Consider the following 57,671-nt stretch of genomic DNA (forward strand, 5'->3'; position numbering starts at 1 on the left):
GACCACAACGAAAATCCATTCCTAGAGCTCTAAGAGCGAGAGGAATTAGTTGAGTGTGGTCCTACGCAGTTGCTGACTGAATTCGAGATGGCTAATGCTCTCTCGAATTCTACTCAGCTTTACGGGGGAAGTACTACGAAATCATAGATTTCTGTACTTCTCCCATGCAAGCGAGAGTCATCACATTGAAAATTAAACAACTTTAATTTATGTCCCAGACTCATTTACTGCAACGATTTGTACTGAGCTTTACTTCAATAAATTAAAAGTCACCGAAGTCTCCAAAGTCGCCGAAATCTCCTCCGAAGAGACCCCCCTCATCGCCACCAAAGAGGCCGCCATCATCGCTTTGATCGCCACCTGTACTACCGGAGTCATCTCCTGAACCGTGATCTCCATCATCGTGGTCGTCTGAATCATGGTCATTATGACTATCATCATCGTGATTATCTGAATCGTGATCGTCGTCATTATCATGTTCGTCATTTTCCTCTTTCGCATGTGCGATATTCTCAGAGAGAGGTAAACCCACACTGAAAGCAGTACTCATTAACATTGTAAACATCAACATGTTCATCATATTGTTATTACCAATTAAATTGTGTTGACGCGCATAGTCGAAACGTTGACGTCGTTCCTGTTCACTGTAACCTTTCTCTTTCATCCGTTGATCAACTTCATTAGCATCAATGTAGTCCCAATTTTGTCTGTTTAATTCTTCAGCTTCTTTTCTTTTACGACGCTGATACATGGCAAAGCCGACTGCTGCCACTATGATGACTAATAATAGGATTCCCACTCATTTCGTCTCCTTTCATTTATCTCTTACTTATATTATAAAAAAGATTTCACCATGCTTTAAAGTAATTCATTCGAGACCGAATGTGTCACACGAATCTACTCATTTTACTAGTAAAACTACGCTAGCTGATTCATTTGTGCGTGTATCATTCAACTTCTAAAAGGTGTATAATAGATAGAACTGACAATTTATCAGAATGGTATGAATAAAGGGTGTTGATTCATGGAAGCTTATAAGATTGAACATTTAAATAAGTCCTATGCAGATAAGGTGATCTTCGACGATCTCAATCTTTCTATCTCAGAAGGTGAGCGTATAGGACTCGTAGGTATTAATGGAACTGGTAAAAGTTCACTTCTCAAAGTCATCGCTGGTATCGACGATGATTATCAAGCTGAGATATCACATCCGAATAACTATCGCATTCGTTATTCTTCTCAGAAACAGGTCTTTAATGAATCGATGACGGTCTTCGAAGCAGTGTTAGCAACGAATACGCCAACACTTCAGGTCATCCGTGAATATGAACAGGCTGTCCAACGTTATTCTGAAACGCAATCTGATGATGATTTCAAGTCTATGATGCGTGCACAGGAACAAATGGACGCACATGAAGCTTGGGATTATAGTGCTGAAATTAAGACCATCCTTTCTAAATTAGGGATTACTGAAACATCAAAACAAGTGAAAGACTTATCTGGTGGTCAACAGAAACGTGTAGAGCTCGCTAAGACGCTCATTGAACAACCTGACTTGTTATTGTTAGACGAACCGACCAACCACTTGGACTTTGAATCCATCAATTGGTTGATTAATTACGTTAAACAATATCCACATACAGTGCTTTTCGTCACACATGATCGTTATTTCTTAAATGAAGTGTCTACACGTATCATCGAGTTAGATCGTGGTAAGTTACAAGGCTATCCAGGTAACTATGAAGATTACATCGCAATGCGTGCTGAAAATGAAATGCAAGAGCAGAAGCAACAGGAGAAACAGAAATCGTTATACAAACAAGAGTTAGCGTGGATGCGCGCAGGTGTGCGTGCTCGTACGACGAAACAACAGGCGCGTAAAGATCGTTTTAAAGAGTTGGAACAAGATGTGAAGAACCATCATCAGAAAGAGAAAGCGTCACTTAATTTAGCTTCTTCACGTTTAGGTAAGCAGGTCATTGAGCTTGAAGATGTGACGAAAGTAATCAATGATAAGACGTTGTTTGCGCATTTTACACAAATCATCCAGAATGGCCAACAAATCGGTATTGTCGGTCCGAATGGCGCAGGGAAGACGACATTGTTGAACATCCTTTGTGGTGAAGATACAGCTTACACAGGCACTGTTAAGATTGGTCAAACGGTTAAGATTGCATACTTTAAACAAACGGAAGAACGGCTAGATAGAGATATTCGCATGATTGACTATTTGAGAGAGGAAAGTGAAGTGGCGAAAGAGCAAGACGGTACTTCAGTCTCTGTCACGCAACTGCTTGAGAGATTCCTCTTCCCGAGTAATACGCATGGTAAAAAGTTATATAAATTATCTGGCGGAGAACAGAAACGTTTGTATTTATTGAAGTTACTCGTACATCAGCCGAATGTATTGCTCTTGGATGAGCCGACCAATGATTTGGATACCGAAACACTTACGATTTTAGAAGATTACATCGCGAATTTCGGCGGTTCGGTTATTACAGTCAGCCACGATCGCTATTTCTTAAATAAAGTTGCTCAAGAATATTGGTACGTGCACGATGGGCAAATCGAGCGTATTCTCGGTACCTTTGAGGATTACGAGCAATATAAGAAACAACAAGATAAGTTGGCAGCCGAAGTCTCTAAACAAGAGCAAACTTCAGCATCAGCTGCTTCAACACAGTCACAACCCCGTCAACGTAAGTCGTTGTCTTACAAAGAGAAGAGAGAATATGAAATGCTCTTGGAGCGCATCGATGAGACAGAAGAGCGTCTCGTTGAAATTGAAGAAGAAATGGTAGAAGCGAGTGCAGATTACGAGAAAGTCAAAGCATTAAATGAAGAACAGGCGGCTCTAAATGAGACATATGAAGCAGATTTAGAGCGGTGGGGCGAATTAGAAGAGAAACAACAAGGATAATGAGGAGTTAAGATATGGAAGCAACTTTAGCGCATTATTTTGGTTATCAAACCTTTAGACCCGGCCAAGCTGAAATTATTTCCCGGGTAATTGAACATCATAATGTCTTAGCTGTTTTACCGACAGGCGGAGGTAAATCATTATGCTATCAAGTTCCAGGCTTAATGCTCGAAGGGACAACGATAGTGATTAGCCCGCTCATCTCGTTGATGAAAGACCAAGTGGATCAGTTGCAAGCTATGGGTATCGAGGCTGCTTATATAAATAGCAGTCTCAGTGACCCTGAGCAACGTGAGGTGGAAGATGCGCTAATGCAAGGACAGCTGAAATTCTTGTATGTTGCTCCCGAACGCTTTGAGAATCCTCGTTTCACTCAACTCATCTCCCAGTTAAAGATACCGCTCATCGCCTTTGATGAAGCACACTGTATCTCTAAGTGGGGGCATGACTTTCGACCTAGCTATCGAGAAGTTATTAGTAAGGTCTTTCAGTTGCCGCAAGATTTCGTCTTCATCGCCTTAACAGCGACTGCTACTACCGAGGTTCAGAGCGATATTATGCACGCACTTCATATTGACCAACCACACCTCGTGAAGACGAGCCCCATACGCCCTAACCTTCATTTTAAAATTAACCGAACTTATCAACGACGCCAATTTGTGGTCAAATACTGTCGGCAACACGCGAAAGAAGCAGGCATTATTTACTGTTCGACCCGGCGAGTGGTTGAAGAACTCCATGAGACGTTAATCCATAATAATGTGAAGAGTGCGATGTACCATGCTGGATTGACGACTGAAGAGCGTGAAGCAGCACAGAATGACTTTGTTTACGATCGCGTTAACGTCGTCGTAGCTACCAACGCCTTTGGTATGGGAATTGATAAATCAAATGTGCGCTACGTGATTCACTACAACATGCCGGGGGACATCGAGTCGTATTATCAAGAAGCGGGGCGTGCAGGTCGTGATGGCCTAGAGAGTGACTGCATTCTGCTCTACGGCGAGCAAGATGTAGGACTACACCGTTACTTTATCTCTTCTTCAAACGGTGATGAAGAATATAAGGATAAAATGCGTAAAAAGCTGACTAAAATGATTCAGTACACGAAAACGACACGTTGTTTGGAAGCAACGATTGTGTACTACTTCGAACCGAATGAGCACTTGAAAGCCTGTGGTAAATGTAGTAATTGTCTCGAGATGAAGAGAGATTATGATATGACGCGTGAGGCGCAAATGATTATTAGTTGTATCGCACGATTGAATCAACAAGAAAGTCATAGTGTACTCATTCAAGTATTGCGCGGTGAAACTTCAGATTATATTCAGCGTTATGGCTACAGTCAGTTAACGACACATGGTCTGATGAAGAACTATACGACGACGGAAATCGCGCATCTAATCGATGAACTCCGTTTCCAAGGTTATCTCAACGAATATAATGGTAAGCTCGTTTGTGATCCATCGGTAAGAGATGTCTTACATGGTCGAGTGAAGATTATGACAACACCATTCAAACAGAAAACGGATGAAACAGTCTTGATCAATACAGTGGATAGTGTCGACGAGCACCTCTTTGACGAATTAGTTGAAGTGCGGAAACAGCTCAGTGAGAAATTGAATATCGCACCCACAAGTATCTTTAACGATGCGACGTTAGAAGCCTTTGCGAAACGCCAACCAGAATCGAAACAAGAGATGATTGCGATATCGGGCGTAGGAAGCTATAAATTGAAACACTATTGTCCGAAATTTATTGATGCGATACGTGATTATAAAGCACGTGACTCCTATGAGTGAGTAAGAGTTAAAGTATCGAAAATGAGATGATATTATTTTCATATGAGTCACAGTTTGATAAGTGTCACGTGATTCTCAAACTTCGACGATGGAAAAATATAATAGATTAACATCATATTGATGTGTAAGCGTCATTTCATGCTAGAGGGCTGAAATGGCGCTGTTTTTTAATATAGGAATAAAGATAAAGCCGTCCGTCTGAAAAATTTATTTTACCAGTAAAAATAATTCTGAAATCGTCTTTAAACTCTGGAAAAAAGGGAATGAGTATAGATGAACCTGTGGTTATTACAACCCAGAAGACGAGACAGAGAGAAATAAAGGTGATATCTTGATTGAATTTCAGAATGTAAGTAAACGTTATGGTAATAAAGTCGCTGTAGATGATGTGAGTTTCAACATTGACGAAGGCGAATTCTTCGTACTTATTGGACCTTCTGGTTGCGGTAAGACAACAACATTAAAGATGATTAATCGTTTGATACCGTTATCAGAAGGCTATATTTATTTTAACAACCAGCCGATTAGCGATTATCCTGTGTATGAAATGCGCTGGGATATCGGCTACGTGCTTCAGCAGATTGCACTCTTCCCGCATATGACGGTGAAAGAAAATATTGCACAAGTGCCTCAGATGAAGAAATGGAAAGAGAAAGATATTGATGCGCGTGTGGATGAGCTATTGGAAATGGTGAATATGGATCCTGAGCAATATAAGATGCGCAAGCCTGACGAACTGTCAGGTGGTCAACGTCAGCGTATCGGTGTTGTGCGTGCTTTAGCAGCTGATCCACCGGTCATCTTAATGGACGAACCCTTTAGTGCACTTGATCCGATTAGTAGAGAGAAACTACAAGAAGATTTGCTCGATTTGCAGTCTAAGATTAAGAAGACGATTGTCTTTGTGACACATGATATTCATGAAGCGATGAAATTAGGCGATCGTATTTGCCTGTTAAATGACGGGCATATTGAACAAATCGGGACACCCCAATCGTTTATCGATGCACCGAAGAATGACTTTGTTAGACAGTTTATGGGTGACCAAATTAAGCAAACTGAGTGGGTGAAATTAGGTGATTTAGTGACACCGGAGAATATCAGCGATGCGCATGATAATCATCTCGGAGGTTATCCAACTTTCGACAGTGAACAGCGTATCAATGAAGTGTATCAAGCGCTAGCCAGTCACGAAGCCGTAGTAGTGATCAATCAGAAAAATGATCAACATGCGTTATTAACGCGTGAAGTAGTATTTGATTACTTATCCCACTCACAAGAACGGGTAGGTGAGCACGCATGAATGAATTAATTCAAACATTCTCAGATCGGAAAGGGCAACTGCTTTCAACGATTCTTGAGCATATTCAACTATCCTTTATTGCATTGCTGATCGCTGCATTGATTGGTGTGCCTTTAGGTATATTACTAACGAAGACGAAGCGACTATCAGAAATTGTCATGAATATAGCAGCTGTCTTGCAGACGATACCTTCACTCGCATTGTTAGGGTTAATGATCCCACTCTTCGGTATTGGCAAGGTTCCAGCAGTCATTGCACTCGTTGTGTATGCGTTACTACCTATCCTACGCAATACATATACTGGGATTGCTGAAGTCGACCAATCGCTCGTGGAAGCAGCGAAAGGAATTGGGATGAAACCATGGCGACGTTTACGTAAGGTAGAGTTACCAATGGCGATGCCGGTGATTATGGCAGGTATTCGTACTGCAATGGTTTTAATCATCGGTACTGCAACACTTGCTGCGTTAATCGGCGCTGGCGGTTTAGGGGATCTCATCTTACTCGGTATCGACCGTAACGATTCCTCATTGATATTGATCGGTGCGATTCCAGCAGCCTTGCTTGCCATTATCTTTGATTTAGTGTTGCGCTTTATGCAGAAATTGTCATATAAGAAATTGATGCTGTCACTCGCAGCTATTGTCATTGTCTTATTGATTGCAATCATCGCACCACTTTTATCTAACAAAGGTGAACATATCACGATTGCAGGTAAATTAGGCTCAGAACCATCTATTATCACGAATATGTATAAAATTCTGATCGAAGACGAAACCGACGACACTGTAGAAGTGAAAGATGGTATGGGCAAGACGTCCTTCCTCTTTAACGCCTTGAAATCAGACGATATCGACGGTTATTTAGAATTCACAGGAACGGTCTTAGGCGAATTGACGAAGGAAGATTTGAAATCGAAAGAGGAGCCGAAAGTTTATCATCAAGCGAAACAGAGCCTAGAGAAGAAATATGATATGACGATGTTGAAGCCGATGAAATACAACAATACCTATGCTTTGGCTGTGAAAGAAGACTTCGCCAAGAAACATAATATTGAAACGATTGGTGATTTAGATAAGGTCAAAGATCAAATTAAACCTGGATTTACCTTAGAGTTCAATGATCGTGGCGATGGATATCCAGCAGTTAAAAAGGCTTACGACTTGCACTTCGATAACGTCAAGACGATGGAACCGAAATTACGTTACCAAGCTGTGAAGAAAGGCGACATCAACCTTATCGATGCGTACTCTACAGATGCAGAATTGAAACAGTACCATATGAAAGTGTTGAAAGATGATAAAAACGTCTTCCCACCATATCAAGGTGCGCCGATGTTTAAAGAGAAATATCTTAAAAACCATCCAGAAGTGAAGAAACCTTTAAATAAACTTGCAGGTAAAATTTCGGATGAAGACATGCAAGAAATGAATTATCAAGTTACGGTGAAGAAGAAAGATCCATATGATGTTGCTAAACATTATTTAGAACAGCATCATTTAATAAAATAACAAGTAAAGTAGTGATAGGAGTAGGACGAAATCAAGTTGATTGTATCGTCCTGCTCTTTTTATTGTGATGTGTCATTTCGTGTATCTCTATTCTATACCTCTTTAATGGAATAAACGGATTATATTGTGTTCTGCTAGGTGAGCGCGTATAATAGTGATTAACTTTTGAAATTTCAGATAAATAAAGGAGGACCACTATGAAAGAACAAATTAATCAATTATCAGCATATGAACCAGGTCTTTCTCCGAGAGGTTTAAAGGAGAAATATGGCGTAGAAGGTGAACTGCACAAGTTAGCATCAAATGAGAACTTATATGGCCCATCACCTCAAGTAAAAGAAGCCATCACGCAACATTTAGATGAGCTCTTCTACTATCCTGAAACCGGTTCTCCGACACTGAGAGACGTGTTGAGTCAACATTTGAACATCGACGCGAACCGCATCTTATTCGGCGCTGGTTTAGACGAAGTGATTCTCATGATTTCTCGTGCTGTCTTAACGCCAGGAGATAAGATTGTGACGAGTGAAATGACCTTTGGACAATATTATCATAATGCTATAGTTGAAGCGGCTACGGTAGTTCAAGTTCCTTTACAAGAAGGTCAGTTTGATTTAGAAGGTATTCTGCAAGAAGTGGATGACGATACGAAACTCATTTGGCTATGTAATCCAAATAATCCGACGGGTACTTATTTCACACATGAACAGTTACGTGACTTCTTGTCTCGTGTACCTAGCGACATTCCTGTAATGATTGATGAGGCTTACTTCGAGTTTGTCACGGCAAAGGACTTCCCAGATACTTTAGCATTACAAGAAGAATTTGATAATGCCTTTTTACTCCGTACTTTTTCAAAGGCATATGGCTTAGCTGGTATGCGTATTGGCTATGTAGTTGCGAATTCAGAAGCGGTTAAAAAATATAATATTATTCGTCCTCCGTTTAACGTAGGGCGTTTGTCAGAACATGCGGCTGTCGCTGCTTGTAAGGACCAAGAATATTTAGCTCAAATTCGAGAGCGCAATGCAAGTGAAAGAGACAAGTTCTATCAAATTCCAGAAAGTCGTCATTTCTATCCAAGTCAAACGAACTTTGTCTTTGTACGTACATCACAACCACACGAACTCTTTAAACAACTTTTATCAGTAGGATGTATTACGCGAGAATTTCCGAATGGAGTGCGTATTACGATTGGTTTCCCAGAACAGAATGATCGAATGATAGAAGTGTTGCGTCAATTTGATTACGGTGAGTAAATAACCTTGCGGGGGCAAGACGACGAAATTATTCTAATTTCTGTCTATTAACTAACCTCGCTGAAAAAATAAGTATAAAACTGTTAGAACTAATGAAGTATTTGTGCAGTAGCTGATTGTATTTGAGAAAGCTAACGCTGTCTCAACTACTAATCAGCCTTGCGGGGGCAAGACAACGAAATCAAAGATTTCTGTCTATGTTGTTGTGTCTAACTATTCAACGAACTACGGACTGTATTTTTCTAAATTTACATCTACGCGGTAGATGTCTGAATTCGAGATGACGCTTCGCTTTTCTCGAACTCTAGTCATCCTCGCGGGGGCAAGACAACGAAATCAAAGATTTCTGTCTATTAACTTACCTCGTTGAAAAAATAAGTATAAAACTGTTAGAACTAATAAAGTATTTGCGCAGTAGCTGATTGTATTTGAGAAAGCTAACGCTGTCTCAACCACTAATCAGCCTTGCGGGGGCAAGACGACGAAATTATTCTAATTTCTGTCTTGCTCCCATTTCTATATTATCTTTGCTATAATCGAGTGTGAACAGAAAGGAAGAAATGATGTTATGACAAGACAATCTATTGCAATTGATATGGACGAAGTACTTGCGGATACGCTCGGTGCAATGATGAACACTGTGAATGAACGTTTAAACTTAGGGATTACTTACGGCATGTTAGATGGACAGAAATTAAAGCATGTTATTCCTGAGCACGATGGTTTATTACCTGAAATTCTTCGCGAACCTGGCTTTTTCCTTAACTTAGATGTGATGGACAATGCACAAGAGGTTGTGCGAGAGCTGAACGAGCATTACGATGTGTATATCGCTACAGCGGCGATGGACGTTCCGACGTCATTTCAAGAGAAATACGAATGGTTACGTACGTATTTCCCATTTTTAGATCCCCAACATTTTGTCTTTTGTGGTCGTAAAAATATCGTTAAAGCAGACTATTTAATAGACGACAATCCAAGACAATTAGAAATCTTTGAAGGCAAACCTATTATGTTTACAGCACCGCACAATGCGTCTGAAGACCGTTTCACTCGAGTGAGCGGATGGAAAGACGTTGCTGAGTACTTTTTAAAATAATGAATATCTGTGGGTTAGCAAATGAACCCACTAACATACAAGCTCCCTTGCACGTCATTTAGGCATGCAAGGGAGCTTATTAAAGTTACAGTGTTTAGTTATTTTAAACAACTAATTAGGCAAAGTTAAGATCTCAATAGCTTGTGGTACGACTTCGATTTCTAGTGGCGTCGACAAAGCAATCTCTCCGTCCATATCTACATCGAGATGTTTGTCCGTTGTAATCCTAAATTTGCGTCCTTGAAGATGTGTAATACCTTTCGTCACGCGATTCCAATTCATGCTGTCACGCTTCTTGAAGATATCGTTAAAGACGCTCATCTTACTATGTTTAAACACAAAGGCGTTAAGGAAACCGTCGCTTGGCGATAGATCTGTCAGCGGAATACGGTTACCACCGATGTGAGGTCCATTGGCAATGACGAGCATTGAAGTTTGACCCTGTGTTTCTTCGCCATCGACAGCGATATGATAGTTGAATTTCACAGGATTCACGAGCGTTTTAACCGTAGAACCGATATAACTCAAACGACCGAAGATATCTTTATTTCCTGACTGAACGTTCTTCGCATTCTGAACAATCAGCCCCATACCGACGAAGTTGAGCGCGTATTGCCCGTTGACTTTAATCACGTCATAGCGTTGTGGACGTGCCTCGAGCAGTTGCTCACTCGCTTTAGTATAATCGCCATCGAGGTTGAGTGTTTTAGTAAAATCATTGAACGTTCCACCTGGAATGATGGCAATAGGGATATCAAGTTGATGCGTCATTACGCCATTGACAAGCTCATTAACGGTACCATCTCCACCAAGGATAAATAAGATATCAATATCTGAACCGTAATCTTGAGCTTTAATAGCTTCACAGTAATCAATAATATTGCCTTCTTCTTCACTTAGTTGAATAGAAAGGTGTTTGCACATTTGAGCTAAATATTGTGCTACTGTGCCGATGCCGCCATAAATATCGTTGAGACCTGAATGTTCGTGGTAAAAGAGCACACCATGATTGTATTGTCTAGACAAATGTTTCACCGCATTTCTTTGTATTCTTGGGTAGAAACTAGGACGTTACGTTGTGTCATGATGCTGTAGCATTTTAACTAAGAACGTCCTAGTTGGATATTAAGTTAGCCTAATCTAATCATACTTGCTTTCTACTTTATCATAACTCTGCTACCCATAAGAAGTTGAAAGATTACTTTATTTAATGCCTCGCATGCCTTTGTTAATCTTCGGAACAAACGCTAATGTAATCAGACTGACCACTAGGGCAATAGCACCAATAAAGATGAAGTAGTTGGCATAGCCTAGAGGTTTAATCAAACGCACGAGTGAACCGTTCAATGCTTGACCTGTCGCATTTGTCAGCAACCACACACTCATCATTTGAGCGTTGAAAGCTTTCGGTGCGAGCTTAACGGCCGCACTGTTACCAGTAGGAGATAAACATAATTCCCCGATAACACACACGATATATGAAATGATAACCCAGTTCACACTGATTTGTGCATGGCCACCTGTCGCGTAGTCTACACCAGCAACTAAGAAGTAAGACAGACCAGCGAGTGAAGCACCTAGAACGAACTTCACGGCCATACTCGGTTGTTTAGAACCCATCTTCATCCAGATCACAGACACGATACCTGCGAGTAGCACGATGAACAGTGGGTTAATAGATTGGAAATAAGCTTTACCAAACTCTGTTGTCCAGCCGAAGAGATTCAACTGCATATCAGTGTATTTCAGTGCGTATAAATTTAGTACGTTCGCGCCTTGTTCTTGAATGGCCCAGAAGATAACCCCGAGTATAAAGAGGGGGATAAATGAGATGACGCGTGAACGTTCTACATCTGTGACCTCTTTACTGCGAATCATAATAGTAAAATATACAATCGGTAAAGCTACACCTAAGATTAATACTGTCGTACTTACAAGACCGAATGAAAGTGTGCCTGTTAAACCAGTTACAATTAACAATATTATAATTATTGCGATAATTAAACCGAAAATTAAACTATATTTTTTGCGCTCTGCTTTTGTTAACGGATTTGAAGGTTTCAATCCTACTTGTCCTAAATTTTTACGATTAAAGAGTAAGTACCATACGAGCGCAAGTGCCATACCAAATGCTGCGATTAAGAACCCAATGTGGAAATTACCATTATCGATAAATTGGTTAAGAATTAGTGGCGCGACTAATGCACCGCTATTCACTGACATATAGAAGATAACGAAACCAGAGTCGATACGTTTATCATTTTCAGGATATAAACGTCCTACGATGTTAGAAATATTGGGTTTCATTAAACCAGACCCCACAATGATAAAGAACATTGATGAGAATAATCCTGCCATGCCAAAGGGTAAACCTAAACAGATATGCCCGATAATAATAAGAACTGCACCGATTAACGTGGCAGAACGTGTACCTGTGAGTCGGTCAGCAACCCATCCTCCTAAAATTGAAGTCATATAGATGAGCGCTCCATAAACGGACATGATCGATTGGGCGGTACCTTCGTCCATGTTTAAGCCACCGTTTTTAATGGAGTAGTACATGTAGAAGATGAGTAGGGCGCGCATGCCGTAATAGCTGAAACGCTCCCAGAATTCTACGAAGAAGAGTACACCTAGCCCTTTTGGATGACCAAAGAATCCCTTCTGAGGAATCGTTTGAACTGCTTGTTCATGATTCTTCGTTTCTGTCATAACATTCCCATCCTTTCTCCCCTTTAAAAAGAGTATTAAATAAATTCTACTCTTATTAATTCATTGTTTCAATAATATTCATAAAATAATAATATTGGCAAAATTGTGAAATTTAAATATATGAGTGAGGTTAATTAAAGTAGAATAAGAGAGAATCGTCCTGATGTTCCTCGTCTTTTTGACGTAAGAAAATAAATTCAAGATAGTTAAAAGTTGGTATTTTTGAATTAAAAAGTTAGGAATGATGAGGTAAAAAAAGAGGAGCTTGGGACAAAATTAAAACTTATTAATTTTCAATGTTAAAACTCTCGCTTGCTTGGGAGAAGCACAGAAATCTTTGATTTCGTAGTGCTTCCCCCGTAAGGAGAGCTAGGGTTCATAAGAGTTGAACCTCTTATGAATCCAGATCTCTACTGCGTAGGACCACACTCAACTAATTCTTTTCGCTCAAATAGCTCGAAGATTGAATTTTCGTTGTGGTCTAGTTCCATCAAGCGTCTCGAGTACACATTGAAAATTTACTCAAGAATTTATTTTAAGATTACTATTTATTTATCTCAAAAGTTAAATTCCATTAATGTCCCAGGCTCCTCTTGAGGGGAGGTAAATTTTATTCTTATTTATAATATTATTTCTAATCGCTCGTTTAGAATACACCTTTCATTCCTTTTTTAACTAAAGGAGAGAGAAGGAAGAGTAAGATACCGATTGCGATAGCGACGATTCCTGAATAGAGGAAGTAGTCCATTTGAGATATCTTCGTATATACCACTACAAGTTGGGCGTTGAGACCCTGTGCAGTCGCATCGGCAAGTAACCACAAGCTCATCATACGTGCTGTAAAGCTCACTGGTGAGAGTTTCGTCGTTGTAGATAGACCTACTGGTGAAATGCATAGCTCACCAATCGTAATAAGTAAATAGCTCAGTATTAACCATAACGGATTGATTAAACTATGTGGCCCAGAAAGTGGGATATACATAACGATAAATGATAATCCAGCTACGATAGTGCCTAATGCGAATTTATGTACTGTTGGCGGATTGAACTTCCCTAGTTTGACCCACAGTGCAGCAAAGACCGGTGCTAAAGCTACGATAAAGATAGGGTTAAAGGATTGGAACCAAGCTGCTGGTACATGGAAGTGAATCAGTCCATTTGTCGCTTTCCCTAAATCAAGCTGCGTCTTGTTATCTGCGAAGCTTGCTAGAACGGTAGAGCCTTGTTCTTGAATCATCCAGAATGCAACGGCAGTAATAAATAACGGAATATAGCTTAATACACGAGAACGTTCTACTTTCGTCACATCCTTGCTGACGAGCATGTTAACGATAATGACGAACGGTAGAATGACACCTAATATCGTAATAAATAAGCTAAAGTTCTGTAGTGTGAGTGCGTTATTGAATTGTAAAATGATGAGATAAAGTGCAATCAAGATAATGACAACGCCTGCATAAAGAGACGTCTTTTTAATCTCTTGCTTCGTTAAAGGATTTGGTGTAGATAAACCGGCTAATCCTAAATACTTTTTACGCGTCACAACATAGATCACTAAACCACAGAACATACCAATTGCTGCAACTAAGAAACCTAAATGGAAGCTAAAGCGCGACTGTAAGTACCCTGTCACGAGTGGTGAAAGTAATGCACCTGAGTTAATACCCATGTAGAAGATGGTAAATGCAGCATCTCTACGTGCATCATTTTGAGCGTAGAGCTCACCGACAGTCGTTGAAATGTTAGGTTTCAGTAAGCCTGTCCCACAAATGAGGAATAATAGTGCAACCATGACCATCGTTAAGTTGTTTGGTAGAGATAGTAGGATATGACCAATCATGATCAAGAAACCACCGTAAAAGACTGCGTGTTGCGTACCAGTAATACGATCGGCAATCCATCCCCCGATAATGCCGCTCATGTAAATCAACGTTCCATAGATGGAGACGATTTGCAAAGCTACACCTTCGTCCAAACCGAATCCGCCTTTAGACACACTATAGTATAGATAATAGACTAGGATGGCTTTCATCCCATAATAACTAAAGCGTTCCCAGAATTCGGTTAAGAAGAGTGTGCTTAACCCCTTTGGATGTCCGAAGAAACCTTTACGTGGTGTACTGTTAAGGATTTCTTCGCGTGTGTGTTGTGCTCTGTTCATAAGCATCCCTCTTTTATATTGTTTAAGTGTTAAAGTAAACTTTATCGTAATACTATTTTGCGAAAATTACAACAACTATTGTAATAAATGTGTTAATTTTTTAGTGAATTATGAATGTTTTAGGAATTTTATGAGTGAGATGAGTGGTGTTAAAAAGAGGGGAGAGATGCGTGTGATAATAGAAAACCCCATCAACTCCATAATATAGATAGGAACTGATGGGATGTAGTTCGTAATATGAAATTAACGGTTATCGACTTTTTCAGGATATAAATCATGATTCATTAAACGATGTTCAGCCATACGTTCATATTTCGTATTAGGGCGACCGTAGTTCGTATAAGGGTCGATTGAAATACCACCACGTGGCGTGAATTTGCCCCAAACTTCAATATAGTGTGGATCCATTAAGTCGATGAGATCATTCATAATAATATTCATGCAGTCTTCATGGAAATCACCGTGATTACGGAAGCTGAATAAATAAAGTTTCAGTGATTTGGATTCGACCATTTTAACATCAGGGATATAAGAGATATAAATCGTCGCGAAATCAGGTTGACCTGTAATAGGACAGAGCGATGTGAATTCTGGACAGTTAAACTTCACGAAATAATCTCTGCCTTGATGTTTATTGTCGAAGGTTTCTAATACATCTGGGCGATAGTCGAAATCGTATTGATTATTCTGGTTACCTAATAACGTGATATCTTCAAGTTCTTCTTGATTGCGTCCTTGAGCCATAATCATACTCCTTTAATTTGAATTCGTTTGAGATTTGCGTGGTTGTCGACGTGCCTTTTCAAACATGTAATAACTTGCACCAATAATGATAACGTAACCTAACATCGCATAGAAGTCTGGTGACTCGCCGAACAGGATAAAGCCGAATAGCGCCGTAAAGATAATTGATGCGTAAGTAAAGATAGAAATATCTTTCGCTGGTGCAAAGCTGTATGCGAGCGTTATACCGATTTGACCTACAGCAGCACTCAAACCTGCACCTAAGAGATATAGCATTTGTAGCCATGACATCGGTTCATAAGTGAAGATCGTGAACGGAATCAGTACGATGATAGAGAAGAATGAGAAGTAGAACACAATCGTGTATGGCGCTTCTCTCGTACTTAATGCACGGACACATGTGTAGGCACTTGCTGCAAAGATACCAGACATTAAACCGATTAAACTTGGGATCATCTCAGAAGAGAATTCAGGTTTCACGACGAAGAGCATCCCTGCGATTGCGACGACCATTGCGATAATCTGATACTTAAAGATCTTCTCACGCAGAAAGAGCAGGCTAAGCAAGATCGTCCAGAACGGATTGAGTTTCATTAATGTATCAGCGTCGCTTAAGATCATATGGTCAATGGCATAAATATTGAATAGCACACCTGTGAGCCCTAGAGCCGAACGAGCAATGAGTAGAGGTTGACTACTCAACTTTCCAAACAAGGGCTGTTTGTATTTATATAGGAAAAATAAAGGAATAAACATAGCGACGAGATTTCGAGCAAGAGACTTCTGGAAGACGGGTAAATCACCCGCTAGTCTAAAGAACACAGACATAAAGCTAAAGCCAATTGCGGAAATCAGAATCGCTATAATACCTTTCACTTTAGGATTCACTGATATCGCCTCATTCATATAAATTTAACGTATCTATCTTAGCATAAAAAAATATTCATGTAATGAGGGTTGCAAAAATTTCAGGAGTAGGATAATATATATTATACGAACAAATGTTCGATTATCATTGTGTATACACTAGGGGGTTATTCTATATCTTTTAAAATGTATGGTAACTCACTGAAAACACCGAATTGCTCTATCTTAAGCGACACCGTAGTTACACGTTTTTTATGAAAATGCAACCAAAAACCCTTTGGTTCACGAAATAAAATTTTTTCGTTTCATTTTTTGAGATTAAAAGCGTGTGCTGGTGCGAGTTATATAAATTGATACAAAATTGACATCAAACTGACATGTGAGTATCTCTTTAAAATGGAATCACAGTTATGTATAATGAAACACATAATGTAGTACGAATTCTTAAAAACAAACACAACATGTTGTGTTTTGTGGCGAAATAGTCATTTTAATAAAATGACTATAAAGAGGTAATTTAACACGTAGAAGAAGTGATTTATCCCTTGAAATAGGGTAACGCTATCAAATAGATGCTAAATTACATGGTCACTTGCTAGGTTATTAACACTATATGTTGTGGTAGAAATGCAATGGACAACCCAAGATAAGAAATAAGAATGACAGTCGTTTGGGCGAACACCTAAATGATATACATAATTAGAAAGAAGGTGAGCCAATGAAAGTGGTCTATTTCTCATTTACAGGAAATGTGAGACGTTTCATACAACGTACGGAATTCGAAGATACTTTAGAAATCACTCAAGCTAACTGTACAGATCGTATAGATGAACCCTATATATTGGTCACTGGAACAATCGGTTTCGGAGAGGTGCCTGAGCCGGTGCAGTCATTCTTGAATCACAACAGTGAACATTTAGAAGCGGTAGCAGCCAGCGGTAATCGAAATTGGGGACAGAATTTCGCTAAAGCTGGTATTACCATTTCTGAAGACTATCAAGTACCATTGCTAATGAAATTCGAAGTTCAAGGAACAAACAGTGATGTTGAGGAATTTAAAGTTAAGGTGGGACAGGTTAATGAAGACTATGGACGAGAAAAGATACAATCATATTGAATTAAATAATGAAGTGACAAAGAGGAAAGACAATGGATTCTTCAACTTAGAGAAAGACCAAGAAGCTTTAGAAGTCTATCTACAAGAGATTCATGACAAGACCATCTATTTCGATAGTGAAATCGAACGCTTACATTATCTCGTAGACAATGACTTCTATTTCAATGTTTTCGAGAAATATACGGAAGAACAACTTGTTGACGTGACAAATTATGCGAAAAACATTAACTTCCAATTTGCAAGCTATATGTCAGCAAGTAAATTCTATAAAGACTACGCTTTGAAGACGAATGACAAGGAGAATATTCTAGAAGACTACAATCAACACGTTGCTATCGTTTCACTTTACTTAGCAGATGGCGATGTTGACTTAGCGAAGCGCTTTATCTCAGGTATGGTTGAACAACGTTATCAACCTGCTACACCAACGTTCTTAAATGCAGGTCGTGCGCGTCGTGGTGAGCTCGTATCTTGTTTCTTATTAGAAGTGGATGACAGCTTGAACTCAATCAACTTCATCGATTCTACAGCTAAGCAATTGAGTAAAATTGGTGGCGGTGTGGCTATCAACTTATCTAAATTACGTGCACGTGGTGAAGCGATTAAAGGTATTAAAGGTGTCGCTAAAGGTGTGTTACCTGTGGCGAAATCACTTGAAGGTGGCTTTAGTTATGCTGATCAACTCGGTCAACGTCCAGGTGCAGGTGCAGTTTACCTCAACATCTTCCACTATGATGTTGAAGAGTTCTTAGATACGAAGAAAGTTAACGCTGACGAAGACCTTCGTCTATCAACAATTTCAACGGGACTCATCGTGCCTTCTAAATTCTTTGATTTAGCTAAAGAAGGTAAGGATTTCTACATGTTCGCACCACACACAGTTTACAAAGAATACGGTGTAACATTAGACGATTTAAATTTAGACGAATATTATGATGATCTTGTTGCTAACCCTAACATTGACAAGAAGAAAAAAGACGCACGTGAAATGCTAAACCTTATCGCACAAACGCAATTACAATCTGGTTATCCATACTTAATGTTTAAAGATAACGCCAACAAAGTACACCCTAACTCTAATATTGGCCAAATCAAGATGAGCAACCTTTGTACAGAAATCTTCCAACTTCAAGAAACATCTGTCATCAACGATTATGGTGTAGAAGACGATATTAAAAGAGATATTTCTTGTAATTTAGGTTCTTTAAACATCGTTAATGTAATGGAATCAGGTAAGTTTAGAGATTCTGTAGCTACAGGTATGGATGCTTTAACATTTGTGAGTGACGAAGCGAACATTCAAAACGCGCCTGGCGTTAAGAAAGCGAATAGTGAGCTTCATTCCGTAGGTTTAGGTGCGATGAACCTTCACGGTTACCTTGCTAAGAATAAGATTGGTTATGAATCAGAAGAAGCGAAAGATTTCGCGAATATCTTCTTTATGATGTTGAACTATTATTCAATCCAACGTTCTATGGAAATCGCTAAAGAACGTCAAACGATCTTCAAGGACTTTGATAAATCTGATTATGCGAATGGTAAGTACTTCGAATTCTACACTTCACAAACATTTGAACCGAAATATGAGAAAGTGAAACGTTTATTCGAAGGATTAGACATTCCTACTCCTGAAGATTGGAAAGCATTACAAGCACAAGTAGAAGAACATGGCCTTTACCATGCTTATCGTCTTGCTATCGCACCTACACAAAGTATTTCTTATGTGCAGAATGCGACACCATCTGTAATGCCTATCGTTGACCAAATTGAACGTCGTACTTATGGTAACTCAGAAACATTCTATCCTATGCCATTCTTATCACCAGAAACAATGTGGTATTACAAGTCAGCATTTAATACAGATCAAATGAAATTAATTGATCTAATTTCAACAATTCAAACTCACGTTGATCAAGGTATTTCAACGATTCTTTACGTTAACTCTGAAGTATCTACACGTGAATTGTCACGCTTATATGTTTATGCCCATCACAAAGGGCTTAAATCACTTTACTACACACGTAACAAACTATTAAGTGTAGAAGAGTGTACAAGTTGCTCAGTTTAAGCATTGTGAGTAAATAATCTAAGCATAAAGTAGTACGTATTGTTCTCAAGCATGAAGCAGATTAAGTAGGAGAGTGTTGGCACTATTCTTGTCGTGGTGCTCATCTTTCCTACTTAATCATACATACAATATTTAAATGAGATTGGAGACGTTAAACACATGAAAGCAGTCAATTGGAATACGCAAGAAGATATGACCAACATGTTCTGGCGCCAAAACATATCGCAAATGTGGGTGGAAACAGAATTTAAGGTTTCCAAAGATATTGCAAGTTGGAAGACATTAACAGATGAGGAAAAGAACGCTTTCAAATATGCGCTTGCAGGCTTAACTGGTCTAGATACTCACCAAGCCGATGATGGTATGCCACTCGTCATGATGCACACAACAGATTTACGTAAAAAAGCAGTATATTCATTTATGGCGATGATGGAGCAAATTCATGCGAAAAGTTATTCTCACATCTTTACAACGCTATTACCATCTAGTGAAACGAACTATCTTCTTGATACGTGGGTGATTGAAGAACCACATCTAAAATATAAAGCGGACGTTATTGTGGGTAACTATCACAAATTATGGGGCAAGGAAGCTTCAATCTACGATCAATATATTGCACGAGTATCAAGTGTATTCTTAGAAACATTCTTATTCTATTCTGGTTTCTATTATCCACTTTATTTAGCAGGTCAAGGTAAGATGACAACATCTGGAGAAATTATCCGTAAAATATTGCTCGACGAGTCAATTCATGGTGTGTTTACTGGTTTAGATGCACAACATTTACGCAATGAGCTTTCTGAGAGTGAAAAGCAAAAAGCAGACCAAGAAATGTATCGTTTGCTCGAAGATTTATATAAAAATGAAGTATCTTATACGCATAAGTTATATGATGACATTGGTTTAACTGATGATGTGCTTAACTATGTTCGTTATAACGGCAACAAAGCATTATCTAACTTAGGATTTGAACCTTACTTTGAAGAACGCGAATTTAACCCAATTATTGAGAATGCGTTAGATACTTCAACTAAAAACCATGACTTCTTCTCAGTTAAAGGTGATGGTTACACACTTGCACTTAATGTAGAAGCGCTACAAGATGAAGACTTCATCTTTGATGACGAAAAATAGTCACGCATCATCTTGATAACACTATTTTAGGAGCAGGGCAGTATAATCGGTATGTCTTGCTCCTTTTCTTACTTATTTTTGCCTTCTAACAATTATTTTCTCTATCTACTTTTATTTGAAAAAGAAGTGTTATAAAACATTCTGCACAAAAAATTCTCTATCATAAATGATTCAATTGTAAATATACTCTATCTATACGATTTCTCTATGATTTTATCGTAGGCTATTGAAATATCTGAATTTCATGATAAACTAGATTTATGCTTAGTGATAACGATTATCATTATCGCTTTTTAATCTATGATAAAGGAATGGAGACTATTGTTACGAGGGATTATTAACCGATTCACTTTATTCCTACTTCTCATCCTATTAACACTGTTATCCCTACTTATCGGTGTTAAGCAAATACCTCTTTCAGATCTTGGACATTTATCACAAACACAACTTCATATCATCTTAACGAGTCGTATTCCACGTACGATTAGCATTCTTATTAGTGGAAGTACATTAGCGTTAGCAGGTCTAATTATGCAACAAATGATGCAGAATAAATTTGTGAGTCCAACTACAGCAGGTACGATGGATTGGGCTAAGCTCGGTATCTTGATAGCGATGATTTGGTTCCCGCAAGAGAATATACTCATTAAGCTCGCATTTGCTGTCTTACTTAGCATTGGTGGCACATTTCTTTTTGTGAAGCTCATTCAATTGATTCGCTTTAAAGAAGTCATCTTTGTACCTTTGATGGGGATTATGCTTGGTGGCATCGTTTCAAGTTTCACTACGTTTATGGCTCTGCAAACTAATACCGTTCAAAGTGTAGGCAATTGGCTCAATGGTAATTTTGCCATCATCACGAGTGGCCGTTATGAGATTCTATACCTTAGTATTCCGCTTCTCATACTCACTTACATATTTGCGAATCATTTTACGATAGCGGGTATGGGCAAGGATTTCAGCAACAATCTCGGTGTCAACTATGAACGCATTATTCACATTGGCTTGTTTATCACAGCAACAATTACTGCGCTAGTAGTCGTAACTGTAGGAACGTTGCCATTTCTAGGACTCATCGTGCCTAACATTGTAGCGATCTTTAGAGGGGATCACTTGAAACATGCATTACCGCAAACAGCAATGCTCGGAGCGATATTTGTGTTGTTCTCAGATATTATCGGACGTCTCGTCGTTTACCCATATGAAATTAACATCGGTTTAACGATTGGCGTGTTTGGTACGGTCATCTTCCTCATAATGCTATTGAAAGGACGCCGTCACTATGCGAATTAATCTCAATCTCAAATTAGCGATACTGATAGCAGTGGTTATCCTAAGTGGTGCGTTGTATTTATTCCTTGGAATTAATTTCGACATCATCCATTATCAGTTACCTGCTCGGATGAAAAAGTTAATATTAATGTTCATCGTCGGTGGCGCAATCGCTGCTTCTGTCGTTATCTTCCAGGCGATTACAACCAACCGCTTACTTACGCCCTCTATTATGGGATTAGATGCAGTCTATATGTTTATTAAAGTCTTATTAGTTTTTATATTTGGCGCACAGTCATTATTTAATACGAATATTTATCTCAACTTTGGGATTACCGTATTAGCGATGATTAGCTTCGCACTCATTTTATTCCAAGGTATCTTTCGTCTGAAAAATGTTTCCGTCTATTTCATCTTACTCGTCGGAATCATTATGGGTACATTCTTCAGAAGTATTACAAGCTTCTTAGAACTCATCATTGACCCGGAAGATTTCCTTGCAGTACAAAGTGCGATGTTTGCGAACTTTAACGCAGCGAATCCGCGTTTAATGACTTTGTCAGCGATTATCTTACTTATTCTTATCGGACTGACTTTCTATCTCATTCCATATTTAGATGTCTTATTACTCGGGCGAGCACAAGCGATCAACCTTGGCGTACCTTATCAATGGATGACCCGTACGTTACTGATCATGGTTGCGGTTCTCGTGTCGCTTTCGACAGCATTGGTAGGTCCTATCGCATTCTTAGGATTAATGACAGTAAACATCGCCCACGAATTAATGCGAACTTATGAGCATAAATATATTTTCCCAGCTACATTGTGCTTGAGTTGGATCAGTTTGTTTATAGCTCAAAGTGTGCTGGAACATATCTTTGACGCGACAACACAAGTGAGTATCGTTATTGATTTAATTGGTGGACTTTACTTCATTTACTTATTAGTTAAAAGGAGAAATACAGTGTGATTAGTGTAAATAATTTAACTAAAACGATTGAGCAGCGACCCATTCTACAAGATATCAACGTAGATATTCACAAAGGCCAGTTGACGACGATTATAGGTCCTAACGGTGCAGGCAAAAGTACATTGTTTTCAGCGATAACGCGTCTAACAGACTACGATCAAGGGACGATTACGATCGACGATCACTCTATAGATGACTACAAGAGTAATGATTTAGCGAAGAAGTTGTCCATTTTAAAACAGACGAACATCACTGAACTTAACATAACTGTGGAACAACTCGTGCAGTTTGGACGGTTCCCATACTCGAAAGGGCGACTTAAAAAAGAGGATAAAGAGAAGATTCAGGAAGCTTTATCTTTGCTTAATTTAACAGAGATTAAAGATCGTTATATTAAGACTTTATCAGGTGGTCAACGTCAGCGTGCATATGTCGCAATGACGATTGCTCAAGATACGGAGTATATCTTGTTAGATGAGCCACTGAATAATTTGGACATGAAACACGCGGTGCAAATCATGCAAATTCTGCGTCATCTTGCACATCATTACAACAAGACGATTGTTGTCGTGATACATGATATTAACTTCGCGTCCTGTTATTCAGATCATATTATTGCGATTAAAGATGGACAGACTTTTATCTCTGATACAAAAGACCAAGTCGTACAAGCAGAGACCTTGAGTCAGCTATACGATATGCCAGTGAAAGTGGAAGAAATTGAGTCCCAACGTATTTGTATTTACTATGATGAGCGAGAGGGAGCAACGCAAGCAGAAGCATAAAATCGATAGTACATTGAAGGGAGTGATGTGTCGCTACAAAGTTAACGCTATAGGGGGAACGCGGCATATAACTTGGGAAGAACAAATGGAGGATATCAATGAAGAAGTTTACTATATTTCTATTAATTAGTTTAATGTTTGTCCTTGCTGCATGTGGTAACCAAGGTGATGGTAGTAAAGGTAAGGACAGTAGCAGTAAGAGTGACAAAGAGACTGTAACGATTCATAACCAGTTTGAAGCTAGAGGCGACAAGAAAGATGGTAGTGATGCGAAGAAAGTAGACGACAAAGTTTCAGTGCCGAAGAATCCTAAACGCGCAGTCGTTCTTGATTACGGTGCGTTAGATACGATCAAAGAACTTGGCTTAGCAGATAAAGTGAAAGGTTTACCTAAAGGTGAAGGTGGTAAAAGCTTACCTGATTTCTTAAAAGAATTTAAAGATGACAAATACATCAACACGGGTAACCTTAAAGAAATCAACTTCGATAAAGTTGCTGAAGCTAAACCGGATGTCATCTATATTTCTGGACGTGCAGCTTCACAACAAAACTTAGATGAATTCAAGAAAGCAGCTCCAGATGCGAAGATCGTCTATGTAGGTGCAGATGATAATAATGAACTTCAATCATTAAAAGACAACACATTAAATATTGGAAAAATCTACGATAAAGAAGATAAAGCTAAGAAACTTAACAAAAAATTAGATGACAAAGTCGCAGATGTTAAAAAACATACCAAAGACATGAAAGACGATAAATCAATGTTCTTACTCGTTAACGAAGGAGAACTATCTACTTTCGGTCCAAAAGCACGTTTCGGAAGCTTAATCTTTGATACACTCGGTTTCACTCCAGCAGATAAAGATGTCAAAGCAAGTACACACGGTCAAAACGTAAGTAATGAATACATTAACGAGAAAAATCCAAGTATTATCTTTGCGATGGACCGTGGACAAGCAATTGGCGGTGAAGCTACAGCTAAGAAAGCACTCAACAACGATGTACTTAAAGATGTAAAAGCGAATAAAGAAGACCAAGTTTACGAATTAGATCCTAAATTATGGTACTTCTCAAGTGGTTCTACATCAACTACAGCACTTAAACAAATTGAAGAGTTAGAAAAAGCATTAAAATAATGATGTAGTGTCTAGGACATAATTAAAGAATTAGATAAGAATTAGCTATAGATGTAAAGTAAACTCATTTAGAGAGAACTTTATAGTTGATAAAGATATTAACTATTGCTCTTCGCAGTAGTTGTCTGTACTTGAGATAGCTAGCACTTTCTCAAGTACTAGACACCCTTGCGGGGTGAGACTACGAAATCAAGTAGATTTCTGTCTCACTCCCGTAGAGAAAAAGGTCGAGAAGAGGTGTGTAAGTCACGCTCTTTCTCGACCTTTTCTATACTTCGAAATAGTGATGATAATGAAACATACATCGCGTATTAAAGTGTGAATCACAATAAGGACAGGTCTCTGTCATCATATATTCGTTAATAGTGAGATGCCGTTTACAAACACCACATAGCACAGCCTCAGTGTTAAACTCATCTTCACTCCAACGTTTCACTTGATGTTGTTCATGCTCTTCGTGACACTTGTAGCAAGGATAATATTTATCGCAGCATTTAAACTTAATCGCGATAATATCTACCGGTGCATGATAATGTTTGCAACGTGTTTCATTATCTACTGTATCTCCATAAACTTTAACCATACTACTTACCTCAATTACTCAGTTGTAGTTATTGTCGTTCTTGAGGGTGTTCGCCAATAATTCTTACTTCAGGATGTAAATCAACGTCGAATTTCTCTTTAACTACATGTTGCACATGGTGGATTAAATCTTCGTAGTCCGTTGCTGAGCCTCCATCAACATTGACCATGAAACCAGCATGTTTTTTAGAAACTTCAACGCCACCGATACGATGTCCTTGAAGATCGGAATCTTGAATGAGCTTACCAGCAAAGTGACCTGGTGGGCGTTGGAAGACACTACCACAGGAAGGGTACTCAAGAGGTTGTTTCGATTCACGTCGTTCTGTAAGGTCATCCATTTTAGCTTGAATATCGTCGAGGTCTCCAGGTGTGAGAGTAAAAGCCGCTTCGACCACAACGAGATGATTCTCTTGAACAATACTGTTACGATAATCTAATTCGAGTTCATTATTTGTGTAAGTGAGTAACTCACCTTTTTCATTCACACATAAAGCGTAATCGATACAATCTTTCACTTCGCCACCGTAAGCGCCCGCATTCATAAATACAGCGCCTCCGATGGATCCTGGTATACCACATGCGAACTCTAAACCAGTTAACACGTGGTCTCGTGCAGTACGTGAGACATCGATAATCGCTGCACCACTGCCTGCGATAATAGAGGAATCTGAAACGTCAATGTAATCAAGGGATAGTAAGCTTAAGACAATACCACGAATGCCGCCTTCACGAATGATGATATTAGAACCATTACCTAAATAAGTAACAGGGATATCGTTCTCGTATGCGAAGCGGACGATTTGTTGAACCTGTTCGCTCGTTGTTGGTGAGAGGTAGAAGTCAGCTTCTCCTCCTGTTTCTGTATATGTATAACGTTTCAACGGTTCATCTACTCGAATAATATCGGTAGGTACAATCTCCTTCAATTTTGTTAAGATGTCATCTTTAAGCAACTCTGAACATCCTTTCCATATTCTCTTTAACAGTCATTACTCCCATTATAGCAACTCTCTAATCGATTTGCGATTAACAATAATGTGAACGATGACTTTACCTCAACTTATCACATGAGATAACTATTTCTAAATCAAGTGCTTATTACAGAAGTGTCATTTCATTCATGCAACTTCCTCACTTTGAGTCAGCCACATACTTCTTATAAATCTTATCTAACGCTTGCTGCTTGCGTTGTTCATAATCACTAATACGCTCCACATGCTTGAGGATTTGTGTCTTTTTATCATTAAAATGGTGGGCGATTTCGTCATTATTAGCTAAAGCTTCGTCCATCTCAAGGTACTGCTTGAAAAGACGTGTGTCTCTTTGGATGATATGCAAACGCACTTCTTGTTTGAGGTCGATTAAATTATTAAATTTCGCCATGACCACTTTCTTTTTATATGGGTGATGCAAGCGATAGAAACCCGCATAATTTAGACGCTTTTCATCTAAAGCTGTGATATCGTGTAAGTTATCTACACCGACCAAGATATCTAGAATAGGTTCTGTTGGATAGTTAAAATGACTCGTGCCGCCTATATGATGTGTGGACTTTACGGGTGAATCTAAGAGATTAAAGAGAAGATGACGTAGTTCTTCGTATTCAGATTTAAAATGGTGTTCTGAATCTGCTTTAATAAAGGGTTGAATTGCCGAATACACGGTTAAGTACCTCCTTTGTTCATTATGAAATGTTGAATTTTAGTATAGATAAAGTGTGCATTATTTTCATTGTAATCGTGTTTATGTATAATACGAAATGATAGGAGTGCAAAAATGAAGAAAATTAGTTGTTTACTTACTCTAATCGTTTTAACACTTTTAGTTGCAGGTTGTAAAAACAATGAGCCTAAAGACTTAGCGAAATTTGAAAAGCATCTTGATCAAACGCAGCAGAAAGAAGCAAAAATGAAACAGACGTTAAATCATCTGGATTTGAAACAAATTGATCAACTTAAAGAACAACAAATGACAGATAAAAATAAGAAAGAATTCAATGAGCTTCAAACTGACATCAACAGTAAGCTGATGCCCCAGATGAGAGCATATGAGAAATCCGCGAAAAAGTTGCCAGCCGAGTCTTCTAAAGTGAAACATCTTAAACAAACGTATCTTCAAGGTGTGAAACAGAAAAAGCAGAAAGTGAAAGATCTTAAAACATTCGTCGATTTATGTAATCAATCTGTTAAAGCAAACGAGGATATTCTAGATTACACGAAATTGTTTGAGAAAAAACGCTCACTCATGGAAGAAAATGTTGATAAAGCGAACAAGCATGGTAACAAGCAAGATGTTGAAACTTTTACGAAAAAGGTAGAAAATAATAACAAGGAACTCAAAAATACGGCAGAAAATCACATCAACGACCAGAATCCTAAAAAAGGGAAAAAAGCAATTGAAGAGCATATTATGCCGCTCATTGATAAGCAAATCAAAGATCTCAATCAAACGACGATTACAGATTCAAATGTGAATGAAGCGCGTAAAAATGCGATTGAAATGTACTACAGCTTACAGAACTATTATGAAACACGTCAAGATACGATGGGCATTACACAACGTTTAGCAAAAATTGATCTTCAGAACTTACCGAAAAAAGGTAAAGACTTAGAGAGTGATGACAAAGCCTTTGATAAGGAATTAAATCAACTTAAATCTTAGTCGCTTTGTCAATTCAAAGTCATATTAATTTATAATAAACGGTTAACAACAAAAAGGTAATTGTGTATAATTGGAAACATTGACATAGGAAATTATTTATCATTACGAAGAGTAGACGAAAAATCGATGTAACATCGTGTATTAATCTCATCTCAATTTCGATAAAGTAAGACGTCTGCTCGCTAAATTATCTTAGAGGTGAATAGAATGGCTATAAAGCTGAGTTCGATTGACCAGTTTGAACAAGTGCTAGAGGAGAATCGTTATGTCTATATACTGAAACACAGTGAGACATGTCCGATTTCTGCGAATGCATATGATCAGTTCAACAAATTCTTATATGAAAGGGACATGGACGGTTATTACTTAATCGTTCAACAAGAAAGAAATTTATCTGATTATATCGAAGAGCAAACAGGCGTGAAGCATGAATCACCACAAGCTTTCTACTTTGTAGATGGCAAAGTGAAGTGGCATGCGAGTCACGATGATATTAACGTTGCAACATTAGCTAAAGCTGAAGAATAAAGAATTATGTATATGTCATTGTTAGAGCAGGGCGATAGCTCCTTTCTCAACAGTGACGGTAGGGAGCAGAAGTTGTCTCGTGTACACGTAAGTTACGGGCATCGTTCTGCTCCCGTTTCTTATTTCATGAAATCGTGACACAGGACATGTATAATAGAGTATTGAACAATTCGATGAGCGACAGATTGATTGAGTGTCGCGGAGAACTGACTGACACATTAATTACACAGATATTTAACCAACAACAATTAATTTTTAAACAGTAAGTAATGAGTAAGAAATAGATGAGGTGACAGGATGAAAGTATTAGTAGCCATGGATGAATTTAATGGTATCATTTCAAGTTACCAGGCGAATAGATATGTAGAAGAAGCAGTGGCAAGTCAAATCGACTCTGCTGATATTGTTCAAGTCCCATTGTTTAATGGACGTCACGAACTCACAGATTCAGTGTTCTTGTGGCAATCAGGAACCAAATACCGTCTCAATGTACATGACGCGGATATGAACCCAGTTGAAGCGTTATATGGCATTACTGAAAAGGGTATGGCGGTGATTGAAGGTAATTTATTCTTAAAAGGTGAGAAATCAATTGAAGCTCGCACAAGTTACGGCATGGGTGAAGTAATTGCAGATGCCTTGAACCATGGTGCTAAACATTTAGTTATTTCTCTCGGTGGTTTAGATAGCTTTGATGGTGGTGCAGGGATGTTGCAAGCACTAGGCGCACGTTTCTATGATGATGGAGCACAACCTATCGATGTAACTGAAGGTCCACGCGTGTTGAAGTATATTCGTAAAGTTGACTTCTCAGATTTACATTCAGGCTTACAAAGTGCGCGCATCCAAGTCATGTCTGATTTCGATAGTAAGCTCTACGGACGTCATAGTGAAATTATGCAGACGTATGAAGCTTACGGTTTAACGCGTGAGAAAGCTGCAGAAATTGATAATTTAGTATGGTACTTCAGTGAAATATTGAAGAGTGAAGAACGTCTGACTTTAGGACCTGTCTTACGTGGTGGCGCTGGTGGCGGTATTGCAGCGTTGCTCAGTGAAATGTTTGAAGCGGAAATTATGACGAGCCACGAACTCGTCGATCAAATTACACACTTGGAAAGCTTAATTGAGCAAGCCGACTTGATTCTGTTCGGAGAAGGTGTGAACGAACGCGACCATGTGTTAGAGACGACAACTCAGCGCATTGCTGAACTTGCGACGAAGTATGACAAGCCATCGATTGCGATTTGTGCTACGCCGGATAAGTTCGAGCACTTCGAGTCGCTCGGCGTCACAGCCATGTTCAATACCTTTATTGAGATGCCGAAGTCTTACACTGATTTTAAAATGGGTATTCAAATCCGTCACTATACAGTTCAAGCTATCAAATTACTGCAAACTACTTTAAATGACCAATAAATTTAAATAAAGGCCTTAAACGTTGAGTTAGGATGCTCAAGTTTAAGGCCTTTTTTATAGACTAAAAATCATTTTATCACAACAAAAAGTCGTCAATTAATCTGTCGTTGTTGTATCCTGTGACTTCGCAACTTCTTCTGCAATACCAATAATCACTTTCACTGCTTGTTCCATGATGTCGATTGAAGCGTATTCAAACGGACCGTGGAAGTTGGCACAACCTGTGAAAATGTTTGGCGTTGGAAGTCCTTTGAAGGACAGTTGACTACCATCTGTACCGCCGCGAATCGGTTCAGTATTCGGCGTGATATTTAAACGTTCAAAGACGCGTTTCGGAATATCAATAACATGAGGGACGGCTTGAATCTTATCACCCATGTTATAGTATTGATCTTCAATGTCTACTTCGACAGGGTCATTGGTGTAATGACTATTAATGTCGTCGCGAATTTCAAGCAATTTCGTCTTACGTGCTTCGAATGTATCGCGATCATGGTCGCGGATGATGTATTGTAACTTCGCCTCTTCGACATCGCCGTTTAACTGCATGAGATGATAGAAACCTTCGTAACCTTCTGTACGTTCAGGCACTTCATCTTGTGGAAGCAGTTGGTTAAATTGTTGGGCGAGTAATAGGGCGTTAACCATCGCATTTTTAGCAGAACCAGGATGGACGTTTACACCATGGCATGTTACCGTCGCACCTGCAGCATTAAAGCTCTCGTATTGTAGTTCGCCGTATTCACTACCATCCATCGTGTAGGCGAAATCCGCATCGAAGCGGTCGACGTCGAATTTATGAGGGCCACGTCCGATTTCCTCATCCGGAGTGAAGCCAATTCTGATACGGCCGTGTTTAATCTCAGGGTGTTCTGTGAGATAGCGCATGGCTTCTACGATTTCGACCACACCTGCTTTATCATCAGCTCCAAGTAGTGAAGTCCCATCGGTTATCATCAATGTATGACCTTCCACTTGTTTCATCCCAGGGAAGACATCTTGGCTCAATACGCGATTAGTATTTCCAAGTTGAATAGGTTGCCCATCATATTTTTCGATGATTTGAGGGTGGACATTGCTCGCATTGAAATCTGGTGATGTATCCACGTGAGCGAGGAAACCGACTGTGGGTACTTCAGTATCAATATTGCTATCAAGTGTCGCAAAGAGATAGCCATTCTCGTCCATGTCCGTTTCGAGTCCCATGTCTGTTAATGTACGTTCTAAGAGTTTAAGTAAATCCCATTGTTTTTCTGTAGAAGGTGTCGTATCTGAATCAGGATTTGATTGTGTATCGATTTGCGCATAGGTTTTTAAACGCTCGATTAATTGTTGTTTCATTGCTATCAACCCCTTTTTCTTGTATACCTATTATAACGTGTGTGGGTGAGAATGACAGGAATCTGTGATTGCGTCTTTTTTACGTGAGGAGGTTTGAGGCTTGTAAAAGGGGAGGACGGTTAGTTGTGTGTAAAAGGTGCCGGTTCATGGGCAAAATAACTTAGCCCTATGAAGAAGCGTGTCCTTATAGCTTTAAAAACGCTTGTTCAAATAAAAAAACGCCAATTTCTCATCTAACTTGCGTGTCTTTTCCTTTTACTAAAATGAAAAAGAAAGGACAGCTAAGGATGGAAATTGACGTCATTTACAAATATTCTATGTCTGGAATTTCAAAGATTTAAGCACGGTTATTCATATTATAACTTTTACGATACGTTTTACCTTTAATACGTCCAAAGTACTGCTTAACCCGTATATAGAGGTGATAAACGATTTCGGCGCACAGGATACCGAAGGCGATGGCACCAGAAATCAGTGTGACCTCTAAGAATGTATTAACGGCATGTGTGTATTCGTTTGAAACGAGGAAGCGTGTCGCTTCGTATGCTAATCCTCCAGGAACGAGAGGAATGATGCCGGGTACGATGAAGATGATAACGGGTCTTTTATAATGACGACTCATAATGTGACTCATCAAAGCCAAGATGAAACTACCGAGAAAGGCCGCCATCACTTTACCTAACTCTGCGTCTAGTGTCAGTTTATAAATAATCCAACCCATGGCACCTACGAAACCACAGGCTAAGAGTAGACGCCGTGGCGCATTAAATAAGATTGAGAATAGGATCGTAGCTAAGAAACTGATAATAAAGTGAAAGATGTACACAAAAATACTCACTGTCTGCGTCTCTCCTTAATAAAAGATTAATAATACGATGGCAACGCCTGCGCCAATCGCAAAGGACGTTAAGGCAGCTTCGACACCACGCGACATACCCGCGAGGAGCTCGCCAGCCATTAAGTCACGAATCGCATTGGTAATCAGAATACCAGGCACGAGAGGCATGACGCCTGCGATGGTAATTGTGTTCTGATTGTACGCCCAACCAAGATGCGTCGCTGTTGCCGCAATTAAGATCACGACAGCGGCACTGATAAATTCAGAGAAGAATTTAATTTGGATAAATTTCTGAATCCATTCAAATGTAAGGAAGGCACCAGCACCCGCAATGACTGCGTAAATGAAGTCATGTGCCACGCCTCCAAACATAAATAGGAAGAAACCACATGCGATGGCAACAGCAAAGAATTTCAATACCGTCGTAAATTGTAAAGACATATGATGCAGATGCACGAGTTCTGATTTTGCCTCATCAATGGTTAATTTGTGTGCAGCAATTTTACGAGAAATATTATTTACTAAAGCAATCTTCTCTAAATCAGTCGTACGTTCACGAATGCGGATTAAACGCGTGTTAGTACGATTATTTAACGAGAAGATAATCGCTGTCGATGTGACGAAACTATATGTATCCTTTAAACCGTAGCTTGCAGCCATGCGATTCATCGTATCTTCAATTCGATAGGTTTCAGCACCGCTCTCTAGCAATATCCGTCCGGCTACGAGCACGAGATCGATGACTTTATCTTCGTCGATGATTGTAATTGATTCTGACATAAGTGCGCCTCCTATTCACCACAATAGAGCTATTGAAAGTTTACAGCTTGGACGGTCTTCTTTCAATATATTTTTTGAGTTGTAATCAATTTTCATTTTTCTAAAATGTGCGTTTAAAATAACGCGAGTGCAGTACGCTAGAATCATAGATTGATGTACTGCACCTTAAAAAAGGGATGAGACTAGCCACACGTTACCGTGCGTTAGTCACACCCCAATGGGCAAGCTTAAATAATAATGACTAATTAGTTATTACCAGAAAAATGTGAGATTAAACTTTGATAATTGGGTTAAACATCACTTGGTTTCGTCCTTCTTTTTTCGCTACATGTAACATATCATCTGCATCTTTAAAGACCTTGCGTTGTGATTTGTAATCTTCGCGCGTTAAATAGCCGACTCCGATAGATACAGAAAGTTTAATGACTTCTTTATCTGGCAAGTGGAATGACGATTGTTCTACCCCTTTACGGATGCTTTCGCCTAGTTTCACACATTGATCGAGTGAGTAGTTGCGCAAGACGATAGAAAATTCTTCACCGCCATTTCTAAAGATCTGGATATGCTCGGGTACATAATTGATAAGTAGTTGTGCCATTTGACGTAGGACTGCATCTCCAGCTTGGTGAGAATAATCATCGTTAACATCTTTAAAGCCATCGATATCGATAAGTAGCAGACCTAAACCTTCTTGGTGCTCATCAGCGAGACGTGACGTTTCGTTGAGATGACGGTCGAATTCTTTAACGTTACCCAATCCTGTGAGATAGTCGAGTTTCTCTTCATTCTCATAACGGTTTACGAGCGAGAAGAAATGCCAAATATCTAAGAAAGTCAATGACGCCGTAATCGTTAATACGAATGACAATGGCACTAAGAACATTAATTTGACTAACTCATAATAAGGGCTGATCAACGCTAGAATAAGTAATAAGACGAGACTGATTAAATTAAGAATTTGTATTGAAGCGAAATCACTTTGCTTCAAGAAAGGTCCGATAGCGCTGACGATGACCGCAATAACGATGAGTGTAATACTGCCAATATAATCGTAATGAAAGACGAGTATACTCACGATAGATACCACTACGGCCGAGCTGACGGTAAAGAACATATTCGTATAGCGACCAAGGAAGAGTAGCGGTACGAATGTGAGATAAAGTTCATATCGATTCATCAATGGTATCGGATTGACTGCTAAGAGTAGCGCAATAATGGTCATTAAGATGGCCACATACACTTGCGAGAACACCATATTTTTATTCTCGGAATACTGTAAGCGATGGAATAAGTAGATTCCCGCCACAGTAACTGCAATGTTGTAAATGATAGCTTCAAACATGACTGGTTCGCTCCTTTTAAATCTCCTTTGTTATTGTAAGTGAAATTCTACTTTTTGTCATTTAGTTCCTCAGATTCGAGCGGTATTTATAGTTTGTTTCGAGAGCAAGATGAGGTTAGAGATCGCGTGTGTAGTAGGCGAAATTGTTCAAAGGTTTTGAATGAAAGTGGGGGATTGCTTTTGAGTAAAATGCAGGGAAGCGGTCGAGCGGTTATTTGAAATGATGACGATATTTAATTGAGTGGAGTTGAAAAGTTCGAGAAAGTAAATAATGACAAAATGTATGTATGTATGTATCTGGCGCTTGCTCTATCGCAAAATTTTACGGCTATATTAGTGTGAACGATTGATAATTATCCGTAGCAATAAATAAGTTCAAGATTAAATTAACAATCTACAATGATATGGATTGTCTTATTAAAAGTATATGCGTTATTATAACTTCAAGTGACATATTGTAGCATAGTAAAGTAAAATGAACGTAAAGGGTAAGTTAAGTCTACGTGTAAGTGTGTGCGATTTTACCAATATCCTCACATTACAGACTTTCTTTCACCAACCTCACGAAACTTATATATTTGAAGGTGAACTGATGTATACATTATTGCTCGTATTATTCACTATGATAGTCAGTTTAATTATAACGCCTATTATTATTAAGATATCTTATAGATTAGGGATTGTAGATAAACCCAATTATCGCAAGATACATAAGCAACCTATCTCGGTTTTAGGTGGTACAGTTATACTATTCTCATTTTTCATTGGAATATGGTTAGGCCATCCTATCGAAACGGAAGTGAAACCACTGATTATCGGCGCGGTAATTATCTATCTCGTCGGTTTAATTGACGATATTTACGATTTGAAACCACTGGTGAAATTGGCTGGACAAATTGTGGCTGCACTCGTCGTAGTCTTCTATGGTGTGACGATTGATTTCATCTCACTACCCATCGGTCCAACGATTCACTTTGGAATCTTAAGCATACCCATTACCGTGATTTGGATTATTGCAATTACGAACGCGATTAATTTAATTGACGGTTTAGATGGCTTGGCTTCAGGCGTCTCAGCAATCGCCTTATTAACGATTGGTTTTATCGCTATTTTACAAGGAAACATCTTCATTATTATGATTTGTAGTGTGCTTTTCGGTACGTTACTTGGATTTTTAGTATTCAACTTCCATCCAGCGAAGATTTTCCTCGGAGATAGTGGCGCGTTGCTGATAGGCTTTATCGTCGGTTTCTTATCTCTTTTAGGTTTTAAAAATATTACCTTTGTATCGCTATTCTTCCCGATCGTCATCCTTGCAGTACCGTTTATCGATACATTGTTTGCAATGATACGTCGTGTGAAGAAAGGGCAACATATTATGCAAGCAGATAAATCTCATTTGCATCATAAATTATTACAGCTTGGTTATTCGCACCGACAAACCGTAATGTTGATTTACTCCATTGCACTCATGTTTAGTCTGTCCAGTATTATTCTGTATTTATCACAACCATGGGGCGTACTCATGATGTTGATCCTCATCGTAATTACGATTGAATTAATTGTAGAGTTCACTGGATTGATTGATGATGACTATCGTCCGTTGTTGAAATTGATTGAACAAAGGGAGCGTAAACATCGAGGAGAGTAGTTTTCAATGAGGATTTTTTGAAGCTAAGTTTATCTTCCGAGTTCTATATATTTAAAATAAACATTTTACAACTAACAATAAGCCACTCCGCTGCATTAATCAGGGAGTGGCTTTCGTTATCTCATCAACGTTAGTTTGTCTCAATATCAAACGGCAACCGCATAGGTTCGCCTGTCTCTAAATCATACTGACCTGCTGTTACTCGGTTGAGAAAATCAACATAGTCGTCGTAATCCGCTTCAACGACATCAATTTGATAGCTTACTTTATCAGTATACGTCGTATCGCGCAACATGTAAGGCGTGGATTCCAATTCGTATTCAAGTTTGCCAGTGAGATCATAGCCGATCGTTACTGTAGTTGGAAGCGCGCTTCGTAGCTCAACACGACCCGCATCATAGATCACATCGCGTACAGCACCACTGTATGCACGAATAAGCCCACCGCCGCCTAATTTAATTCCCCCGAAATAACGTGTTACGACGACACAAACATTATGTGTATCTAGTTTCTTTAATATTTCGAGCATGGGTACTCCGGCTGTACCACTTGGCTCACCATCGTCATTCGCTTTCTGAATGTTCATTTGGTCGCCCACAGTATAGGCAGAGCAGTTGTGGGTCGCCTCATGATGTTCTTTCTTCTTCTGAGCGATAAAGTCTTTCGCTTCTTGCTCTGTTTCCACAGGTTTAATGTGAGCGATAAATCTTGATTTATTAATAACATTTTCAATCGTATGTTCATTTTTAACTGTTATGATGGCGTCCATTCTGTCGTCACATCCTTTGTTCTCTTTACGTGAATTTCACCGAGCATCTCGTGTTAAAATGCCTCTATCGCAGGTTTGCTAAGCTCATGAGGTCTTCACGTACACTATTTAAAGTTGTAATACCTTTTATTATACACTGAACGGCAGATGAGATTAAATGTAAAAAGCAATTTTCTTTTAGTGAAAAATAAGGTATGATTGTGCTAAGTATAATTTAGGAGGATTAAGATGAAGATTGCTGTACTGTCAGACTCAACCAGCTATCTCCCACAAGATCTTATAGATAAATATCACATCGAGATTGCACCGTTAAGCGTGACATTTGAAAACGGTGAGAATTTTGTAGAGGGGGACACGCTTTTCGCTAAAGAATTCTACGAACGTATGCATAGTGAAAAGACCATCCCTACAACGAGTCAGCCAGCAATTGGAGAGTTTATCAAGCGTATTGAGAAATTACGTGATGAGGGCTATACCGATGTTATTGCTATATGTATTTCCACAGGTATAAGTGGCTGTTACCAAACTGTAAAGCAAGCTGGAGACATGGTGGACGACATTAACGTCCATCCATTTGATACGAAACTTGCAGCCATGGTTGAAGGTGGCTACGCTTTAAGAGCGATTGAAATGATTGAAGAGGGATATGAACCTGATGCGATTATCGACGAATTAGTTGCTATTCGCGAAGAGACAGGTGCGATTCTTATGGTAGATGATTTGAAGAATCTTCAGAAGAGTGGACGTATTACAGGGGCACAAGCATGGTTAGGTAATTTGTTAAAAATGAAGCCTGTCTTGAAATTCGAAGACGGTCTCATCGTACCTGAAGAGAAAGTACGTACGAAGAAACGCGCATTGAAAGCCATCGTGAAGAAAGTGCTTGCTCGTGTTGAAGATTATGATGTCTTAACACTCTATGTCATCGGCGGTGATATCGAAGAAGACGCAGAGTGGATGTATGAGGAAGCGAAACGTCAAAGACCCGATGCGCACATTATCTATTCTAACTTTGGGCCTGTAATCGCAGCGCACCTTGGTTCAGGTGGTATTGGATTTGGTTATATGCCACGAATTATTAGAGATCATTAATATGAATCATTAAGGAATGTGTCAGAGTATATATTAAGAAGTGTATGGTTAACTGTGAAGTCAGTTTTTTGAGTAAAAGACTAGAGTGTCTATCAATAATGTTAAACTGACAGTCACTGTAGTCATACTTCTTAAGTGTGCTCTAGGCGCATTCTTTTTTTATAGGAGGTTACGACATTAAATACTACGGAAGATTAATTGACAACTTAGATGTGCTTACGACAGAAACGGTACGCCAGACATCTACCGGCGTGACGCGCAATCAACAAGGTGATATATGTCAGCAATGCGGTAATACAGATGCTCGGTACTTTTACACTTATTATTCTAAGCTGCTAGATACAGAGGTTTGCTATTGCCGTAAGTGTATTCAACTTGGTCGGATGGACAATGTGAATCAGATATATCAGATTGCTTCAGAACAGTTTAAAAGTGAAGCGGATTATCACTTACCATTTGAACTTTCTGCTCAACAAACGTATGCTTCGAGTGAAATTGTTGCCGCAGTAACAAACTATAACGATTTATTATTATATGCAGTGACAGGCGCTGGGAAGACAGAGATGATCTTTGAAGCGATTCAACTTGCACGTAAACGCGGCGATAATGTTGCAGTAGTATCTCCACGCGTTGATGTAGTCATCGAGATTAGCTATCGCTTGAAAGATGCTTTTACGACTGAAACGATTGACGTCTTGTACCAAGGCCAAACACAACATGGAGATGGCCACTTTGTTATCGCGACGGTACATCAATTGTATCGTTTTAAAGCACATTTCGATGTCGTCTTTGTCGATGAAGTTGATGCCTTTCATCTAGCAGGAGATCCGACTTTGACCCAAGCGCTACATGCTGCGTGTAAAGAACGCCATGCTATTATTTATATGACGGCCACACCACCCAACGATTTATTGCAAACCTTTGATGAAACACATATTGTTCGCTTACCTGCGCGTTTTCATCAACATCCACTTCCTGTTCCACAGTTTCAGCTTTTTAAATTAAAACCACGACCTCGCCAACTCAAACTTATGCGATTATTTCAAGAACAAGTTGAACAACAACGCTACACGCTCGTCTTCTTTAATCACATTGAGACGATGGTTCAAGCTTACACTCACTATCAGCATGCGTTTCCAGATTTAATTTATGTTCATAGTGAAGATGCGTTACGTCACGATAAGGTTCAAGCTTTAAGAGAAGGGAAACATCGAATTGTGTTTACCACGACCATTCTTGAACGTGGCTTTACGATGGCGGAACTTGATGCCATTGTCGTGAATAGTCATACGTTCAAGAAAGCAGCATTAGTTCAAATTGCAGGTCGGGTAGGACGTAAGAAAGAAGCGCCAACAGGACGTGTGTTATTTTTACATGAAGGTATTACAGGAGAGATGCTACGGGCGCGACGAGATATTCGTGCGATGAATCGACTCGCTATGGAAAGAGGGTGGATTCATGAGTAGATGCATGCAATGTCACGCTCAGTTTCACGAACCGCTTCACATCCTCAATTTCTATAAAGCAACGCCTTTAATTTGTTCCTCATGTGAGCAACAGTGGGAGGACATGCGTATTTCAGAGAGTGAGTCACCAAATGTTAGACGCTGTGAAAGATGTCTCAAAGTGTTAGCGGAGGATGAAACCACGTGTCTCGACTGTACCTTCCTAGAGCAATCGTATCGTCTCATCGATCAGCTGTATTGTACTTATCAATATAAGGGGGTCGTGCGTGAAACTATTCATCAGTACAAATTCCTCAAAGATGTGGCGCTTGCGGAAGTAATTGCTTCGAAAGTGTGTCTCCCTCAAGAGCAGTTTGATTACATCGTTCCCATTCCTTCGCCAGTAGAACGTGATCGCGATCGTACATTTAATCCAGTGAAAGTCGTGTTAGATCAGATGGGGGTGCATTACACAGAAATGTTAGAAACGCGGATTCGTCCGAAACAGTCTGCTTTAGGTAAAATGAAGCGGGCGCGTTCTGCCAATCCTTTTACCTTTAACAGTGAAATTAATATTGCAAACAAATCTATATTATTGGTAGATGATATCTACACAACAGGTTTGACGGTCCACAATGCAGGCGCACAACTTTATGTTAGAAAAATCAGAAAATTAGGAGTGTTAACGTTTGCACGGTAGGGGGAACGTGGTAATATATAAGTAAGGAACAATATATAAATAGAGGTTTTAAAGGAGTCGATTGCAATGATTAGATTTGAAATTCATGGAGAGAACCTCACTATTACTGATGCGATTCGCAACTACATCGAGGAGAAGATCGGTAAGTTAGAACGCTATTTCAATAACGTTCCGAATGCAACAGCACACGTTAAAGTGAAGACGTATCACAATTCAGCGACTAAGATTGAAGTGACTATTCCGCTTAAGAATGTGACTTTAAGAGCTGAAGAACGCCATGATGACTTGTATGCAGGCATTGATTTAATCACTAGCAAACTTGAAAGACAGGTCAGAAAGTATAAAACACGTGTGAACAGAAAGAACAGAGACCACGGTATTCAAGATGTCTTTGCGGCACTGCCTGATGATCAAGAAATCAAAGCGACTTACAACACTGAAGCGGATAAGGACGATGACGAAGACGAAATTGAAATCATCCGTTCTAAACAATTCAGTCTGAAACCGATGGACGCCGAAGAAGCAGTGTTACAAATGAATCTATTAGGCCACGATTTCTTCGTCTTTAGAGATAGAGACACTGAAGGAACTAGCATCGTTTATAAACGTAAGAACGGTAAATACGGCCTAATCGAAACGACTGAAGAATAATTAACGACTCTGGTTTAACCTCGACATGAGATGAGAAGAAGTACTCGACTTTCAAGTCAGTAAATAAAGTAATAATCGTTCAATGTGGCGAGAGTCATTAATTGTTAACAATATCATAAATAATCTAGAGCGCGTCGACGATTGCTTAAGTGAAACGGTCAGAGACGCGCTTTTGTTGTGCGAAGTTAAAGTGAAATGTTATAAGTAAAGTGGTATTGACAATACGAGTAAATAACTATCAAGACGATACAATTTTAGGTTGTATGATGATTTCGTGTACTATGAATGAGCAACGTTATAATAAGAAGTTTTAAAAGAAATAACGGTGTTTACTCACAGATATATAAATTTAATAATAAATCGCACGCTTGGGGTGCGAGAGTACAATTTTACTCAGAAAAATGATATGATAAATTGTTGTAAGCTTAGATGTTATTAAAGCTAAAGGAGCGAACAGAATGGGTTTTTTATCAAAATTAGCTGATGGTAATAAGAAGGAGGTTAAGCGCTTAGGCAAAATCGCTGATAAAGTGCTTGCTCTAGAAGAAGATATATCGCTATTGACTGATGACGAAATCAAAGAAAAGACGAAAGCATTCCAAGAGAAATTACATGCTGAAGAAGATGTGAAGAAACAGAACAAGATGTTAGATGATATCTTGCCAGAAGCCTATGCACTCGTTCGTGAAGGTGCGAAACGTGTCTTCAATATGTCACCTTACCGTGTCCAAGTCATGGGTGGTATTGCTATTCACAAAGGTGACATTGCAGAGATGAGAACGGGTGAAGGTAAGACGTTGACGGCTACTATGCCAACATACCTCAACGCCTTAGCTGGTCGTGGTGTGCACGTCATCACCGTCAACGAATATTTATCTAGTGTTCAAAGTGAAGAGATGGCAGAGCTCTATAACTTCCTAGGTTTGACTGTAGGCTTAAACTTGAACAGTAAATCTACAGAAGAGAAACGTGAGGCCTATGCATCTGATATCACTTACAGTACGAACAACGAGCTCGGTTTCGATTACTTGAGAGATAACATGGTGAATTATGCTGAAGAACGTGTTATGCGCCCACTTCACTTCGCTATCATTGATGAGGTCGACTCTATTCTAATTGATGAAGCGCGTACACCGCTCATTATCTCAGGAGAAGCGGAGAAATCAACTTCACTCTATACGCAGGCTAATGTGTTCGCTAAAATGTTAAAAAATGAAGAAGACTATAACTATGACAAGAAAACGAAATCTGTTCAACTAACAGAACAAGGTATCGATAAAGCTGAACGTATGTTCAAGATCGACAACCTTTACGATGTGAAAAACGTAGAAATTATTAGTCATATCAACACGGCATTACGTGCTCACGTGACACTTCAACGTGATGTTGACTATATGGTACACGAGGGCGAAGTGCTCATCGTAGACCAATTTACTGGACGTACAATGCCAGGACGTCGTTTCTCTGAAGGTCTTCATCAAGCGATTGAAGCGAAAGAGGGCGTTCAAATTCAGAACGAATCTAAGACGATGGCGTCTATCACATTCCAGAACTACTTCCGTATGTATAACAAATTATCTGGTATGACGGGTACAGCGAAGACGGAAGAGGAAGAGTTCCGTAACATCTACAATATGACAGTTACGCAAATTCCTACGAATAGACCGGTGCAACGTATCGACAAACCAGACCTTATTTACATTAGCCAAAAAGGTAAATTTGATGCGGTAGTCGAAGATGTTATTGAGAAACACAAGAAAGGTCAACCGATTCTCTTAGGTACTGTAGCGGTTGAAACCAGTGAATATATCTCTAATCTCTTGAAGAAACGTGGCGTACGTCATGACGTACTCAACGCGAAGAACCACGAACGCGAAGCAGACATCGTTTCTAAAGCAGGTCAAAAAGGTGCCGTTACTATCGCGACTAACATGGCCGGTCGTGGTACCGACATCAAACTAGGCGAAGGTGTCGAAGAACTTGGTGGTCTTGCGGTTATTGGTACTGAACGTCACGAATCTCGCCGTATCGATGACCAATTACGTGGTCGTTCTGGTCGTCAAGGTGACAAAGGTGACAGCCGTTTCTACTTATCACTTCAAGACGAATTGATGGTGCGTTTCGGTTCAGATCGTTTACAAAAAATGATGAACCGTTTAGGTATGGATGATTCAACGCCAATTGAATCTCGTATGGTCTCTCGTGCAGTCGAATCTGCTCAGAAACGTGTTGAAGGTAACAACTTCGATGCGCGTAAACGTATTCTTGAATATGACGATGTATTACGTAAACAACGTGAAATTATTTATGGCGAACGTAATAACATTATCGATAGTGAATCTAGTGACGAACTTGTTCAAGGTATGTTACGTTCTACGCTTGAAACAGCGATTCGTTATTACATTAACGAAGAAGAGGACGATCCAGATTACGAGCCATTCATCAATTACGTAGACGATGTGTTCTTAAGTGAAGGCGACTTAAAAGTTGAAGATATTCGAGGTAAAGACCACGAAGATATCTTTGAAGTGGTTTGGGCTAAGATTGAAAAAGTATTAGAAAGCCAACGTTCTAAGATTGGCGAGCAGTTCAATGAGTTCGAACGCATGATCTTACTACGTTCTATCGATGCACACTGGACAGATCATATCGACACGATGGATCAATTAAGACAAGGTATTCATCTCCGTTCTTATGGTCAACAGAACCCACTTCGTGATTATCAAAACGAAGGTCATCAACTGTTTGAGGATATGATGACAGCAATCGAAGAAGATGTCAGCAAATATATCTTGAAATCAGTTATTACTGTTGAAGACGATGTTGAACGTGAAAAAACAAAAGACCTAGGCAAAGCAGAACATGTGAATGCTGAAGATGGTAAAGAAAAAGTGAAACCACAACCTTACGTTAAAGGTGAGGAAGTAGGACGTAACGATCCTTGCCCTTGTGGTAGTGGTAAGAAATATAAAAATTGTCATGGGGCTTAAAGCGAATGTAAGCCTATGCTAATTTGACTAAGGTCTCAACGTTGAGCGGGGTGTTTATGACACCGCTAATGTTGAGATCTTTTTACTCAGTAGTGTGTGAACAGTGGCCACGTTTATCAATCAAGACTCAGCCTAGTGGAGATATATGTTAAAATGAATAAAAAGTAATTGTGAATGAGGAGAGATAAGAATGGAATTATCCGAAATCAAACGTAATATCGATGCCTATGCGGCGAAACTCGACCAAATTAGGGGGTCTCTTTGACTTAGAGGAGAAAGAGACAAACATCCAGGAATATGAAGAGATGATGGCAGATCCATCATTCTGGGATGATCAGAACAAAGCGCAAGAGATCATCGATAAGAATAACGCTTTGAAATCAGTCGTGAATGGTTTCCGCGATTTAGAAAGCACACTCGAAGATATGGATGCAACGCGTGAATTGTTAGCTGAAGAGTATGATGAGGACATGAAACAAGATTTAGAGTCAGATGTGGAAGATTATCAAAGCAAGTTGGATTCTTTCGAACTTCAACTGCTGCTCGACGGACCTTACGATGCTAATAATGCTATCTTAGAGCTTCACCCAGGTGCAGGAGGTACAGAATCTCAAGATTGGACGAGCATGTTGTTGCGCATGTATCAACGTTACTGCGAGCAGAAAGGGTTCAAAGTTGAAGTTGCGGACTATCTTCCAGGCGATGAAGCGGGCGTGAAGAGCGTGACGCTTATCATTAAAGGGCACAACGCTTATGGTTATTTGAAAGCTGAAAAAGGTGTCCATCGTCTTGTGCGTATCTCACCATTCGACTCTTCTGGTCGTCGACATACGTCATTTGCATCATGTGACGTCATTCCAGAATTTGATAACAATGAAATAGAAATTGAAATTAATCCAGATGATATCTCTGTAGATACGTTCCGAGCTTCTGGTGCAGGCGGTCAGCACATTAACAAGACGGAATCCGCTATCCGTATTACCCACCACCCAACTGGTATTGTCGTTAACAACCAGAACGAGCGTTCACAAATTAAGAACCGTGAAGCAGCGATGAAGATGTTGAAAGCGAAATTGTATCAACTTAAATTAGAAGAGCAAGAACAAGAAATGGCTGAAATTCGCGGTGAACAGAAAGAAATTGGATGGGGTAGTCAAATCCGTTCATACGTCTTCCATCCATATTCTATGGTGAAAGACCATCGTACGAATACTGAAACAGGTAAAGTTGATGCAGTGATGGACGGCGATATTGGACCGTTTATCGAAGCGTATTTACGTAGCCAAATTGATCAAGAATCTTAATATTGCACTTATAAACGTGAGTAGGCAGGAAGTGTTTGAGGCGCTTCTGTCTGCTCTTTTTATGTTTTTTGAGTAGGTTGTAAAAGTTGAGAGAGGGCAAGGTTGATAGTCAATTTACTGTAAGTTTGAAAAATATCGTTATTACAGAGGATGTATAAAAGGGTGGGATTTAGGAGCAGATGGGCAACGTTAAAGGTGCAGTGAACAAGTGATCGGAGAGAATTATATTGTAAGTATACATTTTCAGTGAGATAACTAAATGAAATGTTCATGCAGTTGTGTTACAAAGCAGAATGGAGGGCATTTTGCTAAACTAGGGCAAACCCTTGATAATACTAGGATTATGAGGGGTGGAGGAAGTGGTTCGACAATTAAAGCGCATGATCATTTCACTTTTATATTACATAATGATGACATATAATATTACCACTCAGAATTGTGCTATAGTAAGTTTAACAAAATAATTACAGCGAAGGATTGAACTAATTATGAAGAAAACGATTACATTATCAGCAGTCTCATCAGCAGCTTTGTTTTTCGGAATTCATGGCGTTGCCTCTGCAGATCAAGTTCACACTGTGAAAGATGATGCACAATTATCTGATATAGCTTCAACATTTGCGACTAATTCAAACGAACTTAAATCTCTTAATAATATAAATAGTAATTCAGTAAATGCAGGAACTGATCTTATCATTCCTGATGTAGATATTTATGAAGTGAAAGCAGGCGATTCAATTCAAGGTATCGCAGCGGCTCACGACTTAACAGTAGAACAACTTTATCAATTAAACCCTTACTTAGGTGATGTGATTCACCCAGGTGACTTACTAGCGATTTCTGAAAAGGGTTCTGCGCATTTATATAACTTATACCAAGCCTATAGCCAAGGTGGTACGACTTATGCATCAAATTCAAACTATGCATCATACAATGCTAATAACTCAGCACCATCGTACAATGCTAATTCAGGAGTTGTAACACAAGCACCAGCAACTCAAACAGCACCTACGACTGGACAAACTTCATCTCCAGCATCATACACTCAATCTTATACGCCAATAGCGCCACAAAGTTATACAACGTCAAATAAAGCGCCTCAAGCGTCACAACATTACTCAGCGCCTGCAACAGTACATCATCCAGCATCTACAAATGCTGCTAACTCTTACAGTTGGGGTTACTGTACTTACTACGCATTTGAACGCCGTCAACAGTTAGGCCGTGGCATCGGTAACTATTGGGGCAATGCGAATAACTGGGCAAATGCTGCGCAACGTAACGGTTACACTGTAAACCGTACACCTGAAGTTGGTGCAGTCTTCCAAACTACTGCAGGTAGCTATGGTCACGTAGGAGTCGTTGAAAGAAAGAACAATGATGGTTCAATCCTTGTTTCTGAAATGAACTGGAATGGCGGTTTCGGTAAGAAATCATACCGTACAGTTACAAACCCAGGTCAATACAGCTACATCCACTAGGATACAGCTATGAATAACAATATAGACGCGTCAATTTCTATCGTTTTACGGTAGATGTTGGCGTGTTTTTTGTAGAGTAGAAGAAATGAGTAGAGTGTCGGCATCGCTCCTTTATTAATGCGAAGGTTTAATGTCTTTAACTATACGACAATAAATTTCAAATCCTCTTATAAAATACTTTGAAAAATAACGCTAAAACTTGCATAATTTAGATAACCACTTATCTAGGAAATTCGTACGTTAAAAGTTAGTGGAATTGAAGTATGAAATTGAAGAAATATTATAATAGTGCGTTCAACTTGAGTAAGTATTTTGAAGAAGAGAAATGGGTGAAGCGAATTGATTTGGTATTTCATGGCAGCGTTCTTTCCGTGCGTACTAATAGTGCTTTTTAGTGTGCTCACACGCAGCAAGTGGGTTGGCACATTACTGACATTAATATTGATTGGCGTCTCTGTTTGGAAAGGCTTCTTTCATAACGAGTGGATTATATTTATAGATGTTGTTTCACTGGCGGCAGGTTATCTTATTATCGATCAATTACAGTTTCATAAACATCAAGATGATGAGTAACTGTAAAGTTCCATTTCTGTTCTTATTATATGGCCGGCTAGACGCTAGCCCTACAGGTTTAAAATTTTTAAAATAGGCAAACATAGTTAAGTAACTATGTTTGTTTTTTTATACTGAAAAATGACCCGATATATTAAAGGTAATTCACTTCTGAGATAAATAAATAGCTAGCTTAAAATAACTTCTTGAGTAAATTTTGATTTTGTCTCAGACTCTTTTTTATGCTAGTAAATAAGTTGATAAGAAGCGAACAAACGTTTGGACTTCGTATGCTGAATCTGTTAAAATATGAATAAGTATAACGGGCGAATAGAAATAAGAAGTGTCAAAGATGACAACTTAAGCGATTAATTAATAGGAGTGTATGATATATGGAGCACCATCCATTTAAGTTATCTTCCGAATTCGAACCACAAGGGGATCAACCTCAAGCGATTAAAAAGATTGCAGACGGCGTTAAAGCAGGTAAACGTCATCAAACCTTACTGGGGGCCACAGGTACAGGTAAGACCTTTACGATGAGTAACGTCATTAAAGAAGTAGGCAAACCTACCTTAATAATTGCTCATAACAAGACGTTGGCGGGGCAACTTTACAGTGAGTTTAAAGAGTTCTTCCCTGAAAATAGAGTAGAATATTTCGTAAGTTACTATGATTATTATCAACCTGAAGCGTATGTACCTTCAACTGACACCTTTATTGAGAAAGATGCTTCTATTAACGATGAAATTGACCAATTACGTCACTCTGCTACGAGTGCGTTATTTGAAAGAGACGATGTCATTATCATCGCTAGTGTCAGCTGTATTTACGGTTTAGGGAACCCGAAAGAATACCGCGACTTAGTAGTTAGTATTCGAGTAGGTATGGAAATGGATCGCAGCGAGTTATTACGTAAACTCGTTGATGTTCAATATACACGCAATGATATTGATTTCCAACGCGGTACTTTTAGAGTGAGAGGGGACGTCGTAGAAATCTTCCCTGCTTCTCGAGAAGAAATGTGTATCCGTGTGGAATTCTTTGGTGATGAAATTGATCGCATCCGTGAAGTTAACTACTTAACAGGTGAAGTGCTCAGAGATAGAGAACATTTTGCGATCTTCCCGGCTTCCCACTTCGTTACTCGTGATGAGAAGATGAAAGTGGCGATTCAACGCATCGAGAAAGAACTTGAAGAGCGTTTAGAAGAATTGCGTTCTGAGAACAAACTATTAGAGGCACAACGTCTCGAGCAACGTACGAACTATGATTTAGAGATGATGAGAGAAATGGGCTTCTGTTCTGGAATCGAGAACTACTCTGTGCATCTAACATTACGTCCATTAGGCTCTACACCATATACATTGCTTGATTACTTTGGTGACGACTGGTTAGTTATGATTGATGAATCTCACGTGACGTTACCTCAGATTCGTGGAATGTATAATGGTGACCGTGCGCGTAAACAAGTGTTAGTCGATCACGGTTTCCGTTTACCAAGTGCAATGGATAACCGTCCACTTAAATTTGAAGAGTTTGAAGAGAAAACGAATCAACTCGTTTATGTTTCAGCTACGCCTGGTCCGTATGAAATGGAACATACCGACGAGATGGTGGAACAAATCATCCGTCCAACAGGCTTATTGGATCCTAAAATTGATGTCCGACCAACTGAGAATCAAATTGATGACTTACTCAGTGAAATTCACACGCGTATCGAGCGAAATGAGCGTGTCCTAGTTACGACATTAACCAAGAAGATGAGTGAAGACTTAACGACATATATGAAAGAAGCGGGAATCAAAGTCAATTACTTACACTCGGAAATTAAGACGCTCGAGCGAATTGAAACGATTCGTGACTTACGTATGGGTACGTATGATGTTATTGTAGGGATTAACCTCTTGAGAGAGGGACTTGATATACCAGAAGTTTCTCTTGTAGTAATTCTCGATGCCGATAAAGAAGGATTCCTTCGTTCGGAACGCTCTCTCGTCCAAACTATCGGACGTGCAGCGCGTAATAGCGAAGGGGAAGTAATCATGTACGGCGATAAGATCACAGATTCTATGCAACATGCCATAGACGAAACGCAACGTCGTCGTGAAATTCAAATGAAATTTAATGAAGAACATAATATCACGCCTACTACAATTAATAAGAAGATTCACGATGTTATCAGCGCGACGGTGGAGAACGACGACACGAACGAGAAGAAACAAACCGAAGTGCCTAAGAAAATGTCTAAAAAAGAGCGTAAAAAAACAATTGATAATATAGAAAAAGAAATGAAACAAGCAGCGAAAGATCTCGACTTCGAGAAAGCAACCGAACTTCGTGATATGTTATTTGAATTAAAAGCAGAAGGGTGACATGAATGAAACAACCATCCATTTCAATTAGAGGAGCAAGAGCACACAATTTAAAAGGTGTAGATATCGAAATACCTAAGAATAAACTCGTCGTGATGACAGGTTTATCAGGTTCAGGTAAATCTTCACTTGCTTTTGATACGATTTATGCTGAAGGACAAAGACGCTATGTCGAATCACTCAGTGCATACGCGCGTCAATTCTTAGGTCAAATGGATAAGCCAGATGTCGACAGTATTGAAGGGTTATCTCCAGCGATATCAATCGATCAGAAAACGACGAGTAAGAACCCGCGTTCTACTGTTGCAACAGTAACGGAAATTTACGATTATATTCGTTTATTGTATGCCCGTGTAGGCAAGCCATATTGTCCTAACCACGGTATAGAAATCGAATCTCAAACGGTACAACAAATGACGGATCGTATACTCGATTTAGAGGAACGTACGAAGATTCAACTCTTAGCACCTGTCGTTTCACATCGCAAAGGCTCACATGAAAAGCTTATCGACGATATTAGTAAGAAAGGTTATGTCCGTGTACGTGTCGACGGTGAGATTACGGATGTCAATGAGGTACCTGAATTAGATAAGAATAAGAATCATTCAATTGAGGTTGTAGTCGATCGATTAGTAGTTAAATCAGGCATCGAAACACGTCTTGCAGATTCTATTGAAACGGCGCTTCAACTCTCAGAAGGTACGCTCATTGTTGATGTCATCGGTGACGAAGAGATGAAATTCTCAGAGAACCATGCGTGTCCAATCTGTGGTTTTTCTATAGGCGAATTAGAGCCTCGTATGTTTAGTTTCAACAGTCCGTTTGGTGCTTGTCCAACATGTGACGGTCTAGGACAAATCCTACGTGTAGATTTAGATTTAGTCGTACCTGACCCAAACAAGACGTTGAATGAAGGTGCTATATTGCCTTGGGAACCAACGAGCTCCGATTTCTATCCAACGCTACTGAAACGCGTGTGTGAAGTTTATAAAATTGATATGGATAAACCTTACAAGAAGCTCACACAACGTCAGAAAGACATTTTAATGTATGGTTCAAAAGGTAAGAAGATTGAATTTATGTTCCGTCAAAGAAACGGACAGAAACGTAAAAGAACTATGGAATTTGAAGGGGTTGTTCACAACGTTAACCGCCGTTATCATGAATCACCTTCAGAGTACACGCGCGAGATGATGAGCAAGTATATGACGCAGCTTACATGTCAAACTTGTCATGGTAAACGTTTGAGTCGTGAAGCACTCTCTGTTTATGTAGGAAATAAAAATATAGGCGACGTTGTGGCTTATTCCATTGGAGAAGCGTTAAATTATTACGACAACCTTGAACTTTCTAGTCAAGATCGTACAATTGCAGATCAAATTCTTAAAGAAATCTATTCACGTCTGAAATTCTTGTATAATGTGGGACTTGAGTATCTTACATTAGATCGATCAGCAGGAACTTTATCAGGTGGTGAAGCACAACGTATTCGCTTAGCTACTCAGATAGGTTCAAGACTGACAGGTGTATTATATGTGCTTGATGAACCTTCAATTGGTTTACATCAACGTGATAATGACCGTCTCATCAATACGTTAAAAGAGATGCGTGATTTAGGTAATACATTAATCGTAGTTGAACACGACGATGATACTATGCGTGCAGCGGATTATCTTATTGATGTTGGTCCTGGTGCAGGTGAGCATGGCGGTGAAATCGTTGCGAGCGGTACACCTAAGCAAGTCATGAGAAAGAAATCATCGCTTACTGGTCAGTATTTGAGTGGTCAGAAGTTAATAGAAGTTCCTGAACATCGACGTGAAATTACAGATAGAAAGCTTCATATCAAAGGTGCGCGTAGCAATAACTTGAAGGACGTTAACGTGGATTTACCTCTATCTACAATGACGGTAGTTACTGGTGTGTCAGGTTCTGGTAAAAGTTCATTAGTCAACGAAGTGCTCTACAAGACGTTATCGAAAGAAATTAATAACTCGAAAGTAAAACCTGGTGATAACGATGGTATCGATGGACTTGATCAACTTGATAAAGTTATTGATATCGATCAATCTCCAATTGGACGTACTCCGCGTTCTAACCCGGCGACTTATACGGGTGTGTTCGATGATATACGTGACATCTTCGCTCAAACGAATGAAGCGAAGATCAGAGGCTATTCTAAAGGCCGTTTCAGCTTCAACGTTAAAGGTGGACGTTGTGAAGCATGTAAAGGTGACGGAATCATCAAGATTGAAATGCACTTCTTACCGGATGTGTATGTACCTTGTGAAGTTTGTGATGGTAAACGCTATAATCGCGAAACATTAGAAGTGACTTATAAAGGTAAGAATATCGCGGATGTGCTTGCGATGACGGCAGAAGAAGCAACCCACTTCTTCGAAAATGTGCCGAAGATTCACCGCAAGTTGAAGACATTGGTAGATGTAGGTTTAGGTTATGTGAAGTTAGGTCAACCTGCGACGACACTTTCAGGTGGTGAAGCGCAACGTGTTAAACTTGCTTCCGAATTACACAAACGCTCTACAGGCCGTTCAATCTACATCTTAGACGAACCAACGACAGGACTTCACGTTGATGATATTCGTCGTCTACTGAATGTGCTCAATAAACTTGTAGACAATGGAGATACCGTGGTAATTATCGAGCATAACTTAGATGTTATTAAGAAAGCAGACTATCTGATTGATTTAGGACCAGAAGGTGGCGACGGTGGTGGCACCATTGTAGCGACAGGTACACCTGAAGAGGTGGCTGAAGTTAAAGAAAGTTATACAGGTCAATACTTGAAACCTGTATTAGAAAGAGATACACGCCATTAGATAGAAATTGGCATTCTCATTTTCTTGAGTGAGTTAGAAAGTGAGAATGCCTTTTTATATCATTGCATCTCACGTTTTACTTCGCTATTTATACCATTTCTAGTCAACTTTTAGTGTGTTCCAATAATGCTTTTTGATATCATGACACTAAAGTAGTATGGTGTAATGAGTGTATGCATATTACAATTCACTATGTAAGATAAGAATCTGTTTTGAATCATTGCCGATTTTCATGAAAATATACCTTTAATATAAAGCGGGGTAGCTGGTTGAATACAAGAGGGCACGTAGCTGTCTCAAACTCTCGCACTACTTGTGGTGATAGAACTACGATATTGCATATTTCTGAGCCACTTCCAAGGTTACTATTTTATGACAATGATTAGAGCAATTCACTTTTATAGTGAAATAATGATAGAATGAAATGAATGTAGTGACTTTTACATCAATCAGCATCAGCTGACTTGAAAAGTACTAAGAGTGATAGAGGTGTACGGATGTTAACTACGAAAAGTATTATTGAACGCTTTGAACTGAAACTCGTGGCTGGAGAACAAGGTTTGAATAAGAAGATTATGAATACTGATATTTCAAGACCAGGCCTTGAAATGGCAGGCTATTTCTCTCACTATGCTTCAGACCGCATTCAACTGCTCGGAACGACAGAGTTATCGTTCTATAATTTATTACCAGACGAGGAGAGACAAGGGCGTATGCGCAAATTGTGCCGTCCTGAAACGCCCGCTATTATTGTGACTCGTGATCTTGAGCCACCTCAAGAATTGTATCAAGCAGCTGAAGAACTCGATACGCCTCTCATTATGTCATCAGTAGCGACAACGCAGCTCATGAGTCGACTTACTACTTTTTTAGAACACGAACTTGCTAAGACGACGTCAATCCATGGCGTGCTTGTCGACGTATATGGCGTAGGTGTCTTAATCACAGGTGATTCTGGCATAGGTAAAAGTGAAACTGCACTAGAACTTATCAAACGTGGACACCGTCTCGTTGCAGATGATAACGTAGAAATTCGTGAAATCACGAAAGACGAACTTATCGGAAAGCCACCTAAACTCATCGAACATTTACTTGAAATTCGAGGATTAGGTATCATCAATGTGATGACACTCTTTGGCGCAGGTTCAATACTTACAGAAAAACGTATACGTTTGAATATTCATTTAGAAAATTGGCATGAAGATAAATTGTATGATCGCGTTGGACTTAACGAAGAAACGCTGCGAATATTAGAAACGGAAATTAAGAAGAAGACCATTCCAGTGCGACCAGGTCGTAACGTTGCGGTCATTATCGAAGTTGCAGCGATGAATTATCGCTTGAATGTCATGGGGATTAATACAGCGGAAGAATTTAATGACCGTTTAAACGCCGAAATATTAAGAAATAGCCAGAAAGAACAGGACAAGGAGAACTAAGGCATGAATTTAACTCTAAATTACATCGATCCCGTTGCCTTTCAATTAGGCCCTATTGCAGTGCGATGGTACGGTATTATCATCGCTTGTGGCATATTATTAGGTTACTTTATAGCGCAACGAACACTTCAACGTGTCGGATTTGATAAAGACGTACTCGTAGATATTCTCTTTTGGAGTGCGATTATTGGCTTTATCGTCGCTCGGATTTACTTTGTTATCTTCCAATTTCCATATTATGCGCAGCACCCAGCGGAAATACCGAAGATCTGGCATGGAGGCATTGCCATTCACGGTGGTATTATCGGTGGCTTCATTACAGGTATTTTCATCTGTAAGCGTAAAAATATTAATCCATTTCAAATGGGAGATATTGCCGCGCCAAGTATGATACTTGCTCAAGGTATCGGACGTTGGGGTAACTTTATGAACCATGAGGCGCATGGCGGACCAGTGTCACGCTCATTTTTAGAACACTTACATATTCCTGACTTTATTATTGATAATATGTATATTAATGGTGTTTACTATCATCCAACATTTTTATATGAATCGATTTGGGATGTCCTTGGATTTATCATCCTACTCAGTCTACGCAAGCACTTGAGAATCGGTGATACGTTTGCATTATATCTCATTTGGTATTCAATCGGTCGTTTCTTTGTGGAAGGATTACGTACTGATAGTTTAATGTTGACGAGTCATATCCGCATCGCCCAACTGATGTCTATCGTTCTCGTGATTGTGGGTATTGTCATCATTATTGTTAGACATGTGAAGTTCAAACCGCAACGTTTTAAAGAAGCTAAGCCTTTACCATGGCCAAATCAACGAGCAGGTGAGCGTTAGTGCGTAAGTTACAAGAACAGAAAGTGAAAGGTGCCAACCCACTGTGGCAAATGTATCGCTTTGTGCAACGCGGCCGTTTATTTAAGAATACACTGATCATAGAGTTAACACGTTATATACCCAGTTTAAAGTTCAAGCGCTGGGTATATATTCATTTGTTAAACATGACGATTGGTCAACATACAGCATTTGCTTTTAAAGTTGTGCCGGATTTACTCTATCCTGAACTGATAACGATAGGTGAGAATTGTGTCATTGGATATAACACGACCATACTCACTCATGAATTCACAGTTCAAGCACATCGTAAAGGTCGAGTAAATATTGGTGACAATACATTGATAGGTGCGAATGTTATAATACTACCTGGTATTCATATTGGATCAAATGTTCAAGTCGCTGCAGGAACTGTCGTGAGTAAAGATGTTCCTGATGGTGCTTTAGTAAAAGGAAATCCAATGCAAATTATTAAAGACTAAAGATTAAAGGAGGTGACTCCATGGCACAACGCAATAATGTGATCCCGATGAAGAGAGATGAAAGTTTCTATCGAAATATGGCTGAGCATCGATTTGCGCAACAAGATTTTAAAAAAGCGGCAACGTATTTTCAAAAAGTGCTGGAAGCGTCACCTCAAGACTTTCAAGTGCTGAATAAATATGCTACGTCATTGACGAAATTAGGTTTAGGTAAAAAGGCTGAAGCGCTCTATTTCGAACAAATCGCAGAAGGTGCGAATGTCGAAGAGAGCTATTATGAATTAAGTCAATTAAACATTACATTAAATGAACCGAACAAAGCATTCTTATTTGGAATTAACTACGTGATTATTTCAGGCAATAAAGATTATCAAAAAGAGTTAGAGTCGATGTTCGAAGTCTCTTATCATGCACCAGAGAATTTGGAAAAGGAAGCGCAATTATTCTCGACTCAACTCATCTTCCAATATTTATTCTCTCAGGGACGTATGGAAGCGGCTCATGATTTCATTTATAGACAAAGTGAAGAAATCCAGCAACATCGCATCGTGAGAAATCTCTTGGCTATGTGCTACTTGTATATGAACGAGTACGATACAGCCAAAACGATGTTTGAAGCGTTACTTGCTGAAGATAATACAGATGTGCATGCACTCTGTCACTATACATTGTTGTTGCATAATATGAACGAGACAGAGAAGTATCAACGCTATTTGAAATTACTCAGTAAAGTTGTGCCTATGAATGACGACGAGTCATTTAAACTTGGCATTGTCTTAAGTTACTTGAAACAATACGAGGCTTCTCAAAAACTACTCGTTCCGCTCTATAAAAAAGGGAAGTTCTTATCTTTACAGATGTATCACGCCTTAAGCTATAACAATTATTTCCTTGGAAATATTGAGGATAGTGAATATTATTGGAATAAATTACGCGAAGTCTCTCAAGTAGAAAGCGGTTATCCACCTTGGATGATAGAGAAGAGTAAAGAACAATTTAATACTCAAATCTTACCTTTATTGTTAGATGACGATGATCATTATCGTATTTATGGTATTTTCTTACTTAATCAATTGAAAGGCCGAGAGATTCTACTCACTGAAGAAATCTGGAAGATACTTGAGAGCATGAATGATTACGAGAAACTTTATCTCACCTATCTCATTCAAGATTTGAAGTTAAATAAATTGGATTTTATACATCGGGGTTTACAAGCGATATATGAGCAACCGTCATTGCGACAATATCAAGATGTGTTTATCAGATGGATTGATTTAGCCGAAACGATAATCGATACCTATGACGAGTTGCCTGAAGTAGAACCCTTTGTAGCTGCAACTATCTATTTGTATTTCAGTTCAGAAGGACTAAAGATGACGAAGAAACAGCTATGTGACTGGTTTGATTTAACTTACTATCGTCTTGATAAAGCAATAGATATATTCATGAGCATATAGTTTTTACAAAGATAGGGCGTGTTATATAATGCGCTTGATGATAAATAACTAGGAGGCAATGTAGATGACTGAACAAGTGGATTTCGATGTTGCAATTGTAGGCGCAGGTCCTGCAGGTATGACAGCAGCAGTTTATGCTTCTCGTGCAGATTTAAGTACAGTAATGATTGAAAGAGGTATGCCAGGCGGTCAGATGGCAAATACAGAAGAGGTTGAGAACTTCCCTGGCTTCGACTTTGTGACAGGTCCAGACCTTTCTACTAAAATGTTTGAGCATGCGAAGAAATTCGGTGCTGAATATCAATATGGCGATATCAAGTCAATTGAAGACAAAGGTGACTATAAAGTAATTAATTTAGGTGACAAAGAAATTACAGCCTACGCTGTGATTATTTCCACTGGTGCAGAATACAAGAAAATCGGTGTCCCTGGTGAACAAGAACTCGGCGGTAGAGGTGTAAGTTACTGTGCCGTATGTGACGGTGCATTCTTCAAAGGTAAGAAACTTTACGTTATCGGTGGCGGTGACTCAGCTGTCGAAGAAGGTACGTTCCTTACTAAATTCGCAGATAGCGTAACGATTGTACACCGTCGTGATGAATTACGTGCTCAAAAAATCTTACAAGATCGTGCGTTCAAGAATGACAAAGTTGATTTCATTTGGAGTCATACGTTGAAGACGATTAATGAAAAAGATGGTAAAGTAGGCTCACTTACACTTGAATCCACTAAAGACGGTTCAGAACAAACAGTGGATGCTGATGGTGTATTTATCTATATCGGTATGAAACCATTAACAGCACCATTTGAAGATTTAGGCATTACAAATGAGACAGGCTATATCGTTACCAACGACGATATGAGCACATCTATCCCTGGTATTTATGCTGCTGGTGACGTACGCGAGAAAGGTTTACGTCAAATTGTTACAGCTACAGGTGATGGCAGTATCGCAGCGCAAAGTGCCAATGCCTATATCGAACAAGTGAAAGAGAAACTTGAAGGTTAATTGAGTTTCGATCTTTTGAGAGATTCATATTGAGGGTATTCTGACCCTCTATGAATCTCTTTTCTATACATAATGATGGCGTATAGAGTCTGAAGAACTTGCATTGCCTATAGTTATATTCAGCTCAATTCCTAAACTTAACATTGTGATATGTATGACTTTTCATGTAAAATATGATGGAGAGACAAGCGTTCTTTATCGCAAGAGCAGCTCTAGATTGTAACTTGAAACAAT

The 57,671-nt window shown here is 39.3% G+C and carries 46 protein-coding genes; 32 read left to right on the plus strand and 14 right to left on the minus strand.

Annotated elements, in window-relative coordinates; translation table 11 throughout:
• Positions 1 to 262 precede the first annotated feature (262 nt).
• The gene (locus tag CD126_RS08590) at positions 263 to 799 is read right to left on the minus strand and encodes a hypothetical protein (RefSeq protein WP_103370314.1); all 537 of its coding nucleotides are present in this window, start codon (positions 797 to 799) and stop codon (positions 263 to 265) included.
• Positions 800 to 1,024: 225 nt separating this feature from the next.
• On the opposite strand from CD126_RS08590, the gene CD126_RS08595 reads away from it, so the two are divergent.
• From CD126_RS08595 to CD126_RS08620, 6 genes are all read left to right on the plus strand, one after another.
• Complete coding sequence (locus CD126_RS08595) at positions 1,025 to 2,920, plus strand: ABC-F family ATP-binding cassette domain-containing protein (protein WP_103370315.1); 1,896 nt, start codon at positions 1,025 to 1,027, stop codon at positions 2,918 to 2,920.
• Between the two features lie 14 nt (positions 2,921 to 2,934).
• On the plus strand, positions 2,935 to 4,722 hold the full coding sequence (recQ, locus tag CD126_RS08600; RefSeq protein WP_103370316.1) for a DNA helicase RecQ: 1,788 nt from the start codon (positions 2,935 to 2,937) through the stop codon (positions 4,720 to 4,722).
• A 331-nt stretch (positions 4,723 to 5,053) separates the two neighbouring features.
• On the plus strand, positions 5,054 to 6,025 hold the full coding sequence (locus tag CD126_RS08605) for an ABC transporter ATP-binding protein (RefSeq protein ID WP_103370317.1): 972 nt from the start codon (positions 5,054 to 5,056) through the stop codon (positions 6,023 to 6,025).
• Positions 6,022 to 7,536: an ABC transporter permease/substrate-binding protein gene (locus CD126_RS08610; protein ID WP_103370318.1), complete on the plus strand. Its 1,515-nt coding sequence runs from the start codon at positions 6,022 to 6,024 to the stop codon at positions 7,534 to 7,536. Before CD126_RS08605 ends, CD126_RS08610 begins: the two co-directional genes overlap by 4 nt.
• Before the next feature lie 197 nt (positions 7,537 to 7,733).
• Positions 7,734 to 8,795 carry a histidinol-phosphate transaminase gene (gene hisC / locus CD126_RS08615; RefSeq protein ID WP_049405910.1) on the plus strand — a complete coding sequence of 354 codons (1,062 nt, stop codon included), beginning with the start codon at positions 7,734 to 7,736 and terminating at the stop codon, positions 8,793 to 8,795.
• Between the two features lie 568 nt (positions 8,796 to 9,363).
• On the plus strand, positions 9,364 to 9,894 hold the full coding sequence (locus CD126_RS08620; RefSeq protein ID WP_049405912.1) for a 5' nucleotidase, NT5C type: 531 nt from the start codon (positions 9,364 to 9,366) through the stop codon (positions 9,892 to 9,894).
• Positions 9,895 to 10,005: 111 nt separating this feature from the next.
• Here CD126_RS08620 and CD126_RS08625 read toward each other — a convergent pair whose 3' ends face one another.
• The 5 genes from CD126_RS08625 to CD126_RS08645 form a co-directional block, all read right to left on the minus strand.
• Entirely contained in the window at positions 10,006 to 10,920 is a 915-nt protein-coding gene (locus CD126_RS08625) for a diacylglycerol/lipid kinase family protein (RefSeq protein ID WP_049405914.1), read from the minus strand.
• Between the two features lie 177 nt (positions 10,921 to 11,097).
• Positions 11,098 to 12,606: a peptide MFS transporter gene (locus CD126_RS08630; protein ID WP_049405915.1), complete on the minus strand. Its 1,509-nt coding sequence runs from the start codon at positions 12,604 to 12,606 to the stop codon at positions 11,098 to 11,100.
• Between the two features lie 646 nt (positions 12,607 to 13,252).
• Positions 13,253 to 14,767 (minus strand): peptide MFS transporter, encoded by a 1,515-nt coding sequence (locus CD126_RS08635; protein ID WP_049408374.1) that lies wholly within the window; start codon positions 14,765 to 14,767, stop codon positions 13,253 to 13,255.
• Between the two features lie 243 nt (positions 14,768 to 15,010).
• The gene (gene queF / locus CD126_RS08640) at positions 15,011 to 15,511 is read right to left on the minus strand and encodes a preQ(1) synthase (protein ID WP_049408375.1); all 501 of its coding nucleotides are present in this window, start codon (positions 15,509 to 15,511) and stop codon (positions 15,011 to 15,013) included.
• 12 nt (positions 15,512 to 15,523) lie between these two features.
• Complete coding sequence (locus CD126_RS08645) at positions 15,524 to 16,399, minus strand: DMT family transporter (protein WP_103370319.1); 876 nt, start codon at positions 16,397 to 16,399, stop codon at positions 15,524 to 15,526.
• 697 nt (positions 16,400 to 17,096) lie between these two features.
• On the opposite strand from CD126_RS08645, the gene nrdI reads away from it, so the two are divergent.
• The 7 genes from nrdI (at position 17,097) to CD126_RS08680 (ending at position 24,860) form a co-directional block, all read left to right on the plus strand.
• Complete coding sequence (nrdI, locus tag CD126_RS08650; RefSeq protein ID WP_049408377.1) at positions 17,097 to 17,495, plus strand: class Ib ribonucleoside-diphosphate reductase assembly flavoprotein NrdI; 399 nt, start codon at positions 17,097 to 17,099, stop codon at positions 17,493 to 17,495.
• Entirely contained in the window at positions 17,458 to 19,563 is a 2,106-nt protein-coding gene (gene nrdE / locus CD126_RS08655; protein ID WP_049408379.1) for a class 1b ribonucleoside-diphosphate reductase subunit alpha, read from the plus strand. The genes nrdI and nrdE overlap by 38 nt, the downstream gene beginning before the upstream one ends.
• 159 nt (positions 19,564 to 19,722) lie before the next feature.
• Positions 19,723 to 20,697 (plus strand): class 1b ribonucleoside-diphosphate reductase subunit beta, encoded by a 975-nt coding sequence (nrdF, locus tag CD126_RS08660; RefSeq protein WP_002471780.1) that lies wholly within the window; start codon positions 19,723 to 19,725, stop codon positions 20,695 to 20,697.
• Between the two features lie 300 nt (positions 20,698 to 20,997).
• Complete coding sequence (locus tag CD126_RS08665) at positions 20,998 to 21,990, plus strand: ABC transporter permease (RefSeq protein WP_049408382.1); 993 nt, start codon at positions 20,998 to 21,000, stop codon at positions 21,988 to 21,990.
• Positions 21,980 to 22,939, plus strand: coding sequence for an iron chelate uptake ABC transporter family permease subunit (locus CD126_RS08670; RefSeq protein WP_103370320.1), 960 nt, complete (start codon positions 21,980 to 21,982; stop codon positions 22,937 to 22,939). Before CD126_RS08665 ends, CD126_RS08670 begins: the two co-directional genes overlap by 11 nt.
• A complete protein-coding gene (locus CD126_RS08675; RefSeq protein ID WP_049408385.1) occupies positions 22,936 to 23,724 on the plus strand; it encodes an iron ABC transporter ATP-binding protein in 789 nt (262 codons plus the stop codon). Before CD126_RS08670 ends, CD126_RS08675 begins: the two co-directional genes overlap by 4 nt.
• Before the next feature lie 98 nt (positions 23,725 to 23,822).
• Positions 23,823 to 24,860: a ferrated catecholamine ABC transporter substrate-binding lipoprotein SstD gene (locus tag CD126_RS08680; protein WP_049408387.1), complete on the plus strand. Its 1,038-nt coding sequence runs from the start codon at positions 23,823 to 23,825 to the stop codon at positions 24,858 to 24,860.
• A gap of 268 nt (positions 24,861 to 25,128) precedes the next feature.
• On the opposite strand, the gene CD126_RS08685 is transcribed toward CD126_RS08680, so the two are convergent.
• The 3 genes from CD126_RS08685 to CD126_RS08695 form a co-directional block, all read right to left on the minus strand.
• Positions 25,129 to 25,443, minus strand: coding sequence for a CHY zinc finger protein (locus CD126_RS08685; RefSeq protein ID WP_002471811.1), 315 nt, complete (start codon positions 25,441 to 25,443; stop codon positions 25,129 to 25,131).
• 28 nt (positions 25,444 to 25,471) lie between these two features.
• Positions 25,472 to 26,398 (minus strand): UDP-N-acetylmuramate dehydrogenase, encoded by a 927-nt coding sequence (murB, locus tag CD126_RS08690; protein ID WP_049408389.1) that lies wholly within the window; start codon positions 26,396 to 26,398, stop codon positions 25,472 to 25,474.
• 178 nt (positions 26,399 to 26,576) lie between these two features.
• Positions 26,577 to 27,107 carry a GrpB family protein gene (locus tag CD126_RS08695; protein WP_049408391.1) on the minus strand — a complete coding sequence of 177 codons (531 nt, stop codon included), beginning with the start codon at positions 27,105 to 27,107 and terminating at the stop codon, positions 26,577 to 26,579.
• 114 nt (positions 27,108 to 27,221) lie between these two features.
• On the opposite strand from CD126_RS08695, the gene CD126_RS08700 reads away from it, so the two are divergent.
• The 3 genes from CD126_RS08700 to CD126_RS08710 all read left to right on the plus strand — a co-directional run bounded on the left by CD126_RS08700 (position 27,222) and on the right by CD126_RS08710 (position 30,053).
• Complete coding sequence (locus CD126_RS08700; protein ID WP_049408392.1) at positions 27,222 to 28,106, plus strand: EMYY motif lipoprotein; 885 nt, start codon at positions 27,222 to 27,224, stop codon at positions 28,104 to 28,106.
• A gap of 207 nt (positions 28,107 to 28,313) precedes the next feature.
• Positions 28,314 to 28,634, plus strand: coding sequence for a bacillithiol system redox-active protein YtxJ (ytxJ, locus tag CD126_RS08705; RefSeq protein WP_002471822.1), 321 nt, complete (start codon positions 28,314 to 28,316; stop codon positions 28,632 to 28,634).
• Positions 28,635 to 28,931: 297 nt separating this feature from the next.
• Entirely contained in the window at positions 28,932 to 30,053 is a 1,122-nt protein-coding gene (locus tag CD126_RS08710; protein WP_103370321.1) for a glycerate kinase, read from the plus strand.
• A gap of 96 nt (positions 30,054 to 30,149) precedes the next feature.
• Here CD126_RS08710 and pepT read toward each other — a convergent pair whose 3' ends face one another.
• From pepT to gdpS, 4 genes are all read right to left on the minus strand, one after another.
• A complete protein-coding gene (pepT, locus tag CD126_RS08715; protein ID WP_103370322.1) occupies positions 30,150 to 31,394 on the minus strand; it encodes a peptidase T in 1,245 nt (414 codons plus the stop codon).
• Between the two features lie 337 nt (positions 31,395 to 31,731).
• Positions 31,732 to 32,226: a threonine/serine exporter family protein gene (locus tag CD126_RS08720; RefSeq protein ID WP_049408568.1), complete on the minus strand. Its 495-nt coding sequence runs from the start codon at positions 32,224 to 32,226 to the stop codon at positions 31,732 to 31,734.
• A 21-nt stretch (positions 32,227 to 32,247) separates the two neighbouring features.
• Positions 32,248 to 33,012: a threonine/serine exporter family protein gene (locus CD126_RS08725; protein WP_049408398.1), complete on the minus strand. Its 765-nt coding sequence runs from the start codon at positions 33,010 to 33,012 to the stop codon at positions 32,248 to 32,250.
• A 271-nt stretch (positions 33,013 to 33,283) separates the two neighbouring features.
• Positions 33,284 to 34,354, minus strand: a complete 1,071-nt coding sequence (gene gdpS, locus CD126_RS08730; protein WP_049408400.1) for a GGDEF domain-containing protein GdpS — start codon at positions 34,352 to 34,354, stop codon at positions 33,284 to 33,286.
• Between the two features lie 592 nt (positions 34,355 to 34,946).
• On the opposite strand from gdpS, the gene CD126_RS08735 reads away from it, so the two are divergent.
• A complete protein-coding gene (locus tag CD126_RS08735) occupies positions 34,947 to 36,005 on the plus strand; it encodes a glycosyltransferase family 4 protein (RefSeq protein ID WP_103370323.1) in 1,059 nt (352 codons plus the stop codon).
• 130 nt (positions 36,006 to 36,135) lie between these two features.
• On the opposite strand, the gene CD126_RS08740 is transcribed toward CD126_RS08735, so the two are convergent.
• The gene (locus CD126_RS08740; protein ID WP_103370324.1) at positions 36,136 to 36,774 is read right to left on the minus strand and encodes a YigZ family protein; all 639 of its coding nucleotides are present in this window, start codon (positions 36,772 to 36,774) and stop codon (positions 36,136 to 36,138) included.
• A 228-nt stretch (positions 36,775 to 37,002) separates the two neighbouring features.
• Here CD126_RS08740 and fakB1 point away from each other — a divergent pair, with 228 nt between their 5' ends.
• The 15 genes from fakB1 (at position 37,003) to trxB (ending at position 57,437) form a co-directional block, all read left to right on the plus strand.
• Positions 37,003 to 37,866 (plus strand): fatty acid kinase binding subunit FakB1, encoded by an 864-nt coding sequence (gene fakB1, locus CD126_RS08745; RefSeq protein ID WP_049408407.1) that lies wholly within the window; start codon positions 37,003 to 37,005, stop codon positions 37,864 to 37,866.
• Positions 37,867 to 38,258: 392 nt separating this feature from the next.
• The gene (locus tag CD126_RS08750; protein ID WP_421673275.1) at positions 38,259 to 39,332 is read left to right on the plus strand and encodes a DEAD/DEAH box helicase family protein; all 1,074 of its coding nucleotides are present in this window, start codon (positions 38,259 to 38,261) and stop codon (positions 39,330 to 39,332) included.
• A complete protein-coding gene (locus CD126_RS08755) occupies positions 39,325 to 40,011 on the plus strand; it encodes a ComF family protein (RefSeq protein ID WP_049408410.1) in 687 nt (228 codons plus the stop codon). The genes CD126_RS08750 and CD126_RS08755 overlap by 8 nt, the downstream gene beginning before the upstream one ends.
• Positions 40,012 to 40,077: 66 nt before the next feature.
• On the plus strand, positions 40,078 to 40,662 hold the full coding sequence (gene hpf / locus CD126_RS08760) for a ribosome hibernation-promoting factor, HPF/YfiA family (protein ID WP_002470980.1): 585 nt from the start codon (positions 40,078 to 40,080) through the stop codon (positions 40,660 to 40,662).
• Between the two features lie 458 nt (positions 40,663 to 41,120).
• A complete protein-coding gene (gene secA / locus CD126_RS08765) occupies positions 41,121 to 43,652 on the plus strand; it encodes a preprotein translocase subunit SecA (protein ID WP_103370326.1) in 2,532 nt (843 codons plus the stop codon).
• A 190-nt stretch (positions 43,653 to 43,842) separates the two neighbouring features.
• Positions 43,843 to 44,956 (plus strand): peptide chain release factor 2 gene (gene prfB / locus CD126_RS08770; RefSeq protein ID WP_100207903.1). Its coding sequence is split into 2 segments (ribosomal slippage): positions 43,843 to 43,914 and positions 43,916 to 44,956, totalling 1,113 coding nucleotides; the frame shifts between segments, so codons are not numbered across the junction.
• Between the two features lie 488 nt (positions 44,957 to 45,444).
• Positions 45,445 to 46,437 (plus strand): CHAP domain-containing protein, encoded by a 993-nt coding sequence (locus tag CD126_RS08775; RefSeq protein WP_049408413.1) that lies wholly within the window; start codon positions 45,445 to 45,447, stop codon positions 46,435 to 46,437.
• 339 nt (positions 46,438 to 46,776) lie between these two features.
• On the plus strand, positions 46,777 to 47,010 hold the full coding sequence (locus CD126_RS08780; RefSeq protein WP_040806976.1) for a CsbA family protein: 234 nt from the start codon (positions 46,777 to 46,779) through the stop codon (positions 47,008 to 47,010).
• 371 nt (positions 47,011 to 47,381) lie between these two features.
• Positions 47,382 to 49,364: an excinuclease ABC subunit UvrB gene (uvrB, locus tag CD126_RS08785; protein ID WP_103370327.1), complete on the plus strand. Its 1,983-nt coding sequence runs from the start codon at positions 47,382 to 47,384 to the stop codon at positions 49,362 to 49,364.
• Positions 49,365 to 49,369: 5 nt separating this feature from the next.
• Positions 49,370 to 52,204, plus strand: a complete 2,835-nt coding sequence (gene uvrA / locus CD126_RS08790; RefSeq protein WP_049408417.1) for an excinuclease ABC subunit UvrA — start codon at positions 49,370 to 49,372, stop codon at positions 52,202 to 52,204.
• A gap of 497 nt (positions 52,205 to 52,701) precedes the next feature.
• Positions 52,702 to 53,643 (plus strand): HPr(Ser) kinase/phosphatase, encoded by a 942-nt coding sequence (hprK, locus tag CD126_RS08795; protein WP_103370328.1) that lies wholly within the window; start codon positions 52,702 to 52,704, stop codon positions 53,641 to 53,643.
• Positions 53,644 to 53,646: 3 nt separating this feature from the next.
• Positions 53,647 to 54,492 (plus strand): prolipoprotein diacylglyceryl transferase, encoded by an 846-nt coding sequence (gene lgt / locus CD126_RS08800; protein ID WP_049408419.1) that lies wholly within the window; start codon positions 53,647 to 53,649, stop codon positions 54,490 to 54,492.
• The gene (locus CD126_RS08805; RefSeq protein ID WP_049408421.1) at positions 54,492 to 54,971 is read left to right on the plus strand and encodes an acyltransferase; all 480 of its coding nucleotides are present in this window, start codon (positions 54,492 to 54,494) and stop codon (positions 54,969 to 54,971) included. Before lgt ends, CD126_RS08805 begins: the two co-directional genes overlap by 1 nt.
• A 20-nt stretch (positions 54,972 to 54,991) precedes the next feature.
• The gene (locus CD126_RS08810) at positions 54,992 to 56,428 is read left to right on the plus strand and encodes a tetratricopeptide repeat protein (RefSeq protein WP_049408422.1); all 1,437 of its coding nucleotides are present in this window, start codon (positions 54,992 to 54,994) and stop codon (positions 56,426 to 56,428) included.
• A gap of 64 nt (positions 56,429 to 56,492) precedes the next feature.
• On the plus strand, positions 56,493 to 57,437 hold the full coding sequence (gene trxB, locus CD126_RS08815; protein WP_103370329.1) for a thioredoxin-disulfide reductase: 945 nt from the start codon (positions 56,493 to 56,495) through the stop codon (positions 57,435 to 57,437).
• The last annotated feature ends 234 nt before the right edge of the window (positions 57,438 to 57,671 follow it).

This window comes from Staphylococcus pettenkoferi, from assembly GCF_002902685.1.
GTDB lineage: Bacteria > Bacillota > Bacilli > Staphylococcales > Staphylococcaceae > Staphylococcus > Staphylococcus pettenkoferi.

Excerpts from the sequence above, each read along its gene's own strand:
- CD126_RS08595 (WP_103370315.1), top strand. The coding sequence starts at position 1,025 with ATGGAAGCTTATAAGATTGAACATTTAAATAAGTCCTATGCAGATAAG.
- recQ (WP_103370316.1), top strand. The coding sequence starts at position 2,935 with ATGGAAGCAACTTTAGCGCATTATTTTGGTTATCAAACCTTTAGACCC.
- CD126_RS08610 (WP_103370318.1), top strand. The coding sequence starts at position 6,022 with ATGAATGAATTAATTCAAACATTCTCAGATCGGAAAGGGCAACTGCTT.
- hisC (WP_049405910.1), top strand. The coding sequence starts at position 7,734 with ATGAAAGAACAAATTAATCAATTATCAGCATATGAACCAGGTCTTTCT.
- CD126_RS08620 (WP_049405912.1), top strand. The coding sequence starts at position 9,364 with ATGACAAGACAATCTATTGCAATTGATATGGACGAAGTACTTGCGGAT.
- CD126_RS08630 (WP_049405915.1), bottom strand. The coding sequence starts at position 12,606 with ATGACAGAAACGAAGAATCATGAACAAGCAGTTCAAACGATTCCTCAG.
- CD126_RS08635 (WP_049408374.1), bottom strand. The coding sequence starts at position 14,767 with ATGAACAGAGCACAACACACACGCGAAGAAATCCTTAACAGTACACCA.
- queF (WP_049408375.1), bottom strand. The coding sequence starts at position 15,511 with ATGGCTCAAGGACGCAATCAAGAAGAACTTGAAGATATCACGTTATTA.
- nrdI (WP_049408377.1), top strand. The coding sequence starts at position 17,097 with ATGAAAGTGGTCTATTTCTCATTTACAGGAAATGTGAGACGTTTCATA.
- nrdE (WP_049408379.1), top strand. The coding sequence starts at position 17,458 with ATGAAGACTATGGACGAGAAAAGATACAATCATATTGAATTAAATAAT.
- nrdF (WP_002471780.1), top strand. The coding sequence starts at position 19,723 with ATGAAAGCAGTCAATTGGAATACGCAAGAAGATATGACCAACATGTTC.
- CD126_RS08665 (WP_049408382.1), top strand. The coding sequence starts at position 20,998 with ATGATAAAGGAATGGAGACTATTGTTACGAGGGATTATTAACCGATTC.
- CD126_RS08670 (WP_103370320.1), top strand. The coding sequence starts at position 21,980 with ATGCGAATTAATCTCAATCTCAAATTAGCGATACTGATAGCAGTGGTT.
- CD126_RS08680 (WP_049408387.1), top strand. The coding sequence starts at position 23,823 with ATGAAGAAGTTTACTATATTTCTATTAATTAGTTTAATGTTTGTCCTT.
- CD126_RS08685 (WP_002471811.1), bottom strand. The coding sequence starts at position 25,443 with ATGGTTAAAGTTTATGGAGATACAGTAGATAATGAAACACGTTGCAAA.
- CD126_RS08700 (WP_049408392.1), top strand. The coding sequence starts at position 27,222 with ATGAAGAAAATTAGTTGTTTACTTACTCTAATCGTTTTAACACTTTTA.
- ytxJ (WP_002471822.1), top strand. The coding sequence starts at position 28,314 with ATGGCTATAAAGCTGAGTTCGATTGACCAGTTTGAACAAGTGCTAGAG.
- CD126_RS08710 (WP_103370321.1), top strand. The coding sequence starts at position 28,932 with ATGAAAGTATTAGTAGCCATGGATGAATTTAATGGTATCATTTCAAGT.
- pepT (WP_103370322.1), bottom strand. The coding sequence starts at position 31,394 with ATGAAACAACAATTAATCGAGCGTTTAAAAACCTATGCGCAAATCGAT.
- CD126_RS08725 (WP_049408398.1), bottom strand. The coding sequence starts at position 33,012 with ATGTCAGAATCAATTACAATCATCGACGAAGATAAAGTCATCGATCTC.
- gdpS (WP_049408400.1), bottom strand. The coding sequence starts at position 34,354 with ATGTTTGAAGCTATCATTTACAACATTGCAGTTACTGTGGCGGGAATC.
- CD126_RS08735 (WP_103370323.1), top strand. The coding sequence starts at position 34,947 with ATGTATACATTATTGCTCGTATTATTCACTATGATAGTCAGTTTAATT.
- CD126_RS08740 (WP_103370324.1), bottom strand. The coding sequence starts at position 36,774 with ATGGACGCCATCATAACAGTTAAAAATGAACATACGATTGAAAATGTT.
- fakB1 (WP_049408407.1), top strand. The coding sequence starts at position 37,003 with ATGAAGATTGCTGTACTGTCAGACTCAACCAGCTATCTCCCACAAGAT.
- CD126_RS08755 (WP_049408410.1), top strand. The coding sequence starts at position 39,325 with ATGAGTAGATGCATGCAATGTCACGCTCAGTTTCACGAACCGCTTCAC.
- hpf (WP_002470980.1), top strand. The coding sequence starts at position 40,078 with ATGATTAGATTTGAAATTCATGGAGAGAACCTCACTATTACTGATGCG.
- secA (WP_103370326.1), top strand. The coding sequence starts at position 41,121 with ATGGGTTTTTTATCAAAATTAGCTGATGGTAATAAGAAGGAGGTTAAG.
- CD126_RS08775 (WP_049408413.1), top strand. The coding sequence starts at position 45,445 with ATGAAGAAAACGATTACATTATCAGCAGTCTCATCAGCAGCTTTGTTT.
- uvrB (WP_103370327.1), top strand. The coding sequence starts at position 47,382 with ATGGAGCACCATCCATTTAAGTTATCTTCCGAATTCGAACCACAAGGG.
- uvrA (WP_049408417.1), top strand. The coding sequence starts at position 49,370 with ATGAAACAACCATCCATTTCAATTAGAGGAGCAAGAGCACACAATTTA.
- hprK (WP_103370328.1), top strand. The coding sequence starts at position 52,702 with ATGTTAACTACGAAAAGTATTATTGAACGCTTTGAACTGAAACTCGTG.
- lgt (WP_049408419.1), top strand. The coding sequence starts at position 53,647 with ATGAATTTAACTCTAAATTACATCGATCCCGTTGCCTTTCAATTAGGC.
- CD126_RS08810 (WP_049408422.1), top strand. The coding sequence starts at position 54,992 with ATGGCACAACGCAATAATGTGATCCCGATGAAGAGAGATGAAAGTTTC.
- trxB (WP_103370329.1), top strand. The coding sequence starts at position 56,493 with ATGACTGAACAAGTGGATTTCGATGTTGCAATTGTAGGCGCAGGTCCT.